This window comes from Nostoc sp. FACHB-133 (assembly GCF_014698055.1).
Taxonomy (GTDB): Bacteria; Cyanobacteriota; Cyanobacteriia; order Cyanobacteriales; family Nostocaceae; genus Nostoc.
Window position 1 is genome coordinate 57,672 of the sequence record NZ_JACJSH010000022.1, and the last position, 57,671, is coordinate 115,342.

At 41.2% G+C, this 57,671-nt stretch carries 47 protein-coding genes (2 of these 47 cut by a window edge); 29 read left to right on the forward strand and 18 right to left on the reverse strand.

The features are described from left to right. Together gyrB and rpoD are read left to right on the forward strand one after the other, a co-directional pair. A protein-coding gene (gene gyrB / locus H6G86_RS19035) for a DNA topoisomerase (ATP-hydrolyzing) subunit B (protein ID WP_190935604.1) crosses the window boundary here: on the forward strand, positions 1–269 show its final stretch. It extends 1,669 nt beyond the left edge of the window; 269 of the gene's 1,938 nt are visible here — the last part of the coding sequence; its start codon lies off the left edge, out of view; its stop codon occupies positions 267–269. Between the two features lie 1,621 nt (positions 270–1,890). Beyond that, the gene (rpoD, locus tag H6G86_RS19040; protein ID WP_012412585.1) at positions 1,891–3,060 is read left to right on the forward strand and encodes an RNA polymerase sigma factor RpoD; all 1,170 of its coding nucleotides are present in this window, start codon (positions 1,891–1,893) and stop codon (positions 3,058–3,060) included. 136 nt (positions 3,061–3,196) lie between these two features. On the opposite strand, the gene H6G86_RS19045 is transcribed toward rpoD, so the two are convergent. The 3 genes from H6G86_RS19045 to gyrA all read right to left on the reverse strand — a co-directional run bounded on the left by H6G86_RS19045 (position 3,197) and on the right by gyrA (position 6,789). Further along, positions 3,197–3,382, reverse strand: coding sequence for a CAB/ELIP/HLIP family chlorophyll-binding protein (locus H6G86_RS19045; protein WP_069073374.1), 186 nt, complete (start codon positions 3,380–3,382; stop codon positions 3,197–3,199). Between the two features lie 408 nt (positions 3,383–3,790). Continuing rightward, complete coding sequence (locus tag H6G86_RS39995) at positions 3,791–3,922, reverse strand: GNAT family N-acetyltransferase (RefSeq protein ID WP_190935652.1); 132 nt, start codon at positions 3,920–3,922, stop codon at positions 3,791–3,793. 341 nt (positions 3,923–4,263) lie between these two features. Next, positions 4,264–6,789 carry a DNA gyrase subunit A gene (gyrA, locus tag H6G86_RS19055; protein ID WP_190935605.1) on the reverse strand — a complete coding sequence of 842 codons (2,526 nt, stop codon included), beginning with the start codon at positions 6,787–6,789 and terminating at the stop codon, positions 4,264–4,266. A 326-nt stretch (positions 6,790–7,115) separates the two neighbouring features. Between gyrA and H6G86_RS19060 the strand changes: the two genes are divergently transcribed. Further along, positions 7,116–7,523, forward strand: a complete 408-nt coding sequence (locus H6G86_RS19060) for a response regulator (protein WP_012412589.1) — start codon at positions 7,116–7,118, stop codon at positions 7,521–7,523. Between the two features lie 294 nt (positions 7,524–7,817). Here H6G86_RS19060 and H6G86_RS19065 read toward each other — a convergent pair whose 3' ends face one another. Further along, positions 7,818–8,705 (reverse strand): tetratricopeptide repeat protein, encoded by an 888-nt coding sequence (locus tag H6G86_RS19065; RefSeq protein ID WP_114080779.1) that lies wholly within the window; start codon positions 8,703–8,705, stop codon positions 7,818–7,820. 145 nt (positions 8,706–8,850) lie between these two features. On the opposite strand from H6G86_RS19065, the gene H6G86_RS19070 reads away from it, so the two are divergent. The 6 genes from H6G86_RS19070 (at position 8,851) to H6G86_RS19095 (ending at position 15,643) form a co-directional block, all read left to right on the forward strand. Beyond that, a complete protein-coding gene (locus H6G86_RS19070; RefSeq protein WP_190935606.1) occupies positions 8,851–9,489 on the forward strand; it encodes a TetR/AcrR family transcriptional regulator in 639 nt (212 codons plus the stop codon). Positions 9,490–9,757: 268 nt separating this feature from the next. Next, positions 9,758–10,312: a hypothetical protein gene (locus tag H6G86_RS19075; protein ID WP_190935607.1), complete on the forward strand. Its 555-nt coding sequence runs from the start codon at positions 9,758–9,760 to the stop codon at positions 10,310–10,312. A gap of 100 nt (positions 10,313–10,412) precedes the next feature. After that, positions 10,413–11,993: an efflux RND transporter periplasmic adaptor subunit gene (locus H6G86_RS19080; protein WP_190935608.1), complete on the forward strand. Its 1,581-nt coding sequence runs from the start codon at positions 10,413–10,415 to the stop codon at positions 11,991–11,993. A gap of 22 nt (positions 11,994–12,015) precedes the next feature. Then, positions 12,016–13,296, forward strand: a complete 1,281-nt coding sequence (locus H6G86_RS19085) for an ABC transporter permease (protein WP_199338339.1) — start codon at positions 12,016–12,018, stop codon at positions 13,294–13,296. A 134-nt stretch (positions 13,297–13,430) separates the two neighbouring features. Beyond that, entirely contained in the window at positions 13,431–14,102 is a 672-nt protein-coding gene (locus H6G86_RS19090; protein ID WP_277883641.1) for an ABC transporter ATP-binding protein, read from the forward strand. Positions 14,103–14,230: 128 nt separating this feature from the next. Then, a complete protein-coding gene (locus tag H6G86_RS19095; RefSeq protein ID WP_190935609.1) occupies positions 14,231–15,643 on the forward strand; it encodes a TolC family protein in 1,413 nt (470 codons plus the stop codon). A 135-nt stretch (positions 15,644–15,778) separates the two neighbouring features. Here H6G86_RS19095 and H6G86_RS19100 read toward each other — a convergent pair whose 3' ends face one another. Beyond that, positions 15,779–16,306 carry a cupin domain-containing protein gene (locus tag H6G86_RS19100; RefSeq protein ID WP_242064860.1) on the reverse strand — a complete coding sequence of 176 codons (528 nt, stop codon included), beginning with the start codon at positions 16,304–16,306 and terminating at the stop codon, positions 15,779–15,781. A gap of 166 nt (positions 16,307–16,472) precedes the next feature. After that, positions 16,473–18,734, reverse strand: a complete 2,262-nt coding sequence (locus H6G86_RS19105; protein WP_190935610.1) for a cation:proton antiporter domain-containing protein — start codon at positions 18,732–18,734, stop codon at positions 16,473–16,475. 155 nt (positions 18,735–18,889) lie between these two features. Here H6G86_RS19105 and H6G86_RS19110 point away from each other — a divergent pair, with 155 nt between their 5' ends. Both H6G86_RS19110 and H6G86_RS19115 read left to right on the forward strand, forming a co-directional pair. Next, on the forward strand, positions 18,890–19,654 hold the full coding sequence (locus H6G86_RS19110) for a class I SAM-dependent methyltransferase (protein ID WP_190935611.1): 765 nt from the start codon (positions 18,890–18,892) through the stop codon (positions 19,652–19,654). 101 nt (positions 19,655–19,755) lie between these two features. Beyond that, complete coding sequence (locus tag H6G86_RS19115) at positions 19,756–20,427, forward strand: Uma2 family endonuclease (protein WP_190935612.1); 672 nt, start codon at positions 19,756–19,758, stop codon at positions 20,425–20,427. Between the two features lie 44 nt (positions 20,428–20,471). On the opposite strand, the gene H6G86_RS19120 is transcribed toward H6G86_RS19115, so the two are convergent. Then, on the reverse strand, positions 20,472–20,753 hold the full coding sequence (locus H6G86_RS19120) for a hypothetical protein (RefSeq protein ID WP_190935655.1): 282 nt from the start codon (positions 20,751–20,753) through the stop codon (positions 20,472–20,474). A gap of 43 nt (positions 20,754–20,796) precedes the next feature. After that, positions 20,797–21,264, reverse strand: coding sequence for a VOC family protein (locus tag H6G86_RS19125; RefSeq protein WP_190935613.1), 468 nt, complete (start codon positions 21,262–21,264; stop codon positions 20,797–20,799). Positions 21,265–21,341: 77 nt separating this feature from the next. Between H6G86_RS19125 and H6G86_RS19130 the strand changes: the two genes are divergently transcribed. The 5 genes from H6G86_RS19130 (at position 21,342) to H6G86_RS19150 (ending at position 27,836) form a co-directional block, all read left to right on the forward strand. After that, the gene (locus H6G86_RS19130) at positions 21,342–21,824 is read left to right on the forward strand and encodes a DUF4385 domain-containing protein (RefSeq protein ID WP_190935614.1); all 483 of its coding nucleotides are present in this window, start codon (positions 21,342–21,344) and stop codon (positions 21,822–21,824) included. A 663-nt stretch (positions 21,825–22,487) separates the two neighbouring features. Then, positions 22,488–23,021 carry a translation initiation factor IF-3 gene (gene infC / locus H6G86_RS19135; RefSeq protein WP_012412604.1) on the forward strand — a complete coding sequence of 178 codons (534 nt, stop codon included), beginning with the start codon at positions 22,488–22,490 and terminating at the stop codon, positions 23,019–23,021. A 388-nt stretch (positions 23,022–23,409) separates the two neighbouring features. Next, positions 23,410–26,433 (forward strand): MFS transporter, encoded by a 3,024-nt coding sequence (locus H6G86_RS19140; protein WP_190935615.1) that lies wholly within the window; start codon positions 23,410–23,412, stop codon positions 26,431–26,433. A 92-nt stretch (positions 26,434–26,525) separates the two neighbouring features. Next, complete coding sequence (locus H6G86_RS19145) at positions 26,526–27,203, forward strand: potassium channel family protein (RefSeq protein WP_114084009.1); 678 nt, start codon at positions 26,526–26,528, stop codon at positions 27,201–27,203. A gap of 75 nt (positions 27,204–27,278) precedes the next feature. After that, entirely contained in the window at positions 27,279–27,836 is a 558-nt protein-coding gene (locus H6G86_RS19150; RefSeq protein ID WP_190935616.1) for a DUF3124 domain-containing protein, read from the forward strand. A gap of 254 nt (positions 27,837–28,090) precedes the next feature. On the opposite strand, the gene H6G86_RS19155 is transcribed toward H6G86_RS19150, so the two are convergent. Both H6G86_RS19155 and radC read right to left on the reverse strand, forming a co-directional pair. Continuing rightward, the gene (locus H6G86_RS19155) at positions 28,091–29,644 is read right to left on the reverse strand and encodes a cation:proton antiporter (RefSeq protein WP_190935617.1); all 1,554 of its coding nucleotides are present in this window, start codon (positions 29,642–29,644) and stop codon (positions 28,091–28,093) included. A gap of 432 nt (positions 29,645–30,076) precedes the next feature. Further along, the gene (gene radC / locus H6G86_RS19165) at positions 30,077–30,808 is read right to left on the reverse strand and encodes a RadC family protein (RefSeq protein ID WP_190935618.1); all 732 of its coding nucleotides are present in this window, start codon (positions 30,806–30,808) and stop codon (positions 30,077–30,079) included. A gap of 163 nt (positions 30,809–30,971) precedes the next feature. On the opposite strand from radC, the gene H6G86_RS19170 reads away from it, so the two are divergent. Continuing rightward, positions 30,972–31,568 (forward strand): hypothetical protein, encoded by a 597-nt coding sequence (locus tag H6G86_RS19170; RefSeq protein WP_242064861.1) that lies wholly within the window; start codon positions 30,972–30,974, stop codon positions 31,566–31,568. 105 nt (positions 31,569–31,673) lie between these two features. On the opposite strand, the gene H6G86_RS19175 is transcribed toward H6G86_RS19170, so the two are convergent. Beyond that, positions 31,674–32,612 carry a phosphoribulokinase gene (locus tag H6G86_RS19175; RefSeq protein WP_190935657.1) on the reverse strand — a complete coding sequence of 313 codons (939 nt, stop codon included), beginning with the start codon at positions 32,610–32,612 and terminating at the stop codon, positions 31,674–31,676. Between the two features lie 344 nt (positions 32,613–32,956). Then, positions 32,957–34,948 carry an alpha-amylase family glycosyl hydrolase gene (locus H6G86_RS19180; RefSeq protein WP_190935619.1) on the reverse strand — a complete coding sequence of 664 codons (1,992 nt, stop codon included), beginning with the start codon at positions 34,946–34,948 and terminating at the stop codon, positions 32,957–32,959. Between the two features lie 439 nt (positions 34,949–35,387). Between H6G86_RS19180 and H6G86_RS19185 the strand changes: the two genes are divergently transcribed. From H6G86_RS19185 to H6G86_RS19225, 10 genes are all read left to right on the forward strand, one after another. After that, positions 35,388–36,050 (forward strand): class I SAM-dependent methyltransferase, encoded by a 663-nt coding sequence (locus H6G86_RS19185; RefSeq protein ID WP_190935620.1) that lies wholly within the window; start codon positions 35,388–35,390, stop codon positions 36,048–36,050. Between the two features lie 221 nt (positions 36,051–36,271). Further along, complete coding sequence (locus tag H6G86_RS19190; RefSeq protein ID WP_190935621.1) at positions 36,272–37,657, forward strand: AAA-like domain-containing protein; 1,386 nt, start codon at positions 36,272–36,274, stop codon at positions 37,655–37,657. 293 nt (positions 37,658–37,950) lie between these two features. Beyond that, complete coding sequence (locus H6G86_RS19195; RefSeq protein ID WP_190935622.1) at positions 37,951–39,513, forward strand: AAA-like domain-containing protein; 1,563 nt, start codon at positions 37,951–37,953, stop codon at positions 39,511–39,513. 313 nt (positions 39,514–39,826) lie between these two features. Beyond that, positions 39,827–41,146 carry an eCIS core domain-containing protein gene (locus H6G86_RS19200; RefSeq protein ID WP_190935623.1) on the forward strand — a complete coding sequence of 440 codons (1,320 nt, stop codon included), beginning with the start codon at positions 39,827–39,829 and terminating at the stop codon, positions 41,144–41,146. A gap of 29 nt (positions 41,147–41,175) precedes the next feature. Continuing rightward, positions 41,176–41,508, forward strand: a complete 333-nt coding sequence (locus tag H6G86_RS19205) for a barstar family protein (RefSeq protein WP_190935624.1) — start codon at positions 41,176–41,178, stop codon at positions 41,506–41,508. 153 nt (positions 41,509–41,661) lie between these two features. Next, complete coding sequence (gene recQ / locus H6G86_RS19210) at positions 41,662–43,821, forward strand: DNA helicase RecQ (protein WP_190935625.1); 2,160 nt, start codon at positions 41,662–41,664, stop codon at positions 43,819–43,821. A gap of 82 nt (positions 43,822–43,903) precedes the next feature. Then, positions 43,904–44,098, forward strand: coding sequence for a Uma2 family endonuclease (locus H6G86_RS19215; RefSeq protein WP_524538511.1), 195 nt, complete (start codon positions 43,904–43,906; stop codon positions 44,096–44,098). Between the two features lie 5 nt (positions 44,099–44,103). Continuing rightward, on the forward strand, positions 44,104–44,235 hold the full coding sequence (locus tag H6G86_RS39565) for a hypothetical protein (RefSeq protein WP_277883642.1): 132 nt from the start codon (positions 44,104–44,106) through the stop codon (positions 44,233–44,235). A gap of 15 nt (positions 44,236–44,250) precedes the next feature. Further along, positions 44,251–45,285 (forward strand): MFS transporter, encoded by a 1,035-nt coding sequence (locus H6G86_RS19220; RefSeq protein WP_313931205.1) that lies wholly within the window; start codon positions 44,251–44,253, stop codon positions 45,283–45,285. A 748-nt stretch (positions 45,286–46,033) separates the two neighbouring features. Further along, positions 46,034–46,735: a hypothetical protein gene (locus tag H6G86_RS19225; protein ID WP_190935626.1), complete on the forward strand. Its 702-nt coding sequence runs from the start codon at positions 46,034–46,036 to the stop codon at positions 46,733–46,735. A gap of 133 nt (positions 46,736–46,868) precedes the next feature. On the opposite strand, the gene H6G86_RS19230 is transcribed toward H6G86_RS19225, so the two are convergent. The 6 genes from H6G86_RS19230 to H6G86_RS19255 form a co-directional block, all read right to left on the reverse strand. Then, positions 46,869–48,386 (reverse strand): radical SAM/SPASM domain-containing protein, encoded by a 1,518-nt coding sequence (locus H6G86_RS19230; RefSeq protein WP_313931206.1) that lies wholly within the window; start codon positions 48,384–48,386, stop codon positions 46,869–46,871. Beyond that, positions 48,355–51,147, reverse strand: coding sequence for a tetratricopeptide repeat protein (locus tag H6G86_RS19235; protein ID WP_190935627.1), 2,793 nt, complete (start codon positions 51,145–51,147; stop codon positions 48,355–48,357). Before H6G86_RS19235 ends, H6G86_RS19230 begins: the two co-directional genes overlap by 32 nt. 14 nt (positions 51,148–51,161) lie before the next feature. Continuing rightward, complete coding sequence (locus H6G86_RS19240; RefSeq protein ID WP_190935628.1) at positions 51,162–52,820, reverse strand: hypothetical protein; 1,659 nt, start codon at positions 52,818–52,820, stop codon at positions 51,162–51,164. Between the two features lie 5 nt (positions 52,821–52,825). Next, positions 52,826–53,713 (reverse strand): trypsin-like peptidase domain-containing protein, encoded by an 888-nt coding sequence (locus tag H6G86_RS19245; RefSeq protein WP_190935629.1) that lies wholly within the window; start codon positions 53,711–53,713, stop codon positions 52,826–52,828. A 6-nt stretch (positions 53,714–53,719) separates the two neighbouring features. Then, positions 53,720–54,061 (reverse strand): CU044_2847 family protein, encoded by a 342-nt coding sequence (locus H6G86_RS19250; RefSeq protein ID WP_012412621.1) that lies wholly within the window; start codon positions 54,059–54,061, stop codon positions 53,720–53,722. A gap of 300 nt (positions 54,062–54,361) precedes the next feature. Further along, positions 54,362–54,613, reverse strand: a complete 252-nt coding sequence (locus tag H6G86_RS19255; protein WP_190935630.1) for a hypothetical protein — start codon at positions 54,611–54,613, stop codon at positions 54,362–54,364. Between the two features lie 1,061 nt (positions 54,614–55,674). Between H6G86_RS19255 and H6G86_RS19260 the strand changes: the two genes are divergently transcribed. Next, positions 55,675–57,624: an AMP-dependent synthetase/ligase gene (locus H6G86_RS19260; RefSeq protein ID WP_190935631.1), complete on the forward strand. Its 1,950-nt coding sequence runs from the start codon at positions 55,675–55,677 to the stop codon at positions 57,622–57,624. A 42-nt stretch (positions 57,625–57,666) separates the two neighbouring features. Beyond that, positions 57,667–57,671: the 5' end (the start) of a YlqD family protein gene (locus H6G86_RS19265; protein ID WP_012412623.1), read on the forward strand. 445 nt of this gene lie beyond the right edge of the window; only the first 5 of its 450 coding nucleotides appear in the window; the start codon lies at positions 57,667–57,669; its stop codon lies off the right edge, out of view.

Below are 57,671 nucleotides of genomic sequence, written 5' to 3' on the forward strand. Positions count from 1 at the left end.
ATCGCGAAAAGAATCAAGCGATCGCCAAATTCCCTGCTAACGCCAACTATACCATCCAACGCTTCAAAGGTTTGGGTGAAATGATGCCACAACAACTCTGGGATACCACCATGAACCCAGAAACCCGCAAAATGAAGCAAGTCGAAATTGAGGACGCAGCCGAAGCCGATCGCATCTTCACAATCTTAATGGGCGATCGTGTCGCACCCAGACGAGAATTTATCGAAACTTATGGTTCTAAACTCAACTTCACCGATTTAGATATTTAATATCAATTCCCTACCACGACTCTAATAATTTGTAACATTGGTAATGAGTGATACGTTTTCACCCATTACCTTTTTTATATCCTAGGCTTCTATAAAAATACTTCTTTTGGGTGATGACAAAGCAAGATTTCATAAATGCTTTATCCCCCTGTGCCTCTGCGGTAGCCTTCGGCAAGCCGCTTCTCTACGAGAGGCTACGCCAACGCGTCTATGTTATTCCGTAACTCTTAGGTAAATTTGAAATTAGTCAACATCATATAATTTGCTTATTGTCAATATCTGATGAAAATTCAATCTTCTAGTGTTAGCAACAGTACCAACTTTGTTGGAATGCTAGTTATAACAATACTTTTTGCACTTACTAGCTGATTAATTTTGTCCACCAACTAGAAACACATTTGTTATGCTTTAAGAAAATCACTGAATATCATCTATCAAACAGCAATTAATAAGTATCTTGAGGATTTCTCATCATAAGATGACAGAAACTTACCGAAAGAAAAGTATTGAAATTTACAATTAAGTTACGCAATCCAGCTTTGTAACTAAAATCATCAGGTAATTTTCTGGGTTCTCTCGGCTTGAGAGAATGGCTACTGGAAGCACACACCATCTGGCTGAAAACTTGTTAATATCTTCATGTGCTGCCGTAGCGATCACTATTGTATCGTATGTATCTAATGAAGTTTTGCCAGAAATAGGACTATACTGGCAAATTCACAGGACAAATTGTTTTTGAATTGATTAAAATATCCTTGTATACAATAAGAAAAGTTTGTCAAGTTTCATAGGGCTGAAATCGCCACAGTGCGCTAACGTGTGAATAAGGCCGAATTAGTTAAACCTAAATTGATCTGCCATCAGGTCGATATGCTACAGCCTCAACTCCTCAGTTAAGGTAATTAGTAAGCAGAAGGTTAACTCTTTTAAGGCAAGCACCGCCACCCTGGTTGTATTTACCCAATCGGAAGACTAGCTTTAATCTCAGGAATGCGTAATTTATGAAGGAAATGTAAAAATGGGTAGATTAATACTTGTCGTCTGAGTTAACATACAATGCACTCTTTCTAAGTAATTAATGTTGTGTAAAATACATGAAATCGAGCAGGAGCAAGCGTACTTACTTTGTAATGTAATAAGAACGTCACTGCGATTCCGAAAAGTGGAGAAAAAATTTCAGGGTATAACTCTTGTTTTTAATGTCTTTTTGGTAATAGTGGCTAATAATTACTCTGGGAGTTCATGATTAATACACAAAAAGAGTGCAATTTCTGTGAAACAGGCTACAATCGGAAGAGTCTTTATAAGAAAATCTGCCAGCAGTCTGAACTCATTAGTATAGAGTGGCAAATTTTTTCAGAAAGACGAGTATTTTTTTTGACCAGTTAGTTGAAAGCAATATGTGATAGCAACACATATAACATTTACTAGGGTGAGCAAATCACTTTTAGAAATAGCTTAAACTAAAGTAAAAAAACCTCCTACCGGAGGTGCAAAAGATCCGAAAATATTTCTGGCAAATCTGCCAAAAAGCTTATTTTCGGTTGACAATTGGCTCGTTTAAAAGAGCAGTAAACACATCTTGAGTAATTGATTCTGCAAGGAGCATGAGGAACGCGGCATGAACCAGGCTAACAACGTACTCGAAAGCATATATCAGCCTGACCTAGAAATAATGAATCAGCCTGAGCTCGAGTTAGAAGAACTCTTAATAGATGATGAAGAGGACTTGCTTATCATCGATGAAGGTGACGATGAATTTTTAGAGCCTCAGTCTGATGAGGACGACGCAAAGTCTGGAAAAGCCGCTAAATCGCGTCGTCGGACACAAAGCAAGAAAAAGCATTACACAGAAGATTCCATTCGGCTTTACTTGCAAGAAATTGGTAGAATTCGGCTGTTGCGGGCAGACGAAGAAATCGAATTGGCGCGGAAAATCGCCGATTTGCTGGAATTAGAGAGGGTGCGGGAAAGACTCTCAGAACAGTTGGATCGCGATCCTCGAGATAGTGAATGGGCAGAAGCAGTACAACTGCCCTTACCAGCTTTTCGTTATCGCCTGCATGTTGGTCGCAGAGCGAAAGATAAGATGGTGCAATCTAACCTCCGTCTTGTGGTTTCAATTGCTAAGAAGTACATGAATCGTGGTTTGTCGTTCCAAGACTTAATTCAGGAAGGCAGTCTCGGTTTGATTCGTGCCGCTGAAAAGTTTGACCACGAAAAAGGCTATAAGTTCTCCACTTATGCTACATGGTGGATTCGTCAAGCAATTACCCGCGCGATCGCAGATCAATCCCGCACAATTCGTCTTCCAGTTCACCTTTACGAAACCATCTCTCGGATTAAGAAAACTACCAAGTTACTTTCTCAAGAAATGGGTCGCAAACCTACCGAGGAAGAAATTGCCACTCGGATGGAAATGACCATTGAGAAATTGCGGTTTATAGCAAAATCTGCCCAGTTGCCTATTTCATTAGAAACGCCTATTGGTAAAGAAGAAGATTCTCGATTGGGCGATTTTATTGAATCTGATGGTGAGACACCAGAAGACCAAGTTTCCAAAAATCTTCTGCGCGAAGACCTGGAAAAAGTCCTCGACAGTCTCAGTCCCCGTGAACGCGATGTCCTCAGACTGCGTTACGGCTTGGATGATGGTCGGATGAAGACCCTTGAGGAAATCGGCCAGATTTTCAACGTTACCCGCGAACGGATTCGTCAAATTGAGGCGAAGGCACTTCGTAAGTTACGCCACCCAAATCGTAACAGCGTTCTCAAAGAGTATATCCGGTAGTCAATTAGTCATTAGTCATTGGTCATTAGTAAATAAACAAATGACAAATGACAAATGACAAAACAATAAAAAACCTGGTAGTGAATTAGCACTCCAGGTTTTTTTATTTATAGGTCATCTTAAATATTAAAACTTATTATAGGATGCCCCAAAAATGTAGGAAGCCTTGACCAGAAAAAACTTCAACCAAAATAGCTGCTGAAAAGCCAATCATTGCCAAGCGACCGTTCCAAATCTCTGCTTGTGGGGTAAAGCCCCAGCGCCAAGCGTTACGATCTTCAATTACAGGAGTAGTGACTTTTGTTGTGCTTGCATTTGTCATGGTTCGGACTCCAAACTTTATTTTTAAGGTTTATTGCCTTATGTAAACTAATATAACAAATATTTTTAGAAAGGCAACATTTTTTATACTTTTGTTTCTATATCTTGACATAAATCGACATAGCTATTTACATAGCTATTTATATAGATTAAAACATCAGTCTTCAGTGAGATTTACAGAGATCGAAGAAATGTTGTCTAGACTTTTACCTTTATAGACTAATATATCTTATTAAGATTAATTATCAAGTAATTTAGTTACATTGCTTTATTTTGGAATAATTTCGGATTCTAAAATGGAAATTTATTGATAATCTAAATCATTACTAGCCCATTTCCATTTCTTTTGAAGTCGAAACAAAACCAAGCTGCCCGTACCTCAGTGGAATGAAGCCAGAGATGTTTTGCCTCAGTTTCTCTCACAAACAAAGCAGATAATTTCCTTTAATAAAGCTGTTGCAATTCCCTGTCCTCGCCACATCGGAATTGTATAAACGTTCAGAATGTAGGCTTCTAAACCTGAGAGATTGCTGTTGTTCAGTTAAGGGCCACTGGCAAAAATTTTGGGTTTTTAAGACGCGATAAATCGCCGTCTCTACAAGTGTTTTGGTTTTATCTGAACTGTATTGTGTTATGAGGCGGTCGTTGAAAAAATACCAAGCCGCTAGTGGCAAAAATTTGACAATCCACTTCAGGTACCCAAGATAAAAACTCACCCGACGGCATTTTTTCGCCAATATATTTTCGAGTTGCTTCTGCTAGGTTTGTGGTGTCAGAGTCACCTTTAATATCGCTAGCCTCCCGCAGGAGTTAGAGATGCAATTGGATTAGCGCCTCTAAATTCTGCAAGTTAGCTTGTCACAAGTTGAAAATCACTCTGATTTACGATCGCACTTCAGCCACGGTGATGATTTTTTCATCGCGGTTGAGTTGGATGATACTTTCACCTTTGACATCCCGGCCTAAAATCGGCACTGTTTCCACAGGTATCCGCACTACCCGTTCCTTATTCGTCACTAAAGCTACCTCGCCAGATGTGTTGGCGTAGCCCGCCGTTCGCGTAGCGTCTCGTAGAGAAGGCATCGCTATGACCATACCAGCTAAATTATCAGTTTTGCTAGCAAATTTTAGCGCTTGCGTCCCTAAATCGCCGCGATTAGCCGCTCTTAACTGACTCGCAGCCATGCGCTTGGCATATCCTTCTTGAGTAACTAGCAGCAGATGGTCATCTTTACCGACAGTCACACAGCCAACCATTTGCTGATTTTTCAATAACCGAAACGCTTGTAAACCCATCGCTGTGCGACCCATAATCGGTAATTGTTCATCATTGGTTGCAAAGCGCAGCAGTCGCCCACCAGAACTAGCTAAAATCAGATGCGCTCCTGGAGCAGTGAACTGGGTAAATGACAATTCATCATCGTCTTTGAGCTTTAAAATCGTGATTCCGCGCCGCGTCAAGTTTGTGAATTCTCCCAGAGACAGACGCTTAATTCGTCCCTGTTTTGTTAAGAGAATCATCTGCTGAGTTTCAAGATTATCCGGCAGCAAAAAGCGGCTGACTACAGCTTCTTGAGCGCCTTGAGCAGTATTACTGAGCATAGTAATCAAAGGTTTTCCCCGTGGAGAACGCCCAGTAGTTGGCGGAATTTCCCCTACATTCACAGGATAGACTTTGCCGCCACCGGTTAGTATTAGCAAGTCTTTTTGGGTGTCAGTCAACACGGTTTGGATAATAAAGTCATTATCATGCAAACCATTTTCAGCTTTTGACTTTCTCCCAGATGGTTGGGTGCGACGGACATAACCCCGTTGGGTAAATTCTAAAATTGCTTCTTCTGCCGGTTCAGAAGATTTAAGTTCCTCCTCCTCGGCCCTAGACTTCTGCTCCTCGGCCCTAGACTTTTGCTCCTCTCCAATTTTTGTTCGCCGGGGATCGCTGTACTTGCGCTTGAGCGATCGCAAATCTTTTTTCAGCGCCTTGAGTAATTCGCGGCGATCGTTGAGTAATTGCTCCAATAAGCTAATTTGTCCACTGATCTGCTCAAATTCCTGCTGCAAATTTTGCTGTTCTAAACTGGTGAGGCGACGCAATGGCATAGCCAAAATTGCATCTCCTTGTACCTCACTCAAATCCAGTCGGCTACAAAGATTTATTTTTGCCGTACTCCCATCGGGAGCTTGCCGCAAAATTTGAATTACCTCATCCAAATTAGACAGCGCTTTCAGCAAACCTTCTACCAAATGCACACGACTTTGGGCCTTCCCCAACTCGTAATTGTAGCGACGGTTCAGCGTCTCTTCCCGGAATTTCAAAAACTCCTGCAACAGTTGGCGCAAACTTAACTGGCGGGGTTGTCCATCCACTATTGCTAGGAGAATTGCCCCAAACGTCATTTGCAAAGCAGTTTGGTGATATAAATGCTGGAGAACTTCTTGGGGATTGGTATCGCGTTTGAGTTCAATTACTACTCGCATCCCTTCGCGATCGCTCTCATCTCGCAGATCAGAAATTCCTTGCAAACGACCTTGATTTACTAAGTCTGCTACCTTCTCAATCCAGGCTGCCTTATTCACTTGATATGGCAATTCTGTAATGATAATTGCCGTCCGTCGCTTGCTTCCCCTACTGGCTGGAATTTCTTCTAGAGTCGCAACTCCCCGCAGCAGAATTCCACCTTTACCTGTGGTGTATGCTTCCCGAATTCCAGTCTCACCAATTATTTCTCCACCGGTGGGAAAGTCTGGCCCTGGAATTAGCTCGAATAACTTTTCATCTGGCAAATCTGGATTGTCGATTAAGGCAATTAACCCATCCACAATTTCCCCCAAGTTGTGGGGTGGTACATTTGTCGCCATTCCCACGGCGATCCCAGAACAGCCATTGAGCAACAGAAATGGCAATTGAGCAGGTAGCACCGTTGGTTCTTGCTGGGAATTATCAAAGTTCCCGACAAATTCCACCGTCTCTTCGCCGATTTCTGTCAGCATTCCCTCATGACTGATGGGTGCGAGGCGTGTTTCTGTGTAACGCATCGCTGCTGGCGGGTCATTATCGACGCTACCAAAGTTACCGTGTCCTGCTAGCAAAGGATAGCGGCTAGAAAAATCCTGCACTAGCCTGACTAAGGCATCATAAACTGATTGGTCGCCGTGGGGATGGTATTTACCCAACACATCACCCACTACACGGGCACATTTTCGATAGGGTCTATCTGGTACTAAACCGAGTTCGTGCATTGCATACAAAATGCGCCGATGCACTGGTTTTAAGCCATCACGCACGTCTGGTAGCGCTCGCCCGACAATCACGCTCATGGCATATTCGAGATAAGACCGTTGCATCTCGGTGTGCAGGGCTGTTGGAATTACCTGTCCCGTTGAGAGAAGGTTTAACTGTTTTGCCATGAGTTTTTTCCCTGAAATTTAACTACACAAAAGTTGGCGGAACTCAATATTGCAGCAACCACAGCATAACGGATGAAATGGGATTCCTAACAAAATATTGATAGTCATAGAAGAAAAAGCAGTAGTATCATCCTTGATGACAAGGAGGTACATACACTATTAAAAAGGAAACAGATAGCAGGTAGCTGTTTTAATCGAATGATAATCTGCTGCACATTTAATTTGTATAGGCTTTATAGCCAGGATACCTGCCATGACTGCATTTTTTCATTTTTAATTTTGAATTGCTTAATCCCCTCACCTCTACCTCTATAACTAAAATTCTCATGAAAACTGTTTTAATTGTCGAAGACGATCTAATTAATGCTCGCGTTTTTTCCAAGATTTTGTCCAAGCGCGGCGGCTTGGGAGTGAAACATACTGAAAATGTGGAAGAAGTAATAAAAATTGCCCAATCAGGAGAAGCCGACCTGATTTTAATGGATGTTTCTCTATCCAGAAGTGTTTACCAAGGGAAATCTGTTGATGGAATCAAGATTACACAGATGTTAAAATCCGATCCAAAAACAGCGAACTTACCTGTTATTTTGGTGACGGCACATGCTATGGAAGGCGATCGCGAGAATTTTCTCAAGCAAAGCGGCGCTGATGGCTACATTTCTAAACCAGTTGTTGACCATCAACAGTTTGTTGACCAAATCCTCGCACTTCTACCCACAGACGGCCAATCGTAATTGACGACTGATTCCAGGAATATTCGCCCGCAAAGGTTTTTGGGCGACTATTTCCTGTATTTAGTTAGTATAGATGTACTACGAAAAGGTACTATTAGGCAAGTAGTAATAGGAAAGTCAATTGACAATGGGGAATTGGGAATTGGGAATTGGGAATTGGGCATTGGGCATTGGGCATTGGGCATTGGGCATTGGGCATTGAGCATTGAGCATGAAGAAGAGACAAGGACTTGTTCAATAATTCCCCCTTGTCCCCCTGTCTCCCCTGCCTCCCCTGCACCCTGCTCCCCACTCCTATTGAGTAGGCTGTTTTCCAGGGGCTGATGATGAGTTTTCTGGTTGCTGTAATGCTGCTTGAATACGGGGTAATTCTAGGAATTTTTTCGTATCAGACAATAGGCGATCGCCCCAGAGATTTTCTTTAAGAAAATTCAAATTAGCATAGCGCTGATCGATGCGGAGTGCAGCTTCTCCCATTGTTAGACCTTGTTGGCGATCACCTTTGGTATACAGTGCTACTGCCAAAGCTAATAAAGGTTCTGCGGCTTGCTTATCAAGGGTTACAGCAGATTGCCATCGTTTAATTGCTTCAGAGGTATTACCCTGTTCGTAGTTGATTAAGCCAATATTGTTGAGCGCTGGCCAGAATTTTTTATCTTGAGAGACTGCTTTATCGTACTGTGCGATCGCATCTGGCAATTTACCCAGTAGATAGTAAGCATTACCCAAATCAAATAACCCTTCTGGATCGTTGGGTTTTAACTTCAAGCCGTCTTGGTAATTGACAACCGCTGCTTGATAATTTTTCTGCTGAAAATTAGCTGAACCCAAAGCAAACAAAATATCACCATTTTTGGGGTTGAGAGATTGCGCTTTTTTCAGACTAGCGATCGCCCCGTCAAACTCTTTGGTTTGGAGTTGCAATCCACCTAAAAGCAACCAGACTTTATCGTTCTTCGGAGCCAGTTGACTAGCCAGCCGCGCTCGTGGCAAAGCTAATTCAACCTGTTGAAACTGAGCTAGTTGAGCCGCCTCTTGTGCCAGGCTCAATCCCTGCTTCTCTAACTTTGTCCCATCTAGTTGCAGTGTATGGGGTATTAATGCCTGCGCGTTAGCGGCTTTTGGCATACTCCACAAACTACAGACCATTAGCAAAGAAATCAAACGAACATGTTTAGGCACATTACCGCCTTTAAGCCACTAATCAAAGAATCTTTCAGCTAGCTTAAACGATCTCCGCTCTTGACGGCAGCAAAATATTACGTCATTAGTTATTGACATTCCCATCACAAGGGCAATATATTAATAAGTAATTACTCACTTATTTATGGCTCGTGTACCCAAAATCACCAATCAGCAGATATTAGAAGCGGCTCGTCAAGTTTTCCTGCAACAAGGATTTGGTGCTTCAACCTTAGAAATTGCTCAACAGGCAGGTATTTCTGAAGCTTCAATTTTCAAGCGATTCTCAACGAAAGAAGAATTATTTTTTGCGGCGATGGGAATTCCAGAAAAACCCGTGTGGGTGAGCGAGTTGGAATCTCTTAGTGGCAAAGGCAATCTCAAAGAAAACCTAATCAATATTTGCCTCCAGATTATGGAATTTTATCGTGAGGTGCTGCCTCAGATTGTGATGCTGCGATCGCGAGGCAATACGTTTCCAGAACTTGGAGGTAAAGAACCAAGACCCATACAAGATTTCAAAGCACTGACCGCTTTTCTAGAGTATGAAATCAACCAAAATCGCCTTCGCCCTTGTGATCCCCAGACAGTGGCTCATATTTTACTCGGATCGTTGATGAACTATGTTTTCTTAGAGCAGATTTCGTCTCAAAAAAGTATAAAAGAAGACGATTTTGTAATAAAAACTTACTTAAAGCCTGAAGATCGTGGTACAGAAGTATCAGCATTTATCCAAAATTTTGTGGATATTATCTGGCAAGGAATTGCACCAATACAGGATTAAATTTAAAAAGATTGGGCAATAAATATTAATTATTCTCCCTCATCTCCCCATTAAAAACTGATGACTTTGGTCATACATAAGTCTCGAATTACTAATGACTTTTGTCATACATTGGTTTCAACTTTTTGATCGATAATTATTATGTATGAATTTATACGATGAGGTAAATATCAAACATATTGATACCCGAATAAAAGCAACTATCTAAGTATTGCTGAATCTAAACCTCAGCAGAATAGAAATTTAATACCTATAAGGAGTTAATTTCATGTTGAAACCAAACCGTGTGTCGATAGTCCTAGCTGCTGCTGCTCTGATAATTGTTCCCACTCTTTTGACTGCACCTGCAAGTGCCCAGACGAAAGTCTATGTTGTTGGCGATCGCGATCAAAATTGGGATCGTGACGGCAGATCCTATCCTGGAGAAGTTCGAAACCTTAGAGATCGGGATAATAATTGGAACCGCGACGGCAGATCCTATCCTGTAGAAGTCCGAAACCCTAGAGATCGGGATAATTGGAACCGCGACGGTAGATCCTACCCTAGAGAAGTCAGAAACTCTAGAGATCGGGACAATTGGAACCGCGACAACCAATCCTATAGCAGAGTAGTCAGACTTGGTAATGGTGACATTAGATATCCCAACGGGCAAATTATTTCTGCTAGATCCATAGTTAGACTGCGTAACCAAGGTTACTTCAGACTTCCCAACGGAGATATTCTTCTTCCCAGTCAAGAAATTGTTCCTGCTGGAAGATTAGTGAGAGTGCGTGATGATTATTTCAGACTTCCTAGTGGGCTGGTACTGCAAATAAATCTTTAAAACACTAAACACTCAAAATCATTGTCAGTATAAGGCTACCAGGCTATAGTTTAGCCGTGAATAACTGGCTCGGTAGCCGTTCCTTATAGACAAAATGGATATGAAAATTGATACACCAAATGCCGTAGATTCATCAGTTTTAGTTCCAGAGGTAAAGAAAAAAAAGGGCAAACGAAATTGGCTCTCTTGGCTAATTGCTTTTTGCCTATTGGGTGGAATTGGCTATGCAGTTTATTACCAAGTAGCCGTTGTTTCTCAGCAACAAGCCAGTCGTCGGGTACTGACAAGACCTGTACAAAGGCAAAGTTTAACAATCACAGTTTCAGCAAACGGAACAGTGAAACCTGAGCGCTCAATCAACCTCAGCCCGAAAAATTCCGGTATCTTGAAAACACTGCTAGCGAAAGAAGGGGATCTCGTCAAACAAGGACAGATTGTCGCTTACATGGATGATTCCAACTTGCGGGGGCAACTCACCTCTGCTCAAGGACAATTGGCACAAGCCGAGGCGAATTTGCAAAAAGCGATCGCAGGTAATCGTCCTCAAGATATTGCTCAAGCACAAGGAGTATTAGACGAAGCCCAGGCGAATCTGCAAAAGGTACAAGCAGGCAATCGCTCTCAAGATATTGCTCAAGCACAGGCACGCTTGCAAAGCGCTCAAGCCACTCTTCGCCAAGCAGAAGATGATTTTGTTCGTAATCAACAGCTTTACAATGCAGGCGGTATATCCCTTCAGACTCTTAACCAAAACCGTGCCACTCGTGACAGCGCCCAAGCTAGTGTAAATGAAGCACAGCAAGCACTGGGATTGCAAAAAGCTGGGTCACGTCCAGAAGACATCGAGCAAGCACAAGCTGTAGTGAAGCAGAGACAGCAAGCTTTGGCACTTCTGAAAGCAGGAACGCGCCAAGAAGATATTAATGCAGCCCGCGCCCAGGTAACATCTGCTCGTGGTTCGCTACAAAACATCCAAGCCGAAATCAATGACACAATTATTCGCGCCCCTTTTGATGGGGTGGTGACAAAGAAATTTGCCGATCCCGGCGCTTTTGTAACACCCACAACTGCTAGTAGTGAAGTAGCTTCCTCTTCTTCTTCTTCGATCTTGTCTCTAGCTTCAACCAATGAAGTTGTCGCAAATTTAGCGGAAACAAATATTTCCAAAATCAGCCTTGGTCAAAAAGTTTCGATTACAGCAGATGCCTACCCAGGAAAAACCTTTGAAGGTAAAGTCAGCCAAATCGCAGCCCAAGCAATAGTAGAGCAAAACGTCACCAGTTTTGAAGTGAGAGTATCACTTTCTGACCCTGAAAGACTACTGCGTTCTGGGATGAATGCGGAAGTAGATTTTCAAATCGGTCAGGTTGAAAATGTTTTAGTAGTACCAACTGCGTCAGTTGTGCGACAACAAAATGCCACAGGTGTGTTTGTGACTGGAGCAGATAACAAACCTGTCTTTACTCGCATCGAGACTGGAGTCACCGCAAATAACTTTACCGAAGTTAAGTCTGGATTGACAGGAAACGAGAGAGTATTACTCAGTTTCCCACCAGGGTCACGTCCGCAATCAACACCACGAGGAGGAGTTTTCCCTGGTATGGGAGGAGGTGGTGGAACTGGCGGTGGCGGAAGAGGAGCCGGTGGCGGCGGTGGTCGTTCAGGCGGTGGTTCTCCTTAAAGTGAGTTTTAAATAAAACCTTATGTTTAAGATATTTAAGGGCTTTTACAAAGCTAAGAAGACCCGCACAGTACCGTTGCTGGAAATCTTGACAATGGCAGCAGAGACATTGTGGAGTAACAAATTACGCACAGGTCTAACGATGTTGGGCGTGATTATTGGGATTTCATCAGTCATTGCCATTACTTCTGTTGGTCAGGGAGTGCAAAAGGGCGTAGAACAACAGATACAAGCATTGGGTACAGATGTGATCCAAATCTTGGCGGGTGCTGCAAGAAGCGGGAATGTCCGTCAAGGAGTAGGTTCTAGCAGCACCTTGACCTGGGAAGATGCAAAAGCGATCGCTACACAAGCACCATCAGCCCAGATGGTTTCTGCTTATCTCCAACGGACTGCTCAAGTTGTGTATGCAGGACAGAACACCTCAACAACCATTTATGGCACAGATTTAAATTATCCAGAAGTCAGAAATACTCACCCCCAGCAAGGGAGATATTTTACTCAAGAAGAACTAGATACTGTCGCACAGGTAGCTATTCTTGGCCCTACAGTTCAAACCACGCTCTTTGGACAGGGTGTAAATCCTATCGGCGAGAAAATTCGCATTCAGGGAGAGGCTTATCAAGTGATTGGGGTGATGGAACCTAAAGGCTCTCAGGGCCCGATGGATCGAGATGACCAGGTTTTCATTCCTCTAACTAGTATGTCGAAGAGACTAGTAGGGAACAATGCTTTGGTAGGCGTTTCTGTAAATGGAATTTTAGTCAAAGGCGCTAATCAGGAGCAGTTAGAAGCTGCTCAGTTTCAAGTTACCAATCTCTTACGTCTGCGTCACAACATTTATCCGCCACAAGCTGATGATTTTCGGCTAACTAATCAAGCTGATATTGTTAGTACTTTTACTAGTGTTGTAGGCTTATTTACAGTAATGGTGGTAGCGATCGCTGGCATTTCGTTAGTGGTTGGTGGAATTGGTATTGCCAACATTATGCTAGTTTCCGTAGTTGAGCGGACGCGAGAGATCGGGATTCGTAAAGCTGTAGGAGCCACCAATTCAGCAATCCTTAATCAATTTTTAGCCGAAGCGATCGTAATTTCCATTGTTGGCGGAGGTATTGGGATGGCCACTGGGATTTTATTAGCCTTTATAGCTTCAAGTATTTTCAAATTTCCCTTTGTTATTTCTTTCTTGTCGATTATTGCTGGATTTGTACTCTCATTGAGTGTTGGCTTAGTCGCTGGGGTAATTCCAGCACGAAACGCATCTAAATTAGATCCAATTAATGCTTTAAGAAGCGACTAAATAATTCGTAATTCGTAATGACGCTCGCGGACTTGCTACCGCTACGCTAACGTAATTCGTAATTACAAACTCCTGTAAGGACGCGATTAATCGTGTCTCTACTCTTAACTCCTAACTCCTAACTTTTAAATCTTATGGCAACAATGATTTGGATGGAATCTATTACTAAAACCTATCACTTGGGAGAAGTTAGTGTTCCAATACTCAAGGGAATTCAACTCTCTATAGAGGAAGGGGAATATGTCTCGATTATGGGTGCGTCAGGTTCGGGTAAATCCACGCTCATGAATATTTTGGGATGTCTGGATCGTCCGACAACTGGAGACTATATTTTTGAAGGGAGAAACCTGACAACTTTTGATGATGATGAATTAGCGTATATTCGCAACCAAAGGATAGGTTTTGTTTTTCAACAATTTAACCTATTGGCGAGGGCGACAGCACTGGAAAACGTTATGTTACCAATGGTTTACGCTAACTTACCCAAGCCAAAACGCCGGGAAAGGGCATTAGAAGCCCTGGAAAAGGTAGGATTACAGGGACGCATAGCTAACCGTCCTAGTCAACTATCTGGGGGACAACAACAACGGGTAGCGATCGCTCGTGCTTTAGTCAACCGACCTGCATTAGTTTTGGCAGATGAGCCAACAGGAGCTTTAGATACTGAAACTTCTCATGAGGTGATGAATTTGCTGACAGAACTTAATGACCAAGGAATCACAATTGTAATTGTCACTCATGAACCAGATATTGCTGCTCAAACCAAAAGGATTATTCGAGTTCAGGATGGCTTGATTGTTGGCTAATTTGTTAATATCAAATCTTAGAGGAGGAATTTAAAATTTCTATTTCTATTTCTATTTCTATAGGTCAATCAGGATAAAAACTTTTGATTGTATCCTCAAAAAACCTAATTAATGACTACATCTAGATTATGAATTTTAGCTTATTATTTGTGCATTCTACCTGGGTTGGTGTTGCGTTTGCGATTCTTTTTCCAGCTTTAGCAAGTGCTGTAACTCCCCCAAAACCGCAGAATAACTCAAGCTCTGTGCAGGTTCCCGATTACCTCAACCCTAATCCCAATCCTCTGCAATTTCCTACTAAACCCCAGGAAGTAAGGATTCAGGGAACTGTGCCAATCACTTTGGCACAAGCTTTGGAACTAGCACGACGCAATAATCGAGATTTACAGGTAGCAATATTACAGCTAGAACGCAGTCGTTCAGCTCTACGCGAATCTCAAGCTGCCTTATTTCCTACTTTGGGAATCAACAGTAATTTGACTAATAGTGGTAATGGTTTTACTAATAATTCATCTCAATCCAGTACCTCTTTTAATGGTTCAGCACAACTAAATTACAACCTCTATACCTCCGGTAATCGACAAGGGGCAATCCAAGCAGCTGAAGAACAACTACGTGTGGATGAATTGAATGTTGAAAGTCAGTCTTTGACAATTAGGTTGAATGCCACGACTCAATACTACGATTTGCAACAAGCAGATGAACAAGTAAGAATTAACCGAGCTGCTGTGGAGAATGCCCAGGCTAGTTTGCGGGATACTCAAGCCAGAGAACAGGCGGGAGTGGGTACGCGGTTCGATGTGCTACAGGCTCAGGTGAATTTAGCAAACGCCCAACAACAACTCACTAATGCTATCTCGCAGCAGCAAATTGCCCGTCGCCAGCTTGCCACCACGTTAAGTTTGTCGCAGTCTGTTGATATCAGTACCGCAGATCCTGTACAGTTAGTGGGTCTTTGGCCGCAGACCGTAGAACAAAGTATTGTCCAAGCGTTTCAAAATCGTCCAGAATTGCAACAGCAATTAGCACAACGTAATATTAGTGAGCAACAGCGACGACAAGCACTTTCACAGTTAGGGCCGCAAATTAGTTTGGTCGGTAACTACAACCTCCTAGATCGCTATGATGATGGTGTCAGCATTACTGATGGCTATTCAGTGGGTCTCCAAGGAAATCTCACTTTGTTTGATGGAGGAGCAGCAAGAGCAAGGGCGGCTCAGTCAAGAGCTAATATTGCGATCGCCGAGAGTCAATTTGCCAGCCAGCGTGACCAAATTCGCTTTAATGTAGAACAATTCTATTCTCAATTGCAATCTAATTTAAATAATGTGCAGACTTCTAGTGTGGCTTTAAATCAAGCCAGGGAAGCTCTGAATTTAGCAAGGTTGAGGTTCCAAGCTGGTGTGGGCACTCAAACAGAGGTGATCTCTGCTGAAAATGACCTGACAAGAGCAGAAGGTAATCGAGTCACAGCTATTTTGGATTACAATCGCGCTTTAGCTAATTTGCAAAGATCAGTTACTTCTAGAGGATCAAGCTAAGATCAGCCCCTTTGGGGCTTCTATTTGTGGATAGGACTATATCATCACGTCGCTATTAAGTACAACTTCATAGAGAATTAGTATTAGCCACGGACAGAATGCTGGAGTTTCCATTAAGGAAATTCATTCTACCTGTTATGCCTTCTTACCTGTTACTGGTTCAGCTATGTTTTCCATATCGACCAGATTCCATTTTAAACCTTTACTCCTATATATACGTTTCTGCAAATTTGGATAGTCACCGATATCATGGTCTAGCCTTTGACCAACTACTATACATTTGAATATAGAATTGCCCGTGTTTGTCAGCTTATGCGGCTGACCACCAGCGCGATATCCAATAAAATCTCCTGCTTTAACTGGATAAATGCTTTCTCCAATTGTTGCCTCAGCTTCTCCCTCAAGAACGTATACGCACTCTTCTTCGTGATAGTGCATGTGAAGCTCCGTTGATTCACGTCCAGGCTCTACTTCAATGATGTGGAAACCGATATTTTTTAAACCTGTCAAATCTCCTAAAGACTTATTCAGTCTGCGAGCATTGGAGTTGAGAAAATGTGTTTTTTCTAGTCCTTCATAAGACTCAATCTCTTCTTTGGTAACTAAATACTTTTCCATTTCTCGATACCAAGGTGCTAAGAAAATTTGATGGTGAACAAGCAAAGGGCCTAAAGATGAATTAAGACGGAAGTTAAAATAGGTTCAAGGGTTCCATCTCAGTAGAAGGAATCGCTTCTATTTGTGGATGGGATTATATCATCACCTCCTTATTAAGTGCAAGTTAATAAAGAATTGGTATCAGTCGTAATCTAGCTAAAGCTGAGAACGCCTATGGCGTAGTAATTACTGCTACTGGGCAATGGGCTTTACTTAAAATTGCATCTACTCTGTGACCGAAGAAAACGCGACCAGTAACCATTCGGATATTACTCCCTAAAATAATTAGGTCAACTTCTTGGGTTTGGGCAAACTTGAGGATTTCCCTTTCTGGGCTGGTTCCTTGAAGAATATAGGTTTTGACATCAGCACCCAGATTGCGGCCAATTGCTGCTTGTTGTTCAAGCAGATCGTGAGCAATTTCCTTCACTGGAGTTAGCGATCGCTGTTCGTATAGAATATATTCAACTTGTGGCAAATTAATCACGTTCACGATCATCACTAATGCTCCCGTTTGAGCAGCGATCGTACTTGCCATCTCTACAGCATTTTTGCTATATTCTGTCCCCACAGTTGGCACCAGAATCTTTGTCAGCTTTTGTTGAGCGATTTTGCATATCTCGCCTTTAGCTTGGGGTAGGTGCGACTTGACCACCATCGTTGCACATGGCGCTTCTTGTACTACCCGATCTACAAGCAAATTGAACAATGTTTTCTGAGGACGTATCTGTTCAGAAGCTCCTAATACGATCAAGTCATAGTTTTTGTTCGCTTCATTCAAAATTACCTCCGCTTTACTACGCCCAGACTCCATTTTTGTTTGCAGGGTCGTATTATCAGGTAGCTGCATTTCCTCAGCAACAGAAGCCAGAGCTTCCTCTGCGGCGGTATCTTTAAGCTGGGTCGCTGCCCGACGGCCTTTCTTTTGGGGCTGCTTGTCACTCAGAGCATATAGAGATGTCACTTCTATCGAGTTTTGGTGAGCCATGTAGCCCACTAATTGCGCTGCGAGTTGGATGTTGGTACCACCACTAGTAGGTATTAAGATACGGTGGATTTGCTTGATAAAGCTGCGGCTATCCTGCTCTTCTTGTTCCAACCGTTGAGCTTCCTCCTCACTCATAACCACTTTTGATAAAGTCCAGCGCAGAAGGGGTGGAGCCATTAGGGAAGTGACGATCGCCACCATAACAATAATTGAGTACATCTGGGGATTCAGGACTCCCAAAGATAAACCAATCGTGGCAACAACAATTTCCATTGCTCCGCGAGCATTCATACCGGAACCCATCGCCAAACCTTCCCAATGACTCAAGCCACCGACGCGAGAACCAAGGTAAGCACCTGTAAATTTGCCAACACAGGCGACAGCGAGAACAATCAAGCCAAATAACAACGTCTGGGGGACTAACAGAGCTAGCAAATTAACTTTCAAGCCAGCTGAAGCAAAGAAAATTGGTGCTAGAAAGCTTGCTGTGAAGACTTCTAGCATGTGTCCAGCTTCATTGCTAAAGCGACGGGATTGACCGGCCAGAATCCCCAGCACGAAAGCACCTAATGCTGCTTCTAGACCTAATGCATGGGTAAGTGCTGCTGCTGAGAGCGAAAGAATCAGCACAACCGACATACTAGCGGCGATTCCACCAACATAGTCATCAACCCAGCGCAAAATCTGATCTACGATGGTACGTCCAATTGTGAAAGCGATCGCTAGAAATAATATAGCCGCACTCACAGAATGGAAAATTGTCCCAAGGTCAAACTTGCCGCTACTAGCTAGACCGGAAACCACAGAAAGTAAAATCCAGCCGATGGTGTCGTCAGTCATCCCAGCCGCTAAGGTTACTTGACCAATGTCACGACGAATCAGGTTTAAGTCCATCAGCACCTTGGCAATCACTGGTACTGCCGAAATACTCATTGCTGTAGCGATAAAAAGACTGAATACTAGTCGCTTTTCTGGGTCGGCTAAAAAACTATCTGGCAATAGCCAGCCCAATCCAAAACCGGTGATAAACGGGACAATAATTCCGCCCAGTGAAATCAGCAGAGCCGTTTTACCCTTACGAAGAATTAGCTTGAGATCCGTCTCCAACCCAGTTACAATCAGCAAAAATAACACACCTAACCAAGAAATCACCGAAAGTAAATTAGACTGTTCTTGACTTTTGGGAAAGATGTGAGCTTGCAAGTCTGGAAGGAGCAAACCAAAAAGAGAGGGGCCAAGCAGCACACCCGCCAATAATTCCCCAACAACAGGCGGGAGGTTAATTCGGCGCATTAACTCACCTAATCCCCGCGCTACGAGCAGTAATAGTGACAGCTGCACCAGCACCAACAGCAACTCATGATGACCGAGAGGTTTAATTAAACCGTCACCTGCTACTTTCTGTGCAGCGAGTACAGGCACTAACATTAGGGACAGGTTTTGCATAATGTCCAAAGGTTGGATTACAAATTTTTAAACGGGCTGTTCAAGTAAATCCTGAAATGTTTATTTCCACATCGGCCTAGAAGCTTAAAGTGTCATGATAATGACTTACGCACAAGAGATCCCCCAACCCGCGACAATTATTAATTGAGGCACAGATGAGTTATAACCACAAGCTTAAAATCTTACCTTTGATAGTAATTTTCCTGTTAATACTTGAATGCTTGCTGGTTGATAAAGCTTCCATAGCATTAGCTGCTTCTTCATCCACCACGGTTTACGAACAGCGTATTATCCATAGTCCAGATGGTATTGGCAAATACTATATGGGGCGAGAAATTGCCAAAGTTATGGGATATACAGGCGCTGGCTGGCTAGAACGTCCCAGCCGAGAGGGAGAGGAACAGCCAACTAAAATAGTTAACGTCCTCAACCTGAAACCTAACGATGTAGTGGCTGATATTGGTGCTGGTACAGGTTACTTGAGCTTTCGCATTGCGCCCTTATTAACAGAGGGGAAGGTGTTGGCTGTAGATGTTCAGCCAGAAATGTTAGAAATAATTGAGTTGTTCAAAAAAGAGAAAAATATCATCAATGTTGAGCCTGTTTTAGCAACCCTTAATGACCCAAACTTACCATCTGAAAGTATCGATTTGGCTTTGATGGTAGATGCTTATCATGAACTTGAGTATCCTCAAGAAGTGATGCAAGGAATTGTGAAAGCACTAAAACCAGGTGGTCGGGTAGTCCTGGTTGAGTACCGGGGTGAAAATCCCTTTATTATGATTAAAGGTCTGCACAAAATGACTCAAAAGCAAGTCCGCAAAGAAATGCAAGCCGTTGGTCTGGTTTGGCGTGAAACTAAAAACTTGTTACCTCAACAGCATTTAATGGTATTTGAGAAACCCAACACTAATTCGTAATTCGTAATGACGCTCCTGCGTCGCTAACGCTGCGCTAACGTAATTCGTAATTAAGGTTTCAAGGGATAATAAAGTAAGACTCCTAGCCAGAGCAGAAAATCATGGTTAACTTATCACTCAAGCAACGAATTCCTCCTTTAGAAAATGGCGATCGCCTCACTCGCTACGAATTTGAACGACGTTATCAGGCAATGCCCCGTCATCAAAAGGCAGAATTAATTGAAGGAGTTGTATATTTGGCATCCCCATTACGCTTTGAAAGTCATGCTGAACCACATGGTCATCTTATCGGCTGGTTGTGGACTTACCAAATTGCCACTCCTGGAGTGAGATTGGGAATTGAGCCAACAGTGCGCTTAGATCGAGACAATGAACCCCAACCAGATGGAGTGTTATTAATCACACCAGCAGCTAAAGGACAATCTCGTTTGAGCGATGATGACTACATAGAAGGTGCGCCAGAACTCGTAATAGAGATAGCGGCTAGCAGTGTTGCTATTGATTTACATGATAAGAAAAAAGTCTATGGTCGTAATGGGGTAAAAGAATATATTGTTTGGCAAATATTTGAAAATAAATTAGATTGGTTTAGCCTGCAACAAGGAGAATATGTATCCTTAGAAGTGGACGCAGATGGAATTATTAAAAGCCAAATATTTCCTGGTTTGTGGTTGTCAATGTCGAATTTACTTGCTGGCAATATGCAGCAAGTATTGGCTGTGTTGCAGTTGGGATTAAATTCGCCAGAACATCAGATATTTGTGCAGCAATAGTAGGAAGGAGAGTAAAATTCTATGACTATAGCGCTTTTTTGATATCAGTCTATTTTTTGGGGAATGAGACTGGCGTTTTTAGTTGCACTATCCCAAACAATCCAGCTAACAGAATTATCTAAATCATCGGGACTATTTGAAACTTTAAAATATAGCTTTTCTTCGCCTTTTCTTTCAATAGCAAAATCGGCATTTTGAGCATAAACAACTATAAAACCTTTATCTCGTAAACAATACATCGCCCAGGCTTTCAATGATTGCTTGTATGGTTCGTGTGGAATTGGCGGTTTTGTGATTGTGTCTTCAATTACTTTAAATATTTGGATGAGTTTCGCGGTCATGGTAGATACTTTTGTTTTTACCCCTAAGTTAACTAGCTTCTGGATCGCAACGAATTTCAATCATAAAGCCATCTGGATCGTAAAAATACACACCTCTACCAGTAGGACGAGTGACTGGGCCATGTGCGATCGCTATTTTATTTTCTCTGATCACTGTCACTGCGCGATCAAATAACTGTGGATCGATGTCAAAAGCCAAATGGTATGCTCTGGTGAATGTCTTCTCTGGATTGGGATCTGGTGGTGATAATTCTGGTTCCCCAAATAAATCCAGTATCGTCCCATCCGGGGTAATAAAGTTCGCTACTTTCCCTGATGCGACAAGTTCCGTCAGAGTTGCGGGTACCTCGTCGCCTGTAAGTTCATGTAAACCCAAGATTGTGCCATAGAAATAGCGGGAAGCTTCCATATCCTGGACATTGAGGGCAATGTGATGCACTTTACGCAAATTTCCTGGCGCAAGGACACTGTTCACAGATTGGGTGCTAGATAGCATAGTAGAAGAAAATCTCCTTACTAGGATAGAAGCTGAACTTTTTACTTAAAGTTTATTATTTCTAATAAAAATCTATCATGCTATTTGATTATTCTTTAGACTTTAAAAATATCGATTTTCGCCAACATCCTGAACTATATCGCGTTGGCAAGGGTGAACAGGGCGTACTTTTGGTAGAACCATACAAATCAGAAATTCTTCCCTACTGGCGGTTCAAAACTCCTGAGATTGCTAGAGAATCAAGTGAAAAAATCTACGAGATGTTTCTTGGTTATCTAAAACAAGATGATTTTATTGGCGCAGATATGGCACGAAAGTTTATCCAAATGGGTTATACTCGCTCTCGCCGTTATGCTAATCATAAAACAGGCAGAAAATATAAACAAAATTTGGAAACTTCAGGTTCGAAAAAAGAGATTCTTCCTTACGAAGAAGACCCTGTTAAAGCCGAGTCAGCAGCAATTTTTAAAGCCAAGTGGATACAAGCAAAGACAAATGAGAAATATCAAGAGCTTTTAACCAAGCATAAACAGATGTATGAAAGCACCTCACCTTTGTAAATCAATATACCTGACCATTAGAAATCGCGGTTCATCTTGCATAATAAACGAAGTCCGCCTGTGCGTTATTGTTTTTCCCTAACCTTGAGAACACTCACAAAGCTAAAGAGGGAAGGCGAACTTGACTTGGAGAATCGAGCGTGTCTTTAGACCTGATAGTGTCAATCTGATTACTACCTTGTTTTATGAGCAGCTATACAAACCTCAACAAAGCCTTGCCGCAGGGTAGTCTCAGGAAAATGGAGGGTTTCCAACCTACGCAGGTGGGTAAAACCTAGTGTAGCTAAGGTTTCTAACTGCCCTTTTAAATGCTAAAATACTTAATGTAAATTAATATGTTACATAAGTTTTACTAGATGTATCTACATACTGTAAGCTTGGGATTCTGGAAAAACAGTGCTTAATTCGACTGTCAACATTATTGAGCAAAAGTTGTAATAATATTTAACATGTGTCTAAGTTGTGTAATTTAGATTAACTATTGCAGAGAAATTCTCTCAGAGTTAGTAAAATGACAAATACAACGACGCAACTATTTTATGGATTAGTTACTCTAGAACTGTAGACTATGTTTTCAGTCCTGAGTTATTTCCGTATTTTGCCTCTGAGGCATACCAATCAAGACCACACCAAATCCTTCATTAAGAGCTCCCACAAATCATAATGCCTGTGATTGAGAAGAAAAGAACTCGCGATCTGCCCCAAATTAACGAACGAATTCGCTTCCCGAAAATTCGGGTCATTGATACTGACGGTGCCCAATTGGGAATTATGCCCCCACAGGAAGCACTACAACTAGCAGAAGAGAAAGAGTTAGATTTGGTGCTTATAAGTGACAAAGCTGACCCGCCAGTTTGTCGGATTATGGACTACGGGAAATATAAGTTTGAGCAGGAGAAAAAGGCGCGGGAAGCCCGGAAAAAGCAGCACACGGCTGATGTCAAAGAAGTTAAGATGCGTTACAAAATAGAAGAACACGACTACAACGTGCGTGTTAAGCAAGCAGAGCGCTTTTTGAAAGATGGCGATAAAGTCAAAGCGACTGTGATGTTCCGGGGTCGAGAAATTCAACACAGCGATCTAGCAGAAGATTTGCTCAAGCGAATGGCAACGGATTTGGAGCCTTTTGGTGAGCTTCAACAAGCGCCTAAAAAAGAAGGGCGAAACATGATGATGCTTATCTCGCCCAAAAAATAATCCTCTAACTGTTTAATAGACCAAGTTTGAAAACCCCTGGTTAGAAGTCAGGGGTTTTTTCGTTTGGATACAAGATATGCCCAAAGCTTTGAAGTCGTTTAAATTTATCTCAAATCGATAGTCTTGAAGGCTGAGTGGGAAACATAATACTCAGTTGCTCAGGACTTTTGCTATTTCCAGGGGATGGGGGAATGGGAATGGGGAATGGGGAATTGGGAATTGGGCATTGGGCATTGGGCATTGGGCATTGAACATGAAGAAGAGACAAGGACTTGTTCAATAATTCCCCCTTGTCCCCTTGTCCCCCTGTCCCCCTGTCTCCCCTGCCTCCCCTGCCCCCTGCCCCCTGCCTCTATTGCGCGGTGATACTACCAGAAAATAAAACTGCATGGAACTGAAAAATCACTGGTTTGCTGTAAATAAAGTTGTTTTACCACGACTACTACAGTGGGTGAATCTCCGGCCAGAGGAGAGTGAACGAACACAACTAATGTTTATTTTTTACACAACTGTATGTGTAGGATTGCGGTGGGCAGAAGACAGTACGGTGGCGCTGTTTTTGGATGAATATGGGACTCATCTATTGCCGTGGATGTATATTGCCAGTGCCGTTATGAGCGCAGCCCTGGTTTTTTTATACTCTTGGCTGCAAAGGATTTTTCCGTTACGCCAGGTGATTGTAGCGATCGCACCTTGCATGTTGATGCCATTAGTTCTATTAGTTTTATTACGTTGGGGATCTCATGTTTCTTACCTGGTAGTTATTTCGGCCTTTCTGCTGCGGCTATGGGTAGATGCCCTTTATGTAGTCAACGATCTCAACACCTCCATCGTCGCTAACCAAATATTTAACATTCGAGAGATTAAGCGGACTTACCCACTGGTGAGTAGTGGACTTTTGGTAGCAGATGTGATTAGTGGCTTTAGTTTGCCTTGGCTAGTGCAATATACCTCGCTCAATAAGATCATCTTCATTGCCTGTGTAGTGATTTTATTAGGATCGGGGATTTTATTGTATTTAACTAATCACTATCGAGCGGCTTTTCCTGAAACCCCACAAAGACTAATTCCTGAAGAACAAGCTTCACGAGAGCGTTTCATTAAAAGTCCTTTGAAGCGCTATGTTTGGCAATTGTTTGCTTTTGTCGGTCTATTGCAAGTCATTGGGTTATTAATAGATTTTCAATATCTGCGCGAACTCAAATCCAATATGAGCGACCGAGAACTCGCCAGTTTCTTGGGTCTTTTTGGTGGGATGTTGGGACTGTGTGAGTTGTTATTGCAGTGGTTTATTTCCAGCCGACTCATTGAACGGATGGGGGTATTTTTTACAGCGACACTTTTACCAATCACCGTAGGCTTTTCACTACCAGGAGTGCTGGTATTTTTGCATTTAATTCCAGCCATACAATCACAAAGCTTTTTCTGGGGCCTGATAATTGTCAAATTTTGCGATGAACTTCTGCGCTATACCTTTGTCATGAGTAGCGGCCCCATCCTGTACCAACCGATTCCAGAGTCAATTCGCAGCCGGATGCAGACTTTATCTGGCGGAACAGCCGAAGCGATCGCTACAGGTTTGACAGGAGTACTAATTTTTGCAACTCTATTGTTTTGTAACCGCTTTGTACCCGTATCCCTGCAAAAGTGGGTGTTGGTGGCAGAAACAATGCTGATAGCTAGCACCTGTTTAAAAGTAGTTTGGGAATTGCGATCGCGCTACGTTGAACTGTTAGTCTTGAGTGTGGCACGGGGTCAGTTGAGTGCAACCAATGTCGGCTTACGATTCTTTAAGCAAGGTGTAGTCAAAGCCTTGGGAGAAAAAGGCAGCGAGGCTGATAAACGCTCTTGTATTGAACTTTTAGCCCAAATTGACTCTCAAGGAGCTGCGGAAGTTTTAGCACCCCTGTTAGTTAAGTTAACCCCAGATTTGCAGCGCCAAAGTTTGGAAGTAATGCTGACAGCAGGTGCAAATCCCGCTTATCTATCCGCCATTCGTCCTTTGTTAGAACAACCCCAAGAAACTAACCCCGAAGTTTTCGCCCTAGCACTACGTTACGTTTGGCTAGCTGAACCAAATCCCAATTTAAGCATCCTAGAAGAATATCTCAACCCCCGCCAAAACTCACTCATCCGCGCTACTGCCGCCGCTTTAGTCTTACGCCAGGGAACGCCCATGCAAAAGGTAGCAGCTACCCAAACTATGCGCCGGATGTTGACTCATAAGAAAGAACGGGAACGGGTGAATGGAGTCAGAGCGCTTAGAGAAGCAGTTTATTTACAAGCGTTACGGATTCACATCCCGAATTTATTACAAGATGAGTCGTTACGGGTGCGCTGTGCTGTATTGGAAATGATTGCAGCAACCCATTTAGAGGAATACTATTCGGCGCTGATTGCAGCACTTTATTACAAATCAACCCGCACTATAGCAATGTCATCCCTAGTGCGGCTGGAAAATGAAGCGATAGAGATGCTGTTGCGGTTAGCTAACAATATTTACAAACCAGAAGTAGTGCGGATGTACGCTTGGCGTACCATTGCTCAAATTGGTACTCAGGAAGCATTAGAGACTTTATGGGAAAACTTAGAGGCATCCTGGGGTATAACTAGGGATCATATTCTTCGTAGTTTACTAAAAATACATAAACAACCAGGAATTAGAGGTTTAGTAGATCGGTTTTATGAAAGTCGGGTAGAAAATTTAATTGAGCAGGAATTAAAGTTTTTAGGCGAGATTTATGGCGCATATATAGACTTGAAAATATTAGATGAAAAAGAAAATCATCAATCAAGCCAGAGGATTGTGATTGTTTCTGAGTTACTGCAACGCGCCCTTTTAGAATTGGAATTGGATGTCAAAGAGCGGCTGCTACTGTTGCTCAGACTGCTTTACTCACCAGAGAAGATGCAGGCAGCAGCATTTAATCTGCGATCGCTCTCAGTGGTAAACTTAGCACGGGGTTTAGAAATCTTAGAGCATACCGTAACTTTGCCTTGCAAGTCTCTGTTGGTGAATATTTTAGATAACCGACCGCAGTCAGAAAAATTGCAACATCTTGTAGAAGCCAAGATCGTAGAATATGAGAATATGCTAGTTAGCGATCGCCTCCACCGATTGCTGATGTTAGGTAACTTCCTTTCTGATTGGTGTCTAGCTTGTTGTTTCCATTTTGCTCAAGTAACTCGCATCAGACTTACCAGTTCTGAGATTTTAGTAAGTTTGCGTCATCCAACAGGCTTTGTTAGAGAAGCTGCGATCGCATATCTAAATATGGTTTCACATCGCGTCCTCCTGCAAATCTTACCCCAGTTACAAAAAGATCCACATCCTTTGGTGGCCGCTCAAGTTAAAGAGTTACTCGAAAAACACAACTTTAAAAATTTAAAAATCTCGAGAATTAATGAATAGTAGGGGTGTACATCTGTACACCCTTACTACCAATGTATGTGTTTGTTAACCTGTAAAGTGAAGTAAAAATTCCAAGAATATCAGGAACAGCCATGTACGTACTAATAGGTGGAGCAGGCTTAGTGGGCCTAAGTTTAGCCCAAAAACTAGTAGAGCTAGGACATACTGTTGCTGTAATTGATATTGACCCTATTGCTTGCCGTTATGCCCGTGAACAAGTAGGAGCAATGGCTTTTGAAGGCAGTGCTGTGAGTACAGAAGTATTGCTAGAAGCTGGGATTCGCAAAGCAGGCTCCTTGGCAGCTGTATTAAGAAGTGATGCTCTAAACTTGGCAATGGTAACTCTTGCTAAACACTATGGTGTCACCCATATTTTGAGTCGGATGCGCCACCCCGATTTTGCCGAACCACTGCGGATAGCTGGAGCTAACCATATCATCAGTACTGTTGAACTATCAGTTTCAACAATGGTGAATGCCATTGAGTATCCCCAAGTAGAATCAATGATGCATTTTGAGCAAGGACAGATTGAGGTTCTGAAACTTGCCATCCCAAACAATTGCTATGTTGCTGGTCGTAGTGTTGCCGAAATTGCTCAGGATGCCCGATTTCCTAGTGGTTCGCTAATTATTGGTTATCAATCCCATCCCCACGAAGATTTGATGATTCCTAACGGCAGTACAATACTGGAACCTCATTCAACAGTGTTGATTGTGACTAAACCAGGATCTTTACATCAAGTCATTGATTTTATTGAGCAAAGATGTTGAGCGTAGTCTCTACCGAAACTCTTGATTAAGTGGCATTAGCTACCGTTGTATAAAAAATGGGTATAAATAGTTTTAATGAAGCCGTATCCATATATTTTAGCGATCGCTGTTATTTTTCTGGCATCTTGTCAATCAACAAATATTCCACCCAAGTCACAACCCAATACAACTCAAGCAACCCCAGTTCAAAAAATAGTAACGCTAGATAAGAATTTTAAGATAGCAAGCGGTCAAACTGTTTATGTTCCTGTCTATTCACATATCTATCATCATAATAAGCAGGAGATTTTCGAGTTAGCAGTTACACTCAGTATTCGGAATACAGATTTGACCAATCCGATCGTTATTACTTCTGTGCGCTATTACAACTCAGAAGGGAAATTAATTAAACAGTATTTGGAGCGTCCTATTCAACTTGATGCGTTAGCTTCGACAGATTTTTTTATAAATAGAAATGATACTAGTGGAGGTTTAGGCGCAAACTTTATTGTCGAGTGGGTAGCTCAAACAGAAATATCTGAACCTATAGTGGAGGCAGTCATGATTGGTACTGACTTCCAGCAAGGAATTTCTTTTATCAGTCCTGGTAGAGTGATTAAAAGTCAAAATAATAATAAGCGATCGCCTTCGTAATTCGTAATTCGTAATGGGCTACGCCCCGCTACGCTAACGTAATTCGTAATTAAGTTTTTCCTCGTTGCCATGCTTTGTATGAGAATGCATTCATTGAGTCTCTGACTTAATGTTTAACAGGAGGCAGCAGATTTTAATCAATCAGCAAAAGCTCAGAGGTTCATCAACAAAGCTCAAAGGTTCATCGACAAAGCTCAGACTATTCCCCATGCCCAATTCCCAATTCCCAATTCCCAATTCCCAATGCCCCATATTTAATCATCATCCAACTTCAGCAATTGTTCATCAAGATTTTGTATCCGTCCGCGCACAATTTCTTCTGAGAGAATTCGCTTCCGCATTGCCTCATTGAGCGCTCCTTTTTCTGCCAGCAGTAAACGGCGGCGAATGGCATCAAGTTTACCACTGCTGTTACTTTTGCCGTCTAACTCATCAGGACGACGATTATAAAGTTCCCGCAGTATCTTTTCTGCACCAGCAATTCGCACTTGATAAGCTGAACGCATCTCTTCATAAACAGCTTTTGGTAATACACCTGATTTCAACAAGCTATCTAATTCATCTTGTGCTGCCTTACCTGTCATCAACTGGGCTTGCAATTCTTCAACTTGTTGTTGAGTTTCTGAAAATTTAGATAATTTTAAGCGTTTTACCACCCAAGGCAAACTTAAACCCTGTCCCACTAACGACACCAGCACACTACCAAAAACTAAAGCGATCAGAACATCTCGCCCTGGTAGTGTTTCTGGTAAACTCAACGCCAGAGCCATTGAGAGCGAACCTTTGATGTTACCTAAAAAGAGTAAATGTTGCCAGCGCAACGGAATTGGACGGTCAATCAAACGAATCCCTGCTAGCAGAGGATAGACTGTAAGAACTCGCCCAACTTGATAAGCCAAAACTGCAAATATAATTGCAGGTAAAGTTCTCCAGAGGGTTCCCAGGTCTATTTCTACACCAATCAACAGAAAAATAAAGGTGTTGACGGTAAAACTGGCATATTCCCAAAAACTCAACAAGGTGATGCGACTAGAAGCAGAAGTATTCTGAGAAAGCCCTAAATTTCCGAAAATTAATCCCGCGACAACTACAGCCACCGCACCCGATACACCGAGAAATTGCCCAACCTGAAAAGTTCCTAATGCAACTGCAACTGTCAGTAACAAGCTGCTAAGGGCATCATCTAAACGGGCGAATACAGGTATGCTCAAGTAGCCCAAGACTAACCCTACTAAGCAGCCTCCTAAAGAGATAAATAGCAGTTGTTGGATTCCCTCTATAAATGTGAGTGAACCTGTAGAATATACTTGCAAAATTAGGTTGAATGAAACTAAAGCAGCTGCATCATTAAATAAAGTTTCTCCTTCAACGATGGTGGAAAGCCGGGAGGGTACTGGTATTTCCTTAAAGACGGCAATCATGGAAACTGTATCAGTATTTGCCAGAATTACTCCGACAAATAACGCAGGTATCCAACTCAGTCCCAGCCCAAATTTTAACAGGGCGGCAATAATCGCACTGGAAAGCACAGCCCCAGGGCCAGCTAGCAGGGCAATTGGTTTAAACGTGCTGCGTAGGCGGCTGACATCTGTATTAATGCCAGCTTCAAAGATGAGAATTGGCAAGAAAAGATTCAAAACAAGGGTTGGATTTAAACCAATCGGACGAGATAATAGCTCAGTGATTGGTAAACCTGCCAATACTAAACCCGTCACATAAGGGATTCGCAACCACCGGGATAGCAAAGCTACTCCTGTAGCAAGCAGCAAAAGAATAATTGAAACTTTGACTAATTGAGTTACATCCACTATTACGTTCTAAAAAGTTATCTTGACTTTATTGATGCTACATTAGCAACGTCAAAGTGTGGGTTCTGGTTTTCAATAAAGAGCCGCAATGGAAGACTCAAAGTTGGTAAGCGCTCAAAAAATTATGACTGCGGAAACAGTAGCCGAAATCGGCTATCGTGGTCGTTTGAAAACAAAACTCTTGTAGTTCCTGGAATTAAAAATAAGCTTCTTGCTGAATCCGTAAAATTTACTCCCAGAAAGCTAGTCACTAAACTAGTCAGAAATATGCAGAAAAGTAAATAAGTTGTAACATAGCAATCCTAAATCAAACGCGCAGAAACAAGATCCCCGACTTCTTAAAGAAGTCGGGGATCTGCGGGTTGCAATTCTCACAAGTCTTTAATTACGAATTACGTTAGCGTAGCGGGGCGTAGCCCATTACGAATTATTTTAATCCCCTTGCGGATGTTCATCCCACAAGGCTGTTATTTCCCGTAAACTCTGATGATTCCCATTACCCAAAATCAGATGATCTAGTACCGGAATGCCCAAAAGCTGCGCCCCTGCTAACAACTGGCGCGTCAATTCTATATCTTCCTGGCTAGGTTCAAGGTTTCCAGAAGGGTGATTGTGGGCAACTATTGCCCGCGTTGCACCTTGACGAATAACTTCCCGGAAAATATCACGCGGAGAGGCTAGGGTTTCGGTTGCTGTGCCAATGGTAATTACTTGCGTACCTAGCAAGCGATTCTTAACATCTAATAGCACCACTGCAAAACGTTCTTGTGTCTGCCACATCAAATCTTGACTGAGGGTAGCGGCAGCAGCAAGTGGGCTATCAATTAATGTTCCGTCATTCGGTCGAGATTGAAAGGCGCGTTTGCCCAATTCAATTGCTGCTAATATACTTGTTGCCTTTGCCGGGCCAACACCAGAAATTAGCATCAACTCTGCGGGGCTAACTTCTCGCAAAACCGCCAAAGGATCGCGTTGGTGTTTGCCTAATTCGCTCAAAATAAATTGTCCCAAACCCACAGCAGATAGTTTTCCTGGACCTTGACCAGTGCCTAGAAGAATTGCGATTAACTCTGCTGTGGCTAAAATTTTGGCACCATGCGTCATTAATCGCTCACGCGGACGCTCATTTGTAGGTAGGTCAGCAATTCTGAGGCAATAGGTCATAAACAAAGAAAATCGTCACCACACATCAAACTATCCTTAGTTATCCCTCGTTTGCTTCCCAAATCATCTTTATTTGAGAAAATCTTTAACCTTGGTAAGTTTGTGTGGGTAATTTCATTTGCAACTTTCAAAGGGAAAACTAAAAATAATATGATTTAGGGCGATGCCTACGGCGGTAAACTACGCTATGTTTGACGATATATTCAACAATCTCAAAGGTTTCATTGACTCTAAAATTCAAGAAGTCGGTAACGATTTGCAAAAGCGCTTCGGCATTCCTGAACCCACAGAGCCATTTGTGCTGATTCGTCGATTCACAACTGCCGATTCCACAGTGACAAGGGGAGGTCTTGCAATTGTCGGAGAAAGCTGGCGAATTGAAGCCTATGACGACAATACTCAGCATTTAATGATTAGTACAGATCCTTTGCGAAATGTCATCTTGTTTGAAGTTGCATCGCCCGATGTCCAAGAGTGTGTTCTTGCTTGTCAATTTAACGCGAAAGCGCTAGACACAGAAAAACCAATTAAAGTGAGTTTAGGTTTACGTAGACCAGGACAATGGGGTGAAATGAGAACAACTTCATGGTCTACAGGAGTTTCACCAACGGAAAATTTTAAGTCTTACGAAGCGCGTGCCCATTTTAAAAAAGAAGCCGATGCTGCCAAAGTTCAAATTAGTGTGCAATTTGAGAGTAGTGGCATTCTTGAGATTAGAGATATTGAACTGCTGCAAGCCCCCGTCAAGCCACAATCATGAGCAATATCTAAAGTTTGAGTAGCATAAGTATAGTGCGATCGCATAATTCAACAGCCCAACACTATACGCGATCGCAAACTCGTAAAACCCCTCCATCTTCGCTGATTATTGATAAATTTGCGTTGCTTTCAGCATGTGGTAGGTAATGATTAGCTGGGTGAGAGCTAGGGGGTAACTTTGCAATGTCTCCCCGGTTGTACCAGCAATTTTACCCAGTTCAGGATTACTTTCGCGATCGCAAAGGTTTCGGAGATGGGGCATATCAGAACAAATAATATGCTCTAATTTATTCACCTGTTCTAAGGTGGCATGACCATCAACTTCTAAGACATCTACAGGCTTACTCATATCCCTGTCTAATCCCAGACGGATGGCTGAGTCAGAATTGCCATAGCTAGAATTGGTAATTACAGTGAAATCTGGATGGGGAATTGTCGGACGCAGTACCAGTCTGACATTCAGGTGTCCATTGGTTTCATCGTCTTCATCAGTCGGTGGATAGAAACTAATGACTATATCAGACCATTGCCTTTGTGGACGAATAAACTGTGCCGAGTCTGGTTCGCGCTTTTCTAGTTCTGCTAGGACTTGTTCAGCTGTGTAGCCCCGTTTTTGCGTATCTCGCTTGACTTTCCACTTAGCACGGACTTGTTCAGGAGGCGCAAGATAAACTTTAACATCGTAAGAATCACGGGCGGCACGAGTAGAATAACCGAGTAATCCTTCGATAATCACAAATTTACTGGGCTTGATATACTGCGGTGGCTCGAATGTGCCTGTTTTATGACTATAAACTGGCTTGAGAATGGGCTGTCCTGTGCGTAGCAGCGACAGGTGTTGCTGCATAATATCTAGATGGTTGCAGTCAGGGTGGAGGGCAGTGATGCCAATTTCTGCACGTTGTTGGCGATCGTAACGGTGGTAATCATCTGTACAGATGATTGTGACATTTTCTGGGCCGAGTGCCTGAGCGATTCCCCGCGTTAGTGTTGTTTTCCCAGCAGCGCTGTCGCCGACAATACCAAGGATTATTGGACGGCTCATCATACCTCCCAGAATAAAAGTAAGTTTATTAATACAATTTCCCTACAATAGTTTTAATTCTAGAAGGGTTTAGGCAAGTAACTCAAGCAAAGCCTTGGTATGCAATATCTCTACATATAAAATATCTGTGCGCTGGTTTATTGCAATCTACATAGCTGATGAGTCAAAAGAGGCAAGGGAGCAGGGGACAGGGGGAAAGGGAAAAAGTTAAAAGGGAAAGAACTTTATATATCGTGCCTTTCACTCCTTTTGCCCTTAACCTTTTCCCTTTAACCGAGCAGTATTGGGTCAGGTTGGCTTACCATACCTGACCTAACATCATCTTTTACTGAGCGGTATCACTATTAAACTAGAGCGTACACTTTCGCTTCCCAGGGGAAGATGCCTTCTCTACCTACCCATTCTGATGGAACTATCCGCTCTTGAGTAATTTCCTTCCACTGCTTGCCAACTGGGGTTGCAGGCCAATTCGGGACTCTGTACTCAGAATCAGGAGGAGTACCGTAGTCAGAGAAATTCGCCACTACAACTACTAATTGATCGGCTTTATTACCACGTTGCCAGACTAGAACTCGCTTACCCTCATTAAAGTCAACATGAATAAATTTAGTATCATTCACAGCTAAAGCATGAGAAGTTTTACGCAAGCGAACTAACCTCGCAACATATTGGAAAATTCGTTGCCGCCAATCATCTTTTACACGGCTGTAGTTAACTGGGTCAATTTGCTTATGATCATCTGTTGGAGGCAAATCTTGTTGATCGGCAAATTCATCTCCGGCAAGGATCATGGGAATTCCTACAGAGGTCAGCAGGGAAACAAATGCTAACTTAATACGCGGTTCAGTATCAGCAATTCCATTACTAACCAAGTAGCTAAAGAAACGCTCGTTACCATAACCGCCAACATCATGGGAAGTTATATAGTTTACTGCCTGAGAACCATCTGTAAAGCCTAAGTTTCGGCAATCAATTAGTTTGCGGATACTCCACTCAAAGCTGGGTTCATCCCAGGCATTTTTACCTAAAATCACTTGTCGGATAATTTGCTTGAACTTTTCATTCCAAAGTCCATCGAGACGATTTTGTTGGATGAGAGATAGGGGTACACTCAACTCTTCGCCAACTACGAGGAAGCGATCGCCACTTCCGCCTCTTTTGTCCCAAAGGGTGCGGGCAAAATCCTTAAATTCCTGCAAAAAGTCATAGTTGGCAATATTGTTCACGCTATCCAACCGCAGACCATCAACCCGATAGTATTCTAACCAATGGGCAATATGGGCTTTTAAGTATTCACGAGCTGGCACAAGCCTGGACTTTTGCCCAGTAATGGGATTATAGCCCTCTACCCAATAGTTGTACTTAAATAAATCCCCACCAAAGCCATCTCTTGACCCTTGTTCTGGATCGCCACTGGCCCATTTGATGTAAAATTCCAAAAAATTAACGTTATGGTAAGGATTATTCCGCGAGAATGCCATCACCACATCCACAAAAAAGCGCAATCCTTGCTGATGGCAGGCTTTAATCAGATTAGCTAAATCAGTTGAAGCAGTCGGTGCTGACTGGTTATCTGGACGGCCTAAGTCAAAATCTGCTGCAAAATAATTTGCTGTACCATAGCCCCAATTGAGATTATCATCGCTGTCTTCTGGTGGCAGAAGTTCTAAAGCGTTGATTCCCAGTTCCACAAGATGAGCGCGGTTCTTCAAGGCTGTGAGCATGGGAAAAGTAGGAGCGATCGCTTCTGGTATTAACAGTGCCAGTACGTCACGAAATGTCCCGACTCCTTCTTCAATCAATCCATTTGGGTTAATCTTTGTCCATCGGGTCGGTAATTCGTAAATCACCAGTTGATTATTGGTTGGCAGTGTCTCTAAAGGAGCATCGCCTTCCCAATTTACAGTTTGCCCTTCGGGATCACAGGGAATCAACGTCCCATTTTGATAAAGCACGACGCTTGCCGGATCGAAGCTATTAACGCCTCCCGATTCTGACGGCGTTGGTGCAGGAAAGCGCCGATCTACAGTCGTCGCTGTTGGATCTGTACAGTAGAGAATTTGGTTAGCATTGGCAGCTGCGTAGGGTTCTGAGTTGCGGACTTTAAACCAGTAAAAGTATACCTGTCCTTCAATCAGACCAGATTCTTTAGCCGAAACTTCCCACAATTCTGGAAATTCTGCTGATTGACGAAGCGGAATTTCTCTAAATTGAGCTAATCTGTCTGGGTTTTCGGGAGTAGTGTTGCCAATGTAAAGAGTGGGAGCTAGTTCTGAAGCACCGACACGCCACAAGACAAAATGAGTTTTTTTGCGGCTTAATAGATCGATAGGCATTAGAAAAACCTCTAGGTTATCAAAGTTCAGCTATGAAGTTCTTACACAACAGCCGAGCTTTATTCCAGATGATAAGTCGGTCGGCGCAATTAAAGCTAACTGGCAAAGGCTGTCATTTCCTAGATTTCTCACAAGTGAGAAATCTAGGAGTGTGGGAGGTGTCGGAGGTGTGGGAGGTGTGAGAAATGAGCGTGAGTGTGGGGGGTGTGGGAAGGGTGGGAGGCAATGCAGTGTTCATTGATGTGCAGTTATTCAATTTCTCCTCTTCCTCCCGTTTCTCCCCACCCTCCCCACACCTCCCACACTTTCCACACTCCTCTGCCTACAGTATCGTGAGAAATCCGGGATTTGTCCTTTGTCATTTGTCATTGGTAAGGGCTTTAAGCCTAAAAACCAGATAATTAGTCTGTGGGGTTTAGGTAAAAGAAAAACGCACGTTATGACCACTCAAACACTAGGACTCGAACACAACCTTTATGACTATTTACTATCAGTCTCTCTCCGAGAACCAGAAATTTTAACCCAATTGAGGCAAGAAACAGCCCAGCATCCAGTAGGTAGAATGCAGATTGCTCCTGAACAGGGGCAATTTTTGGCGTTACTGGTGCAGTTGCTGGGAGCGAAAAAAACTTTGGAAGTTGGGGTATTTACAGGTTATAGTTCCCTGGTGGTAGCCTTGGCGTTACCGAGCGACGGGAAGGTGGTAGCCTGTGATGTGAGTGAAGAATTTACAACGATCGCTCGGCGTTATTGGCAGCAAGCGGGAGTGGCGGATAAAATTCAACTGCACATTGCCCCAGCTTTGGAGACTTTAGATCGGTTACTAGCAACGGGAGAAGCGGAAACCTTTGATTTTGCTTTCATCGATGCAGATAAGAGCAACTATGATGGTTATTATGAGCGATCGCTGCAATTAGTGCGAAGAGGGGGACTGATTGCGATCGATAATGTTCTATGGTCAGGCAGGGTTGCCGACCCCCAAGTGCAGGATAATAGAACTAAAAGGATTCGTGCCTTTAATCAAAAGCTGCATCAAGACCAGCGAGTTAGTCTGAGTTTAGTAGCGATCGCAGATGGTTTGACTCTGGCACTGAAAAAGTGATGTCTTTCTAACTTTTCAAAACCCAATCCGCTTAGGTTAATACTTGACTTTCCCTAATCTTGCTTAAAAATAAGCAAGCTTTTTGAAGTAAGCAATATTAAATTATAGTTTAAAAAACTGTATTCTTAGAAATTTATTTTTCTTTTTTTAAGTATTTATTCGGTTGTATATTATTAATAGATCAAAATAGATAACTATATCTAGTAATTGTTTAAACTTTAATGTCCGTGGAAGATATTCTGCAAGCAGTAGAAACAATTCTGCAAGACAAGCCTCTTGCTTCCATTCAGTGCTTTGTGCTGTCTCAGTCGTGGTTGGGCAAAACCTATGGTGAAATGGCAGAGGAATCAGGCTACCGCGACAATTACATCAAAGAAGTTGGCTCTGAGTTGTGGCAAGACCTTTCCATCGCACTTGGAAAAAAAATAACCAAAAAAAATCTGCATTTAGCCTTGAAGAAATATCTGCAAGAAAAAATAGGTGATCGGGAAAATCAGAGCCAACAAGAATTCAATGAAAAATCTAATTTAGAAATGGTGTCTCCAGACTCTTTTTCAGCAAGCAAGATTGAATTTCCTAGCGGCCCCGTACCACTGGGTTCTCCTCTTTACATCAACCGCCCTCCTCTGGAAGAACTTGTTTGTAACGAGATTTTATACCCTGGTTGCTTAATCCGAATCAAAGCACCTAGAAAGACAGGAAAAAGTTCGCTGCTCAACCGGATGATTGCTTATGCTAGAGAGCAAGGTTATCAAATCGTCTATTTGGACTTTCAAGAAGCCGATCAAGACGTTTTTGCTTCTCTTGATAAATTTTTGCGTTGGTTTTGTGTCAATGTCAGCAGACAGTTAAATCTCCTTCCCTGTCTGGATGATTTTTGGGATACGGAAATGGGCAGCAAGGTAAGCTGCAAAATCTATTTTGAAGCATATTTACTGCAATACATTGATAATAGTCCTCTAGTTTTGGCTTTGAATGAAGTTCATCGAGTTTTTGAACATCCCAATATTGCCCAAGATTTTCTGCCAATGCTGCGATTTTGGCACGAACAAGCAAAGCAGGATCAAATCTGGCAAAAACTACGGATGGTGGTAGTTCACACCACAGAAATATATATTCCACTAAAGCTTAATCAATCGCCTTTCAATGTCGGGATCACAATTACGCTGCCACCATTGACTCTCAATCAGGTACAGAATTTAGCATTGTCTTATGGACTAAATTGTGCAGCCGAATCCGAAGGGGAAAAACGCCTTGCACCCTTACAAGCAATGGTAGGAGGACATCCCTATTTGGTGAGCCTTGCGCTTTATCATCTATGTCAGGAGGAAATGACATTAGAGGTATTACTAGAAACTGCATCTACACCAGTGGGAATTTACAGTCAGCATTTACGGGAACTGTTGAGCTTACTGCAAAAAGACCCAAAATTGATGTCAGCTATGCAACAGGTAATTGCAACAGATGAAAAAGTAGAGCTAGACGCGATCGCTGCTTACAAGCTAGAAAGTATGGGTTTGGTTAAACTCAACGGTAATCAAGCTCATGTTATGTGTGAGTTATATCGCCTTTACTTTAGCCAACAGCTTGGAAAGCACTCAGGATAGTAATGGTTCTGGTAGACTGTTGAAAGATAAATAATCAAAATAAGTAATTCTTGTTCTTAAACCTCATCTATGTTAAAACCTAGAGTTTTTTAAAAGATATATTTATGTAGGTTGGGTGGAGTGAAACGTAACCCAACATTACCACCAAATTTTATGTTGGGTTACGCTATCGCTGTACCCAACCTACAAAACTATGGTTCTCAAGGTAGACGAGGTTTAATATGAATTTTATCAATTGTTCCGATAGAAATTTATTTATTAAGAACGAGAACTAATTTAAAATTTTAAATCACATGAACAGTTATCGATATCAAGTTGGTGGCACTTTAACCAGTGATGCTCCTAGCTATGTTGAGCGCAAAGCAGATGTGGAACTTTACGAAGCCTTAAAGCATGGTGAATTTTGCTACATCCTAAGCAGTAGGCAAATGGGCAAATCTTCACTTATGGTAAAAACCAAGCATCGCTTGCAACAAGAAGGCTTTCGATGTGTCACCATTGATATGACTAATATTGGTTGCGAAAATATAACTCCCGAACAGTGGTATAAGGGAGTCGTAGGCGATTTGTGGCTGGGTTTTAAACTGTTAGGAAAAGTCAATTTAAAAACCTGGTGGCAAGAAAAAAATGATATTTCTTTGGCTCAGAAACTTAGTCGGTTTATATCAGAAATTCTGTTAGTTCAGTTTCCTCACGAAAGGCTATTCATTTTTATTGATGAAATTGATAGTATTCTCGGTCTCGATTTTTCTGTGGATGATTTTTTTAGCTTGATTCGGTTTTGCTATAACCAACGAGCAATTGATCCAGAGTATACTCGGATTACATTTGCAATTTTTGGTGTTGCTACACCTTCAGATTTAATTTTATATCAAAATCATATTACAAAGTTTAATTTTGGTAAAGCTATCCGAGTAAATGGCTTTACATTTGAAGAAGCTCAACCACTATCTTTAGGACTGGATATTAAAGACAATCATCCCCAAAAAGTTTTGAAGGAAGTATTAGCTTGGACAAAAGGGCAACCATTTCTGACTCAAAAGCTGTGTCGGTTACTTGTTAGTCTATCTCAAGATGATGTGGGTAGAAAGTTAAAAATTCCCCCTGGTACAGAAGAATTTTGGATAGAAAATGTGGTGCGATCGCACATCATCGATCAATGGGAATCACAAGATGAACCAGAACATTTGCGGACAATTCGCGATCGCATCCTCAGAAATGAACAAATCGCCGCCAGATTGCTAGGAATTTATCAGCAAATCCTCCAAGGAGTGGAAGTACCAGCCGATGATAGTCGAGAACAAGTAGAACTATTGCTGTCTGGTTTGGTGGTTAAAAAGCAAGGTTTTCTCCAAATCAAAAACCGAATTTATGAAGAAGTTTTCAATTTAGAATGGGTTGGAAAAAAATTAGCTTACCTTCGCCCCTACTATGAAACTTTCAATGCGTGGATAGCCTCAAAAGAAAATGATGAATCTCGCCTATTGCGCGGACAAGCCTTGATTGATGCCCAAAACTGGGCACATGGCAAAAGCTTGAGCAATTTAGATTATCGATTTTTAGCTGCTAGTGAAGAATTAGATCGGCGAGAAATGCAGCAATCATTAGAAGCCGAACGTGCTAAAGAAGTTGAAGCACGACTTGCAGAACAACAAAAAAGATTAGCTCAACAAAAGAGAACTTCCACAATCGTATCGCTCTTACTTGCGGGTATGACAATCAAATTGGTGATTTCTATAGTGTGGGGAGTGTCGCTTTTACGAAAGATTGATGCTTTAGAATCGCAGTTAAAATGTAACCAAATAGGACATCAAGGCAAAGTAATAACTGCAAATTCTCGCTTAGGTGGATGCTGACTAAATTTGGGATTTGAGATTTTGCAGTAAGCTGTCGTGCATTTAATTTGTATAGCTAATGGCAAGATTACCACCACCCCACAAGAGATTTATTTTTTGGACGATGGAAATTAAAATATTTTCAACTTATTCATGAAATTTGCATTGATAGAATAGTAATCTCTGTCCTTGGATAGATGAATACATTTTCTAAGCCATAAAATAATTCTATGTAGTACTAAATATATATTTATTTCGATAAAGTTATTATCAAATTTCAGTAGACCGAAAGCTTAATGCCAGGTTATGTGCAAATAAATAAATTCTAAAAACAATGCAGAATAAGAAATTGTCAAAGACTTCCTCATCTATCTGTACCAATTCTCATACAGCAGAACAAAATCCTAAATTGGCCTACAAACCGTTTGGTAGCCAAGTTCAAAAAGCATCTGTTGCACTAGTGACAGAAACAGACATGGAGGATATTACCTTTGCACAACAAAGTATTGAGGCAACCGGACTAGAATTACAAGCAAAATATGGCAAGATTACGCCAGAGTCACAGGAACGGCTGACTGTGCTGCAAGCCAAGATGGATGGATTATTGAATTCTCGACTGGAACATACGACCCGATTTGGTCATAACTTTGCCAATATTCCACTAAGAAGACCAGACATACCAATTCAGGCAAAGCTGACAATTGGGGAACCTGGAGATCAGTACGAGCAAGAGGCGGACGAAACAGCACGTCAGGTTGTGCAAAGTATTCATCAGCCACAGAGCGATAAACTTCAGCGAGAAGAGTTACCAGATGAAGAAGAACTGCAAATGAAACCAGAGGGCAATATTCAGCGCGAGTCATTATCTGATCAAGAAGATGAATTGCAAAGGTCGCCGATAGTGCAGCGTGTTTCAGATGGTGGTATGGCAGCAACACAAGATTTGGAAGCATCCATCAATCAGGCACGGGGTGGGGGACAGCCATTGGCAAACAATATCCGTGAACCGATGGAGCAAGCATTTGGGGCTGATTTCAGTAGGGTGAAGGTTCACACAGATACTCAGGCTGACCAGTTGAATCAGTCGATACAGGCGAAGGCGTTTACGACAGGGCAGGATGTGTTCTTTCGGCAGGGGGCGTATGAGCCGGGGAGTGGAGGAGGACAGGAGTTGCTGGCGCATGAGTTGACTCATGTGGTGCAGCAGACAGAGTTAATCCAGCGTCAATTGACTAACATGCCTGTGGTTAAACACCTTGGTAATGAACATAGAATTCATCGAGCTGTATATAAAGAGGGAGGGAAGGGAGCAGTAACGATTCCTGCTGAGGCAAGGTCTATATACACGTGGGTGACTACTAAAACAAGTATTCAACCTGGTGGCAGTAACCACATTGTCAATGTACATGCAAGAGGATTGTCTGGGTTCAAAAAAGGTGGACAAGAATACGTTGGAGGCAGAGTCTTTAACAACAATGCCATGCCAGACGGCAACAAACTACCCTATGCTAGTGGTCAGACATATCAAGAATGGGACATCCATCCCAGCCAACTGGGAGTTAACCGTGGTACAGATAGGATCATCACAAGTAGCGATGGAAAAGCCTATTTCACTAATGACCACTACAACAATTTCACGGAGTTCCGTTTCTAATCTGGTTATGATTTGAGGAGGAAAAACTGATGAGCCATGTGGAAATCGACTTGGCAAACGTCAACGACTGGAAATCTTTCCATACTGAGTTTGCAGAGGTCATGGGCTTTCCAGAATTCTATGGGCACAATATGAACGCCTGGGAAGACTGTATGTCTGATCTATCAAGACCCAATACAGTTGGTATGACAAAGGTTGTTGTCCCTGAAGGAGAAGACCTAGTTTTAATTTTGTCAGCATCCATTGAGTTTCGTTTACGTCAACCAGATATATTTACTGCTTTGCTAGATTCTACTGCTAACCTAAATCGTATGAAGGTCACAGTTCCAGGTGCAAGCCGATTACTCTTGTTGCTATTGTGAGGCAAAATGCAAAATAAGGAAGTGCCTCAATTCCAAACAGAGTGCGATCGCCAATAGAAATGCAGGTGTGACCAAAGCTGCCGATGATGTGAGTTAAAATCCTGATATCTTCAATAACTACTCACGCAGACAGCCTCCGAAAAAGCGATCGCTATGCTTCAGTATCCCCATCTCGAACAAGCGCTAAAATATCACTTCGGTTACGACAGGTTCCGCCCCGGACAACGGCAAATTATCGAAGATGCGCTGCAAAATCGAGATTTAATGGTTGTGATGCCGACTGGCGGGGGAAAATCTCTATGTTTTCAACTACCAGCATTGTTAAAAAATGGATTAACGGTGGTAGTGTCGCCGTTAATTGCTTTGATGCAAGACCAAGTAGAAGCACTGCGAAATAATAATATTAACGCGACATTTATTAATAGCAGTTTGAATGCTTACAAGGTGCGATCGCGGGAAGAAGCCATCCTCAGTGGTAAAGTAAAATTACTATACGTCGCCCCTGAACGTCTCCTCAGTGAAAGGTTTCTCCCATTTCTCGATTTAGTTAAAGAAAAAATCGGTATTTCTAGCTTCGCTATTGATGAAGCGCACTGCGTTTCGGAATGGGGACATGACTTTCGTCCAGAATATCGCCAGTTGAAATCTCTGCGGAAACGCTATCCTGATGTTCCTACCGTTGCTCTCACCGCTACAGCAACTGATCGCGTCCGTAGTGATATCATTCAACAACTAGGACTAAAACAACCTAGCATTCATCTTGCCAGTTTTAACCGTGAAAATCTTTATTACGAAGTTCGTCCTAAAACTAAATATGCTTACGCTGAATTATTAGAACTAATTCGAGAAACTGAAGGTTCGACAATTATTTATTCTTTAACTCGTAAAAAAGTTGATGAACTAACTTTTAAACTACAAAATGATAAAGTTATTGCTCTACCTTATCACGCCGGATTAAGTGATGAAGAACGTAGTAGTAATCAAACGCAATTTATTCGAGATGATGTCCGAGTAATGGTAGCAACAATCGCCTTTGGAATGGGAATTAATAAACCCGATGTGCGATTGGTAGTTCACTTTGATCTGCCCAGAAATATAGAAAGTTATTATCAAGAATCTGGTAGAGCAGGTAGAGACGGAGAACCATCTCGCTGTACAATATTTTTCAGCTTTGGTGATGTTAAAACAATTGAATGGAGTATCGATCAAAAAACTGACCCTCAAGAACAGTTGATTGCTAAACAACAACTGCGGCAGATGATCGATTATGCTGAAGGCACTGATTGTCGGCGAACTATTCAACTAGGTTATTTTGGAGAAAGGTTTCCTGGGAATTGCGGTAACTGTGACAATTGTCGTCATCCCAAACCCATGCAAGATTGGACAGTTGAAGCCATGAAGTTTTTATCTTGTGTGGCGCGTTGCAAAGAAAGATTTGGGATGCTACACATAATTGATGTGTTGCGGGGGGCAAAAAAAGACAAAATTATTCAATACGAACACAATAAACTTTCCACCTACGGTATTGGTAAAGATAAAACTCTAGATGAATGGCGAATGTTGGGGCGATCGCTTTTACATCAAGGGTTAATAGAACAAACTAGCGATGGTTACTCAGTTTTAAAACTAAATGCCTTAAGTTGGGAAGTAATGCGAAAACAACGCACAGTTTCCCTAGCTGTAACCACAGTCCAAAAGATTAGCTGGGAACAGGGGAGTGAAAAAGCAGAAGAAGCAGAAATATTATTACAGAAGTTGCGATCGCTACGTAAAGAATTGGCTGATGAGCAATCTGTACCACCTTACGTCATCTTCCACGATTCCACTTTAAAATTGATGGTACAGGTGCAACCCCAAAACTTAACTGAATTTGCCAAACTTTCTGGTGTTGGTAGTCATAAACTCGCTCAATATGGCGAAAAGTTTATTACAGAAATTCGCGCCTATCGCCAAGAAAAAGGTTTGCAAAATAAATCTGTTACTTCCATATCCTCTCCCAACTCATCTTCTTCTTACACCGAATTACAGACATTACAATTACATCAACAAGGTTTAAATATTGCTCAAATTGCCAAAAAGCGGAACCTTAGTCCGGCAACAGTTAGCAATCATTTAGAAAAACTAATTGAGAAAAATCAGCCAGTTGATTTAAATCAATTAGTACCTTTAGAACACCAACAAAAAATTTGGCAAGTTTTAGAAGTACTCGGTGACATTTCTCTTACTCCCATTAAAGAACAACTAGGCGAAAGCTACACTTTTGATGAAATTCGCTTAGTGCGGTGTAAGTGGCGGCGTGACAATCGCAAGTGATGATTTGCTAAGGACGATTCATTATGAATGACAATAAGAAAATGAACGAGGGAGAGAAATCAAAACTCGCAAATTTGCCAAAATCAAACTTTATTCTTCCAGAGGAGTAAAAGAATATTGGATTGCTGATTGGCGATCGCGTAAACTAGAGGTCTATCGGCGCGAACAAAGTCAACTTAACTTGGTAGCCACCTTATTTATTAGTGATAATATAATTTCTCAGCTATTACCTGGTTTTAGCTGTAATGTAACCAGTTTTTTCCTGTATAAATTTTAGGTTGAATGGAAAAACAAATCTCAAGTAGCGGATTAACCAAAATCCAGGTACTGATTATGGCGATCGCATCTGGTGTCTGTGTTGCCAACATTTATTATAATCAGCCAATCCTCAAAGATATTGCATCTTCTTTTTAAGTTGGTGAAGGCGAAGTGGGTAGTATATCTGTGCTTTCGCAAGTTGGTTACGGTTTTGGGCTGTTCTTTTTAATCCCCTTGGGCGATAAAATCAACAAGAAAAAGTTAATTCTTTCCTTACTGATATGTTTGTTTTGTTTGTTGATACTCATGACGTTTTCACAAAACATCATCGAAGTTTGGATATTGAGTGTAGCGATTGGGATTGCGACAGTATCGGCTCAAGTTATTCTTCCCTTGGCAGCAAGTATAGATAGAGTAACTACAGGCAAAACTGTAGGCTACATTTTTACTGGTATATTGATTGGAGTTTTAGGAGCAAGAGTTTTTAGTGGATATATTGCTGAATGGTTGAATTGGCGTTATGTATATGGATTTTCGGCAGGAATGGTTTTAATTGTTACTGTCTTACTAAATATATATTTACCTAATATCAAAAATGAATTTAACGGTTATTACTTGGAATTATTAAACTCAACAATTCAACAATTTAAACGCTTTTCTTTGTTAAGAGAAGCGTCTTTAATTGGTGGGTTATTGTTTGGTGTATTTTGCTCATTTTGGACAACGCTGACTTTCCATTTAAGCGGGGCGCCTTTCAATTTTCAATCTGACACAATTGGAATGTATGGTTTTGTGGCGATCGCAGGTGCATTGATGGCACCAGTTTTTGGTAAACTAGCCGATCGAGGTAACTCGCAACGTTCCTTGACAATTGCTGTATCGCTCGTCATTGCAAGTTTAGTAATTGCTAAAATTGCTTCTAGTTCAGCGATCGCGATCGCTGTTGCTGTATTGTTACTAGATGTAGGTGTACAGGCAATCCAAGTCACCAATGTCGCAAGGATATACACTCTTGATGCTCAATCAAATAGTCGCATCAACACAGTTTACATAACTATCTATTTTATCGGCGGTGCTGTCGGTACTAGTATTGGTTTATTATGCTGGAATCTTGGTGGCTGGAATTTGGTGACTTGGCAAATGTTAGTTTTTACTTTGCTCGGATTTCTTATTATCGTCAGACCTAAAAAGATTTCAGGTAAATGAAGTACATATATAAAACCCAAAACCTTGTAGAGACGTAGCACTGCTAAGTCTCTACGTGTATTCGATTAGAGCGCAATCTGCTGTAACTTTCCTTAAGATATCGCTTTGCACCAATAACTAAATTTTCTCCTCATCAAAGCGATATCTAGAGACAATCAGCTTATATTACGAAAAGCTGGGGATTTCAGAATTAGAATCTTTTGATATTGCAGTAGAGCGCGATGGTGAAGTGTTTTGGCTTTTTGCAGACAGAATTACTAGGAATTTAGGCAGCGCAAGGCAAGCAACAGTATTTAGCAGCGTCAGTAATATACCATCGATTAAACTCATGTGCGATCGTCCTTATTTCAAAATTTGTGTTTACTATATTTTTAGTTTGAAGCAAAATTAGTACAATTGCTTCAAAGCAGCATTTTAATTTCTTTTATCGGTTATAAGCTAACTAAATATATTCTTATAATTTCAATTCGACTCGTAAAATCTCTTTTCTCTCTGCGTCCCGCCAGTTGCTACAAGTCGGGGAACCCGCCCAACGCACTTGCTTCCCTGTGTCCCTACATTTAAAAAGTGATTATTTTAACTACAGAAGTGCAGATAATACGGATAATACAGAGATAAAAAGTTAATGTCTAAAATTGTTATCCATCCTGAAAGGGCTAGCCTTAAATATTATTTCCTTGACAAGCCGAAATTAATTACTATAGTCTATTGTTTTACACGTTTTTCAGTAAGACAAATAATCATAATCATGAGCAAGAGAGTTAGCATTTTGCTAGTAGCAGTATTGGTTGCAAATTCTACAGCAGTAAAGCCTTCCACTGCGACAGAAAAGAATCCTAATTTCTTTGCTAAGAATATTAACTCTATAGCTTTGGCTCCAATTAAAATAGGACAAGCTATAGAACCTAGAGTTATAAAGCTTCGTCTAGCAGATTCTGGTGTTTCAGTAGGAAGTGTTTTATCTTGGGGATTTGCTGGTTTGATTCAAAAAAGATCCACTGATTGGGTTCGTTTAGAAATAACTGATAATCAAGTAAAAGTAGTACATACAACAAGAACAACTAATTGGTTAACTCAGGTTTCTAAATGGTGGGATCATCCTGTTAGAAAAATTGCTTTTAAGCCAGATTCTTGTCAAGTAGGTAATGTGTCAAATCAAGGTGGCTCAAATATAGAAACCCAACTAAGAGATATAAAAAAATTATACGATTCTAAATTAATAACAGAGCAACAATATCAAGAATTACAGCGTAAAATTATTAATCAAATAACTACGACACCAAATCAACCTTCCACTAGCAACTCTGAATGTGTTTTATTAGGAGAAAACGCCATAGTACAACTGAAAGATATTAGTTTGGTGACTAAAGGAGAGTTTAAAATTGAATATTTAGAAGGTAATGAATGGAAATATGCAGCTTTTAGAGTACCAGAAAAAGAATATCGGTAGCAGCCTGCAATCACGAAAAATTTCCACCTGTAAATTGGTGTTTAGACTCGGAATATCACCCCAACCCACCCCTTTAAAAGGGTGGCTTAGTTCCCTGCTTCTTAAGGATGGTTAGGGAGAATCAAATCCTAACTTAACTATATTTGAGAAGGCGTAAGCCCTCTAAGCGGAGAGCTTCAGGATATAGAGCTTTGTAAATATTGCAATTTGGAGATTGAATATCATAACGGCCTGTAGCCTTAAACGTAGCCAAAGAGCAACCACCCGTACACCAGTATTTCCACTCACATGTACGACAGCCTTCTTTTTCCTCAACAGATAAATTCTGAATACCTGTTTTATCTTGTCGCACAACAGTTAAAGGATCTTGAGCGTCAATAGAGGATACAGTTTTATGTAGCTGCATCTGACATTTGGCAATTTGTCCTTGATAATCAAATACAAGATAGCTTTGCCCAACTCCACAAGTTCGTTTATGAGGAGATGATAAATTAGCACGATCAACTAATGAACCTAATAAGCTTCGATTAGGTAATTTCAATTCGATAACTTTGAATGCTGCTAACATTCCCTGAATCATTCTAGATTCTTCTATTTGCAAGTCTTCGTAAGAAGCTGACAGTTCATTTTCACGATAAAAGTTGAAACTAAAAGGCAGATTATGATCCAATATCCATTCAATCAGATCGGGTAATCCTTCTGCATTGCGCCCGCTAATGGTGATGGAAATATCGGGTATCAGCCCATTTTGCAAAGCAATCTTAATACCGCATTCAACATCTTGAAATGAACCCTTTCCGCCTGCGTAATTTCGTTGGATATTGTGGAAATCTGATAATCCATCTAGTGAAATCATGAGACGCAGATTCAATATTTTAAGCATCTCGATAATTTCAGGCGTAATCAATGTTCCATTACTGAGAACAACTCCATCTAATATAATGCCTCTTTCTTTGCTAAGTGATTGAGCATATAAATGCAGTTCTTTAATTAAAGGAGAGCATAATAATGCTTCTCCTCCGGCATACTTTAGTTTGACGCGGCGGTAATTATTTAAGCTAGCAGAGCGAAATGTAGATTCAATAGCAGCTCTGCCTATCTCTATTGACATATCCCTGGCTAAATGAGGAAGATAGCAGTAGTCACATCTTAAGTTACAGCGATCGGTGATATGTAACCATGCAGATAAAGTTTCTGGTATTTCATTTAGGTTAAATAAGCTATTGTTTTTAGGAACAATTAAACGGGCTTGATATAGTTCCTGAATAGCTGTCTGTAAGTCTGTTTGGTTAATGTGAGAATTCTCTTTTGTAATATCATCTAATTTATGAGGCTTTGTAAATATATTTCGTAAATATAATGCGGATTGATTTAGAACTGCTACTTTATGATTAGTTCCATAACAGATAGAGTAACTATCATCTAGATTCATTATTTGCGAATTGGGAGATATCACAAACTCTGTCTCAAACATCCCCAGAGATAATGATATATCTGAGCTTAATTCTGCTAAAGGGGATAAGTCACAGGCACAATCCCCTCCATCGCAATCGCATTGTCCAGTTGGTACGCAGGTAGAATTGAGAGAAACTAAAATTCTGGGTCGATCAATTTTTTTACTAAGCATGAGAAGATGGCTGTTTTGTTGCACGGATTCTAGTCAGAAACATTTGTTGATCGCACCATTCTTTGAGAGCTTTATTATCTTGCCACTGATGTTTGAGTTGCTGGATTAGGGTTTTAGAAAGTTCTATAGGTAACCGTTCAATTTTCTTTTGCAGCAGATTTAGCTCATGTTGGATAGAATAGGGGCCAAAACCTCCATCCTGGAAGATTTGGGGTATGCCTTGAGCATATTTTGCAAAGGCAAGATCGTAGTTTGCCTGTTGAAATGCAACATCACCTTCTATCCGTAACATCCTACCAAAGAACAGTTGATAGGTATTTTGATATGACTGGAAGCGATCGCTAAGTTCTCGTGCATAATCGGAAATATGCTCGTATGCTTTTGCATAATAATCAAACTCTGCTTTCCCTACCAGGCTATCGATGGCATACCGCCTGTCATTGTACTCTAGACTAGTGTGGTAAGAGCGATCGTTGAGTTTGAGAGCTTGTTCTTGCAAAGAGCGATCGCACTTTTGAAACCCAAGATGCCAGTAAACACTGGCCGTTTGGTGCCAAATTCCAGGCAATTCCTCTTCCAATCCGTATTTTTCTGCCAGTTTCAGGCTTTTTTCTAAAGCATCTTGAGCCTGACTTAGCACATCTAGATCCCACTTTACCTGTGTTACATCCCAAACGGCTTCATTTACTACCTCGGCACTAAACCACTGATTTAAGCCTAAATGAAAGTATGCCCTACACAATATTCGATTATCATCTTCCTCATTGTTGCAACGGCTTAAGGCTCGTTCAAGTAGCTGTTTAGCTTTAACATAGTTCCCCTCATTTACCGAAATAGTTGCAGAGGCAATTTCGGCGTTGGCAATTTCGCGTTCAGTCTCTACACTCGACCACATATCAATAGCAGCCTTAAAGCACTGTTCAGACTTGATATAATTTTTTTGTAGTCCGTATAAATATCCCAAGTTATTCTGAATACTAGCCATAACTTGAGTTAAGCCTTTGTTAGGAGTGTCAACTTCCATAGCAGCATCCCAACCTAGTTTGTAATATTTTTCAGCTTCGTTAAAATTATTCAGTTGTCGATACAGATAACCAACTTGGTTCGCCACACCCGGAATCGCAGATGCTAGCTTTTTCTCTTGAACTAAACATAAACACTTTTGCTGATATTTCAAAGCTTCATCATAAAGATGCAACTTAGCATTTAGCATTCCCAAGACATTGCAAAGGTCTGGTTGATGAGAAGAATTAGAAGATTTTTCAGCTAACATAGCCTCTAATTTCCTTACTTCATTTTCTGTTGTGCCCTTGTCTTTTAGGGCGTGGACAAGCTTTGCTTCAAAAATAATTAATTTAAATCTTTGGTCGAAATTTAGCTCTTTTTCAAACTGTTTTACAACTGCCAATAATTGATTAACAAAGCTGAATTTCTTTGATTGGCTTCGGATCGTATTAGTAACTTCATGCCAAGTTACAAAGCCGATAGTTGGGTCAGCGTATAAAGCATTCCATAGCCATCGCATTGTATTGAATTCTCGCAGTTGTTTCAGTTCTTCAATTAGAAACTCAATATTAGAAGCTTTATTAGAATTATCAGAGTAAAGTTGAACTTCCAATATCCTTTTCTGCGGCCCTAGCTGATAGTCTTTTTGCTCGAAATATTTGGCAGCAATACGACTATCTCGTTTTCTCCATTCAAAATCTGGGTCAATATCTGCCCATAAATATTTATTAACTAAGTCTCTCACAATATCATGCAATGATATTTGATTACCACTCATTACTGGTTTGATAAAAAAGTAGCTCTGAGCATCAATAAATATTTTTTTAGCATCTTCTATCGATAGTTCTAATAGATTAGCAATATCAGAACTATCTAATGGATAAATACGTGAAAGTAACAGGGTTAGCCTATCCATTGATGTCCGAAGCTGCGTAATATGTCGAACCATCTCAGCTTCAAATCCACCCGTTTTTTCCAACCTGGTTGGAATAGTTTTTATATCTTCACTCTCTAACCAATCTGGAATAACTTCTCGATAAGCATACTCTACTCCAAATTCGATCATAATGGGGCTACCACCAGAAAGAACTATGATCTTTTGAACTAAGTCTTTCCCAAGACTAAAATGAAGTTGCTCCTCTTTGGAAAGAATGTATGTCTGTACATCCTCATGAGTAAATTCATTTAACTCCAAATAGGTTAGTTCTGTTTCTGTGAACGACTTTTCCAAAATTTGACGAGCAATACTAGGGCGACCTGCTAAAATCAATACGGCGTTATCTAGTTGCTGGCATAGATTACCAATATATTCCCAAACTTCCGTTCTTCCCTCTGCTTGTCCTAACTTCTCAACTGTATCAATTAAAAATACTAATCTCTGTTGTTTAGATTTTCGATTGATTTCATCGACTAAAAACTTTTCAAGTTGTCTGCGTTCTTCTTGGTATGCAGTTTGACTGAGGTGGTTTTCATCTTCTCGTAGTTGTCGTAACCGGAGCAGCCATTCTTGATATGTACTATCATACAATTGCTTGGCGATTTGAGTGCATAAATCTTCTGCATCATTAAAAACAGGAGTATCACAATCAATAATTTCACTGGTTCCAATGTTTACTTGCTTGAGGCGGTTTTGTAATTCATTAAGCAACCAAGTTTTGCCAATTCCGCCTCTACCCTCCACCAAAACAACATGAAGCGTATTAGCTTTTTGAACAAGGGTAATAATTCGATTTAGATGTTCTTCACGACCAACAAACTCTAATTTATCTATTTCAGACATAATAGGCTCCTGAGTTAATTATTTTGAATAGCTTCATCAAGCTTATGAATTAAATATCTATAGGGTGTATCATTATATTCGTCATTGTGGAGATAGTAATTTACAAGAAATTGAAATTCCCAGTCATGCTCTACTTCAGATTTAAGCGTAGACAGAAATTCATGGGTTTGCTCTCGGTCTGTATTCCGGAATATTCCAATAGTTTCTTCAACAGTGTCATCAAAGAAAGTTTTACGAAGTTCTTTTCGATAAGTCAAACTATCAGTACCATAATTGATAAATCCAGCATGTTGCTGAAGACTTTGAAAAAAATACTGCATTGACCAAGTTCCTGCCACAGCAGAATCATTCTTAGATTTAAGCTCGTGAACATATTCCCAACAAATTTGAGCCGCTTCGCTACAAAGCTTTTGAAAGCTATCAGGCGAACTTTCTCGAAGTAAACCAATAACTAGCAGCCGACGGGTCATTCCATCTTTAATAATCGTTTTGTCACGAGTAAAAATTGATGTTTTTGTCAGTTCTGCGTTTAATTTAAAACTATCATCACTGAAAGGTAACTGAAATCTTCTAACGGCTTCCTTTAATATCCAATTCCCATTTAGTATGGGAAATATACTCAGTTTCTCAATAGATTCGTATAGATGATTATTTTCTTTAGTCAAGCTTTCTTTAATCTGATCTCTACAATGCTTTAGAGTTCTTTCCCATAATTTACTTCCATAACTCTTTAAAAATAAATTAACTGTGTAACCACCACCTCGATAAGCTTTTAGGGCTTCAGCAATTCCCCCTGGATGTCCGCCAGTTAAATACAATAAGTGTCCAGCTAGTAGTGCAAGACTTTCAGAAGTCATCTCAATCGGCTTGAGATATTTTGTTGCGGTATCCTGAATTACTTCCCAATTAAAAGGCGAAAGGATTAGTTTAGGAAAAATCCGATCAGAGGGAAGATCGGTAAGACATCGGGCTGCAATTACAACTCGAAGGCTCTTGGAATTATCTTTAAAGAATTGTAGTTCTTTCAAACACTTTTCAATTCTCCATCCCAATTCTTTAAGTTGATCAAAAATTTCGTTTAAACGTTGTTTTTGTGGGGCATTCCCATCCAGATCGATTAGTAGTACAATACCTTTTTGCCCCTGCGATTGCCACCTAGCCCAATTTCTATGTAATAATAAACCTAAGCGTTCTCCCCAAGGCAACTCATTTCCTTCTTCAATCTGAAGATTAAGAGAAATCGCTAATTCTTTTTCTAAGTCTTCAATATTTTGATCTCCAGACATGGAAGCATAAGCGCAACACCATTGTAATTCTTGAAAGCGCTTCTGGATCTGTTTGAGAAATGCTGTTTTTCCGTAACCTTTGGGAGCCGTTATCAGACGATAAGTAGGAGAATTATTTGCTGTAATTTCAGTAATTGCAGCATCCCGATTAGTGAATGGTATTTTATCAGGATCAACTTGCTCTAGAGATTCTTGATTTAGCTGGTTTAACTCTGAATCAGCTTTTTTTATTTCCTCAAATTTATTATCAAGTTGCCTTTGTAATTTATTTTTATCTACATCATTAACCGTCCATCCTATTTGGTCGCTGATACTTTCAATGTCACTTTTTAAACGGGCTATTAGCTGCTCAAGATACTTTTTTCGGAAATCTGAAGAATTTTTCATTGCATTTAAATGGCATTAAGTTCGCTTTCTACTCGACCGAGTTCTTGGAGTATGGTGTTGATTTGCCGTTGAATGATATTGCGATCGCTCGCAGCGAGTGTATAGTTAAGTTGGTTGTAAGCTGCTTCGTAGTCACTGCTTAGAACCTCAAAGCGTTGTTGCAAAGTCTTGATTTTGAGTTGTTGTACCCGGCTGGGGGTATTCTGAGTATGTGCATTTGATGAAATCGGCAAGGTTATTTCATCCCATGCTTTGCTCAATACGTCCGCCGGAATCATGAAAGCAGTTTTGATATCTTCTCGCTGTTTCTCCGCCGCTACAGCCATACCAACTACTCCTGCAAGGGTTTCATCCCATATAGGCGCACCACTAAAGCCCGGTTCTATCCTGTAGCCAGTTACCTTACTATCTTCCAATTGCACCCATCCTTTTCCTTGCCCGTCTCGCAAAACTCCCGTAGACCAAACGCCATCATTGTGTCCGTGAGGAAAACCAAATATGCGGAAAGGATGCCCCCAAACGTTACTGGCTGAGATTAGCTTGATAGGTTGGGCTTCATGAGATAACTGTCCTTCGATTTGCAACCCAGCTATATCTTCAGGTTCGAAGGTTGATACGTTGTTGACAACAGGTTGCCAAAAAACAACTTTAGCTTTTAGCTTTTGCCCCGATGCAATTAGGGGGAAATCGAAGTCAATATCATTAATAGGAGTTTCAACTATATCCTGTGGTAAAGATAGAGCCAAGGTAACAACGTGAGCGCATGTCAGGATATAATTTTGACTTCGCCCTGACACTAAAAAACCTACACCAACTACCGCACCATTCGGATGAAAAATCCGAGCGATCGCTGATCTAAAAGCTGGAATATAATTATCTGCAATCGATGCCATACCTTACTATGCCTTGTCTTGCTTCCATTTCAAGGTAATTTCGTAGTTAGCCTCACCACCTACAGAAGTAAAAATTGCACCTGCAACAGCATTTAACTTAATACCAAATTTGACCTCTACCTCATCGGCTGGTGTATTAAGCTGACTCAGTTTGATGATAATTGCTGAAGCTACAGGTTGTATTTGATCCAATACTTCATCAAATTTCTTTTTAGCTTCAACTACTATTTGCCCAGCATCTGGTCTGGCAACACGTACAAGAGAATTGCTATTTTCTGGCTCATCAACCTCCGCTAAAAACTTTGTACCGTCTTCTAGAGAAAATTCTGTTATCTGTTTCCGAATCATGGTAGAACCTGTGATTTTCAATTAATAGTTGAATGTGTAAATAATCAAGATAGTTTTCCGAAATTTTTTGAACATAATCCAATACGGTTCAGTTAAGGCTAAAACTCTTTATCAAAGTCAACTTTTTAACGAACCGCCAAGGACGCAAAGAGCGCAAAGATAAGGAAGAAATACTTAATTGGACTGTATTGGGACATAATCTTCAAGGGGTTGTTTTAAAAGTGTTTGGCTGTGCTTTTAAGTACTTCTAGATCCCCCCTAGCCTTAAAAAGAGGGGAACCGGAATCAAAGTCCCCCTTTTTAAGGGGGATTTAGGGGGATCTGAACTTTTGATACCGATAAGGGAACTTTTAAAACATCCTCTAAATAGCTAGGTGCATATATAAAGTTTGTAGTCTTGCTATGAGCGATGAATCGCTCACTACGAACAATGCTTGCTGCAAACTTTTCTTGGGTCAATTCTAGAAGTTTGTGAAGTTTCTTAATAAACTGACCAACTTTCGGCTGTTTGGGCGTTAAAGCTGTTTGACTCTCATGTAATAGATTTAACAATTAATATATTAATGGTTATATTAGTTATATATGTACTCTAACTTCAATTAGTAATTATACTGAGTTAAACTCTGGCGAGGAAACAAAGGTGTAGTGTAAGCCTAAGAGTTGCAAGTAGTTTTTAGCCTTGCATTTCGAGTCTTGGCGGGCTTAGTAATACTCTTTGGTTATGGCAAAAGATGCGATATATCGAGTTTTTGTGATGTTTATAGCAATCCTGAATCATTGCTGATAAACAATAACCCCGGCTTCTGAAAGAAGCCAGGGCTATGTAAGTCGCAATTGTTACACTTAAAATAGTGCCCTGCTGAACTACATGATCGCACTGTGAAATTATGTACGTACTGTTCAATAAGCTTGCGTGGAAATGATAAATACTTACAGCATAAGGGTTTCAGCAATCATAGTCGAATTAGCGTTAGCGTAGCTCATCGTAGACATCGCTTGAATAAGTAGACACATAAACTATCATTTGGAATGCAAAAATATAGGTGCTGGAAAAAAATAAATTTTTCCAACTTGGCAAACAATCCATCAATTTGGAGAACACTTGGAACAAAAATCGGGACTGAATTTGCAGTATTGACTACCTGTTAATGAGTACGCTGTACAATAAGGAAAACTCGTAAGTCCAATTTTGGCTGTTTGTAATTTTGAACCGTTTCGCGACACCCCATTCGGTTTGGTTTTATCAGCCAGAAAGATTGCTACAAGCTTAGGAAACGCTATGCAAATAGTAATATTGAGCAGCGTTAGCAGTATAGCGTCTATCAAATTCATAGGTAATCATCTCCTGTGAAAAATAGGCGTAAGCGTAGCCCGTCGTAGATATCGCTGTTTTTAGGTGCAAGCATAATATTATGTGTAGGATTGACTTTCAGTCCATCTATTGCTTGCACTCTATGTAAAATAACTTTAACATAAATTTTTGTAAATATAAACGTGGAATTTCTGGAATTATTATACACAGAAGGGAATGTGGATAATAAGGACGGTTATTGTAGCGGGATAACAAAATAAACTGGAAAAACAATTAATTTACGATATTTAGGTAAGGTGTTATGTCAAAAACCCAAACCGCGTCTTCTTTTTTATCTAACATCAGTGAGCAAGAACGTGAGGCATTAAAGCGGTTGGTAGATTACACAAATGTGGAATCGCTACCAGAAGTTTGGCCTTTGGCATCTCAACGATTTGGTGATGTTGTTGCCCTCCGCAGTCCTCACGCCAAACCAGAAATTGTGATTACTTATACACAGTTAGCAGAGCAAATACAATTATTTGCTGCTGGGTTACAGGCATTAGGAGTGAAGCTAGGCGATCGCATTTCCTTAATTTCTGACAACAGTCCCCGGTGGTTTATTGCCGATCAAGGCATAATGACTGCTGGTGCAGTTGATGCGGTGCGTAGTTCGCAAGCAGAAAAAGAAGAATTGCTGTTTATCATCGCTAATAGCGGCAGTACAGCAATAGTAGTTGAAGATTTAAAGACACTTAAAAAACTACAAGACCGTCTCAACGATTTACCAATTCAGTTTGCAATCTTAATTTCAGATGAAGCACCACCAACGGGCGAAACTCTAAAGGTGCTGAATTTTGCACAGTTGATCGAAATTGGGAAAAATCATAATTTTGTGCCAGTTAAACAAAATCGTGATGCTTTGGCAACCCTAATTTATACCTCTGGAACTACAGGTAAACCCAAGGGTGTAATGCTGTCTTATAAAAATTTGATGCACCAAGTAACAACATTTGGCACAGTATTGCAACCAAATGCGGGCGATATCGTTCTCAGTATTCTACCTTCGTGGCATAGTTACGAGCGGACTGTTGAATATTACCTACTATCTCAAGGTTGCACGCAAGTTTATACAAACTTGCGCTCTGTGAAAGGAGATTTGAGACAATTTAAACCTAATTACATGGTGGGTGTACCCCGCCTGTGGGAATCGATTTATGAAGGAGTGCAAAAACAGTTCCGCGAACAACCAGCGAATAAGCAACGCCTAGTTAACTTTTTATTAGGCATTAGCGATAAATATATCAAAGCGCGGCGAGTTGCTCAAGGATTGGATTTAAATAATCTTCATGCCTCAGCCATCGAACGATTAACAGCTAAGATCCAAGCTGCTGCTTTATTACCCCTCCACGCCTTGGGAGAACGACTAGTTTATGCCAAAGTGCGAGAAGCCACAGGAGGACACGTCAAGCAGATGATTAGCGGCGGCGGTGCGCTTCCCAGACACATCGATAACTTCTTTGAAATTATTGGTGTGCAGATTTTGCAAGGCTATGGCTTGACAGAAACTTCTCCTGTTACCCATGTGCGCCGTCCTTGGCGAAATTTGATTGGTGCATCAGGGCTACCACTCCCCGCTACAGAAGCTAAAATCGTAGATCCTGAGACAAAAGCGCCTTTGCCAATAGAGAAGCGAGGCTTAGTATTGTTGAGGGGGCCGCAAATTATGCAAGGCTATTACCAAAATCCGGAAGCGACAGCGAAAGCAATTGATGCTGAAGGTTGGTTTGATAGCGGCGATTTGGGCTGGTTGACACCACAAGACGACTTAGTGCTGACTGGCAGAGCAAAGGATACGATTGTATTGACTAACGGGGAAAACATCGAGCCGCAGCCGATCGAAGACGCGTGTTTGCGATCGCCCTACATCGATCAAATTATGCTCGTCGGCCAAGATCAGCGCAGCCTGGGAGCCTTGATTGTCCCCAATGTCGAAGCCCTAGAAAAATGGGCGCAGAACGATCCGGCCACTTCTTCACCTAGTCAAAAAATTGACTTGGAGAGTAGAATGATCCAGGATTTATTTCGGCAAGAATTGAATCGAGAAGTGCAAAATCGTCCAGGCTATCGACCGGATGACCGCATTGGGACATTCAAACTCATTCAAGAACCGTTTTCTATCGAAAATGGTTTGATGACACAAACACTAAAAGTTCGCCGACATATCGTCACGGAACGTTATCGCGATATTATTGACGGCATGTTTGCCTGATAATTCCACCTCCCAACTGTAAAGAGTGAACGTGAAATATTTATGGA

What these genes read in the sequence shown, in the direction of transcription:
- rpoD (WP_012412585.1), top strand. Translation starts at nt 1,891, where the DNA reads ATGAACCAGGCTAACAACGTACTCGAAAGCATATATCAGCCTGACCTA.
- H6G86_RS19045 (WP_069073374.1), bottom strand. Translation starts at nt 3,382, where the DNA reads ATGACAAATGCAAGCACAACAAAAGTCACTACTCCTGTAATTGAAGAT.
- gyrA (WP_190935605.1), bottom strand. Translation starts at nt 6,789, where the DNA reads ATGGCAAAACAGTTAAACCTTCTCTCAACGGGACAGGTAATTCCAACA.
- H6G86_RS19060 (WP_012412589.1), top strand. Translation starts at nt 7,116, where the DNA reads ATGAAAACTGTTTTAATTGTCGAAGACGATCTAATTAATGCTCGCGTT.
- H6G86_RS19070 (WP_190935606.1), top strand. Translation starts at nt 8,851, where the DNA reads ATGGCTCGTGTACCCAAAATCACCAATCAGCAGATATTAGAAGCGGCT.
- H6G86_RS19075 (WP_190935607.1), top strand. Translation starts at nt 9,758, where the DNA reads ATGTTGAAACCAAACCGTGTGTCGATAGTCCTAGCTGCTGCTGCTCTG.
- H6G86_RS19080 (WP_190935608.1), top strand. Translation starts at nt 10,413, where the DNA reads ATGAAAATTGATACACCAAATGCCGTAGATTCATCAGTTTTAGTTCCA.
- H6G86_RS19085 (WP_199338339.1), top strand. Translation starts at nt 12,016, where the DNA reads ATGTTTAAGATATTTAAGGGCTTTTACAAAGCTAAGAAGACCCGCACA.
- H6G86_RS19090 (WP_277883641.1), top strand. Translation starts at nt 13,431, where the DNA reads ATGGCAACAATGATTTGGATGGAATCTATTACTAAAACCTATCACTTG.
- H6G86_RS19095 (WP_190935609.1), top strand. Translation starts at nt 14,231, where the DNA reads ATGAATTTTAGCTTATTATTTGTGCATTCTACCTGGGTTGGTGTTGCG.
- H6G86_RS19105 (WP_190935610.1), bottom strand. Translation starts at nt 18,734, where the DNA reads ATGCAAAACCTGTCCCTAATGTTAGTGCCTGTACTCGCTGCACAGAAA.
- H6G86_RS19110 (WP_190935611.1), top strand. Translation starts at nt 18,890, where the DNA reads ATGAGTTATAACCACAAGCTTAAAATCTTACCTTTGATAGTAATTTTC.
- H6G86_RS19115 (WP_190935612.1), top strand. Translation starts at nt 19,756, where the DNA reads ATGGTTAACTTATCACTCAAGCAACGAATTCCTCCTTTAGAAAATGGC.
- H6G86_RS19125 (WP_190935613.1), bottom strand. Translation starts at nt 21,264, where the DNA reads ATGCTATCTAGCACCCAATCTGTGAACAGTGTCCTTGCGCCAGGAAAT.
- H6G86_RS19130 (WP_190935614.1), top strand. Translation starts at nt 21,342, where the DNA reads ATGCTATTTGATTATTCTTTAGACTTTAAAAATATCGATTTTCGCCAA.
- infC (WP_012412604.1), top strand. Translation starts at nt 22,488, where the DNA reads ATGCCTGTGATTGAGAAGAAAAGAACTCGCGATCTGCCCCAAATTAAC.
- H6G86_RS19140 (WP_190935615.1), top strand. Translation starts at nt 23,410, where the DNA reads ATGGAACTGAAAAATCACTGGTTTGCTGTAAATAAAGTTGTTTTACCA.
- H6G86_RS19145 (WP_114084009.1), top strand. Translation starts at nt 26,526, where the DNA reads ATGTACGTACTAATAGGTGGAGCAGGCTTAGTGGGCCTAAGTTTAGCC.
- H6G86_RS19150 (WP_190935616.1), top strand. Translation starts at nt 27,279, where the DNA reads ATGAAGCCGTATCCATATATTTTAGCGATCGCTGTTATTTTTCTGGCA.
- radC (WP_190935618.1), bottom strand. Translation starts at nt 30,808, where the DNA reads ATGACCTATTGCCTCAGAATTGCTGACCTACCTACAAATGAGCGTCCG.
- H6G86_RS19170 (WP_242064861.1), top strand. Translation starts at nt 30,972, where the DNA reads ATGCCTACGGCGGTAAACTACGCTATGTTTGACGATATATTCAACAAT.
- H6G86_RS19175 (WP_190935657.1), bottom strand. Translation starts at nt 32,612, where the DNA reads ATGAGCCGTCCAATAATCCTTGGTATTGTCGGCGACAGCGCTGCTGGG.
- H6G86_RS19180 (WP_190935619.1), bottom strand. Translation starts at nt 34,948, where the DNA reads ATGCCTATCGATCTATTAAGCCGCAAAAAAACTCATTTTGTCTTGTGG.
- H6G86_RS19185 (WP_190935620.1), top strand. Translation starts at nt 35,388, where the DNA reads ATGACCACTCAAACACTAGGACTCGAACACAACCTTTATGACTATTTA.
- H6G86_RS19190 (WP_190935621.1), top strand. Translation starts at nt 36,272, where the DNA reads ATGTCCGTGGAAGATATTCTGCAAGCAGTAGAAACAATTCTGCAAGAC.
- H6G86_RS19195 (WP_190935622.1), top strand. Translation starts at nt 37,951, where the DNA reads ATGAACAGTTATCGATATCAAGTTGGTGGCACTTTAACCAGTGATGCT.
- H6G86_RS19200 (WP_190935623.1), top strand. Translation starts at nt 39,827, where the DNA reads ATGCAGAATAAGAAATTGTCAAAGACTTCCTCATCTATCTGTACCAAT.
- H6G86_RS19205 (WP_190935624.1), top strand. Translation starts at nt 41,176, where the DNA reads ATGAGCCATGTGGAAATCGACTTGGCAAACGTCAACGACTGGAAATCT.
- recQ (WP_190935625.1), top strand. Translation starts at nt 41,662, where the DNA reads ATGCTTCAGTATCCCCATCTCGAACAAGCGCTAAAATATCACTTCGGT.
- H6G86_RS39565 (WP_277883642.1), top strand. Translation starts at nt 44,104, where the DNA reads ATGGAAAAACAAATCTCAAGTAGCGGATTAACCAAAATCCAGGTACTG.
- H6G86_RS19225 (WP_190935626.1), top strand. Translation starts at nt 46,034, where the DNA reads ATGAGCAAGAGAGTTAGCATTTTGCTAGTAGCAGTATTGGTTGCAAAT.
- H6G86_RS19235 (WP_190935627.1), bottom strand. Translation starts at nt 51,147, where the DNA reads ATGTCTGAAATAGATAAATTAGAGTTTGTTGGTCGTGAAGAACATCTA.
- H6G86_RS19240 (WP_190935628.1), bottom strand. Translation starts at nt 52,820, where the DNA reads ATGAAAAATTCTTCAGATTTCCGAAAAAAGTATCTTGAGCAGCTAATA.
- H6G86_RS19245 (WP_190935629.1), bottom strand. Translation starts at nt 53,713, where the DNA reads ATGGCATCGATTGCAGATAATTATATTCCAGCTTTTAGATCAGCGATC.
- H6G86_RS19250 (WP_012412621.1), bottom strand. Translation starts at nt 54,061, where the DNA reads ATGATTCGGAAACAGATAACAGAATTTTCTCTAGAAGACGGTACAAAG.
- H6G86_RS19260 (WP_190935631.1), top strand. Translation starts at nt 55,675, where the DNA reads ATGTCAAAAACCCAAACCGCGTCTTCTTTTTTATCTAACATCAGTGAG.